Source organism: Streptomyces sp. NPDC014882 (genome assembly GCF_043081325.1).
In the GTDB taxonomy this organism is placed as follows: Bacteria; Actinomycetota; Actinomycetes; order Streptomycetales; family Streptomycetaceae; genus Streptomyces.
Window position 1 is genome coordinate 485736 of record NZ_JBIBWL010000001.1, and the last position, 57283, is coordinate 543018.

53 protein-coding genes (1 of these 53 running past the window's edge) are annotated in these 57283 nt (G+C 73.2%); 32 read left to right on the forward strand and 21 right to left on the reverse strand.

The window, feature by feature from the left end; translation table 11 throughout:
• Positions 1-189 precede the first annotated feature (189 nt).
• Positions 190-1203, forward strand: a complete 1014-nt coding sequence (gene trpS / locus ACF09K_RS02145; protein WP_392240545.1) for a tryptophan--tRNA ligase — start codon at positions 190-192, stop codon at positions 1201-1203.
• Between the two features lie 183 nt (positions 1204-1386).
• A complete protein-coding gene (locus ACF09K_RS02150; protein ID WP_392240546.1) occupies positions 1387-1980 on the forward strand; it encodes a 2'-5' RNA ligase family protein in 594 nt (197 codons plus the stop codon).
• A gap of 28 nt (positions 1981-2008) precedes the next feature.
• Here ACF09K_RS02150 and ACF09K_RS02155 read toward each other — a convergent pair whose 3' ends face one another.
• Positions 2009-2764, reverse strand: coding sequence for a decaprenylphospho-beta-D-erythro-pentofuranosid-2-ulose 2-reductase (locus ACF09K_RS02155; protein ID WP_392240547.1), 756 nt, complete (start codon positions 2762-2764; stop codon positions 2009-2011).
• 29 nt (positions 2765-2793) lie between these two features.
• A complete protein-coding gene (locus ACF09K_RS02160) occupies positions 2794-4143 on the reverse strand; it encodes an FAD-binding protein (RefSeq protein WP_392240548.1) in 1350 nt (449 codons plus the stop codon).
• A 186-nt stretch (positions 4144-4329) separates the two neighbouring features.
• Between ACF09K_RS02160 and ACF09K_RS02165 the strand changes: the two genes are divergently transcribed.
• The 3 genes from ACF09K_RS02165 to ACF09K_RS02175 all read left to right on the forward strand — a co-directional run bounded on the left by ACF09K_RS02165 (position 4330) and on the right by ACF09K_RS02175 (position 6994).
• Positions 4330-4881, forward strand: a complete 552-nt coding sequence (locus tag ACF09K_RS02165; RefSeq protein WP_392241006.1) for a phosphatase PAP2 family protein — start codon at positions 4330-4332, stop codon at positions 4879-4881.
• Positions 4874-5896 carry a decaprenyl-phosphate phosphoribosyltransferase gene (locus ACF09K_RS02170; protein ID WP_392240549.1) on the forward strand — a complete coding sequence of 341 codons (1023 nt, stop codon included), beginning with the start codon at positions 4874-4876 and terminating at the stop codon, positions 5894-5896. The genes ACF09K_RS02165 and ACF09K_RS02170 overlap by 8 nt, the downstream gene beginning before the upstream one ends.
• Before the next feature lie 159 nt (positions 5897-6055).
• On the forward strand, positions 6056-6994 hold the full coding sequence (locus ACF09K_RS02175) for a YihY/virulence factor BrkB family protein (protein ID WP_392240550.1): 939 nt from the start codon (positions 6056-6058) through the stop codon (positions 6992-6994).
• Here the strand turns inward: ACF09K_RS02175 and ACF09K_RS02180 are convergent.
• Complete coding sequence (locus ACF09K_RS02180; RefSeq protein ID WP_392240551.1) at positions 6948-8327, reverse strand: D-alanyl-D-alanine carboxypeptidase family protein; 1380 nt, start codon at positions 8325-8327, stop codon at positions 6948-6950. The genes ACF09K_RS02175 and ACF09K_RS02180 overlap by 47 nt on opposite strands.
• A 91-nt stretch (positions 8328-8418) precedes the next feature.
• On the opposite strand from ACF09K_RS02180, the gene ACF09K_RS02185 reads away from it, so the two are divergent.
• The gene (locus tag ACF09K_RS02185) at positions 8419-8658 is read left to right on the forward strand and encodes an SCO4848 family membrane protein (protein ID WP_392240552.1); all 240 of its coding nucleotides are present in this window, start codon (positions 8419-8421) and stop codon (positions 8656-8658) included.
• A 104-nt stretch (positions 8659-8762) separates the two neighbouring features.
• Positions 8763-10076, forward strand: coding sequence for a metallophosphoesterase (locus ACF09K_RS02190; protein WP_392240553.1), 1314 nt, complete (start codon positions 8763-8765; stop codon positions 10074-10076).
• A gap of 64 nt (positions 10077-10140) precedes the next feature.
• Here ACF09K_RS02190 and ACF09K_RS02195 read toward each other — a convergent pair whose 3' ends face one another.
• Both ACF09K_RS02195 and ACF09K_RS02200 read right to left on the reverse strand, forming a co-directional pair.
• Positions 10141-11580, reverse strand: a complete 1440-nt coding sequence (locus tag ACF09K_RS02195) for an ATP-binding protein (RefSeq protein ID WP_392240554.1) — start codon at positions 11578-11580, stop codon at positions 10141-10143.
• Positions 11577-12329: a response regulator transcription factor gene (locus ACF09K_RS02200; protein WP_392240555.1), complete on the reverse strand. Its 753-nt coding sequence runs from the start codon at positions 12327-12329 to the stop codon at positions 11577-11579. The genes ACF09K_RS02195 and ACF09K_RS02200 overlap by 4 nt, the downstream gene beginning before the upstream one ends.
• Before the next feature lie 162 nt (positions 12330-12491).
• Here ACF09K_RS02200 and ACF09K_RS02205 point away from each other — a divergent pair, with 162 nt between their 5' ends.
• The gene (locus tag ACF09K_RS02205; RefSeq protein WP_392241008.1) at positions 12492-14945 is read left to right on the forward strand and encodes an MMPL family transporter; all 2454 of its coding nucleotides are present in this window, start codon (positions 12492-12494) and stop codon (positions 14943-14945) included.
• A 10-nt stretch (positions 14946-14955) separates the two neighbouring features.
• Here ACF09K_RS02205 and ACF09K_RS02210 read toward each other — a convergent pair whose 3' ends face one another.
• The 4 genes from ACF09K_RS02210 to ACF09K_RS02225 form a co-directional block, all read right to left on the reverse strand.
• Positions 14956-15759, reverse strand: coding sequence for a TetR/AcrR family transcriptional regulator (locus ACF09K_RS02210; RefSeq protein WP_392240556.1), 804 nt, complete (start codon positions 15757-15759; stop codon positions 14956-14958).
• An 85-nt stretch (positions 15760-15844) separates the two neighbouring features.
• Positions 15845-16255 carry a VOC family protein gene (locus tag ACF09K_RS02215; RefSeq protein ID WP_392240557.1) on the reverse strand — a complete coding sequence of 137 codons (411 nt, stop codon included), beginning with the start codon at positions 16253-16255 and terminating at the stop codon, positions 15845-15847.
• A 197-nt stretch (positions 16256-16452) separates the two neighbouring features.
• The gene (locus ACF09K_RS02220) at positions 16453-17040 is read right to left on the reverse strand and encodes an HD family hydrolase (protein WP_392240558.1); all 588 of its coding nucleotides are present in this window, start codon (positions 17038-17040) and stop codon (positions 16453-16455) included.
• Positions 17041-17060: 20 nt separating this feature from the next.
• On the reverse strand, positions 17061-18161 hold the full coding sequence (locus ACF09K_RS02225) for an XRE family transcriptional regulator (RefSeq protein ID WP_392240559.1): 1101 nt from the start codon (positions 18159-18161) through the stop codon (positions 17061-17063).
• 114 nt (positions 18162-18275) lie between these two features.
• Here ACF09K_RS02225 and tgmA point away from each other — a divergent pair, with 114 nt between their 5' ends.
• From tgmA to tgmC, 3 genes are read left to right on the forward strand one after another with little or no spacing between them, the layout of a single operon-like run.
• Positions 18276-18530 (forward strand): putative ATP-grasp-modified RiPP, encoded by a 255-nt coding sequence (tgmA, locus tag ACF09K_RS02230; RefSeq protein WP_392240560.1) that lies wholly within the window; start codon positions 18276-18278, stop codon positions 18528-18530.
• 3 nt (positions 18531-18533) lie between these two features.
• Positions 18534-19508, forward strand: a complete 975-nt coding sequence (gene tgmB, locus ACF09K_RS02235; protein ID WP_392240561.1) for an ATP-grasp ribosomal peptide maturase — start codon at positions 18534-18536, stop codon at positions 19506-19508.
• On the forward strand, positions 19489-20658 hold the full coding sequence (gene tgmC, locus ACF09K_RS02240; protein WP_392240562.1) for an ATP-grasp peptide maturase system methyltransferase: 1170 nt from the start codon (positions 19489-19491) through the stop codon (positions 20656-20658). The genes tgmB and tgmC overlap by 20 nt, the downstream gene beginning before the upstream one ends.
• Before the next feature lie 166 nt (positions 20659-20824).
• Here the strand turns inward: tgmC and ACF09K_RS02245 are convergent, their stop codons facing one another.
• Positions 20825-21019, reverse strand: a complete 195-nt coding sequence (locus ACF09K_RS02245) for a DUF397 domain-containing protein (protein ID WP_392240563.1) — start codon at positions 21017-21019, stop codon at positions 20825-20827.
• An 8-nt stretch (positions 21020-21027) separates the two neighbouring features.
• Positions 21028-21879 (reverse strand): helix-turn-helix domain-containing protein, encoded by an 852-nt coding sequence (locus ACF09K_RS02250; protein WP_392240564.1) that lies wholly within the window; start codon positions 21877-21879, stop codon positions 21028-21030.
• Positions 21880-22116: 237 nt separating this feature from the next.
• On the opposite strand from ACF09K_RS02250, the gene ACF09K_RS02255 reads away from it, so the two are divergent.
• From ACF09K_RS02255 to ACF09K_RS02270, 4 genes are all read left to right on the forward strand, one after another.
• The gene (locus ACF09K_RS02255; RefSeq protein ID WP_392240565.1) at positions 22117-22587 is read left to right on the forward strand and encodes an ATP-binding protein; all 471 of its coding nucleotides are present in this window, start codon (positions 22117-22119) and stop codon (positions 22585-22587) included.
• 92 nt (positions 22588-22679) lie between these two features.
• Complete coding sequence (locus ACF09K_RS02260) at positions 22680-23165, forward strand: TM2 domain-containing protein (protein ID WP_392240566.1); 486 nt, start codon at positions 22680-22682, stop codon at positions 23163-23165.
• A complete protein-coding gene (locus ACF09K_RS02265) occupies positions 23158-23568 on the forward strand; it encodes a DUF2752 domain-containing protein (RefSeq protein ID WP_392240567.1) in 411 nt (136 codons plus the stop codon). The genes ACF09K_RS02260 and ACF09K_RS02265 overlap by 8 nt, the downstream gene beginning before the upstream one ends.
• A 416-nt stretch (positions 23569-23984) precedes the next feature.
• A complete protein-coding gene (locus ACF09K_RS02270; protein ID WP_319257293.1) occupies positions 23985-24248 on the forward strand; it encodes a TM2 domain-containing protein in 264 nt (87 codons plus the stop codon).
• A gap of 78 nt (positions 24249-24326) precedes the next feature.
• On the opposite strand, the gene ACF09K_RS02275 is transcribed toward ACF09K_RS02270, so the two are convergent.
• The 5 genes from ACF09K_RS02275 to ACF09K_RS02295 form a co-directional block, all read right to left on the reverse strand.
• Positions 24327-25100, reverse strand: coding sequence for a succinate dehydrogenase iron-sulfur subunit (locus tag ACF09K_RS02275; RefSeq protein ID WP_392240568.1), 774 nt, complete (start codon positions 25098-25100; stop codon positions 24327-24329).
• Positions 25100-26854 (reverse strand): succinate dehydrogenase flavoprotein subunit, encoded by a 1755-nt coding sequence (gene sdhA / locus ACF09K_RS02280; RefSeq protein WP_392240569.1) that lies wholly within the window; start codon positions 26852-26854, stop codon positions 25100-25102. The genes ACF09K_RS02275 and sdhA overlap by 1 nt, the downstream gene beginning before the upstream one ends.
• 23 nt (positions 26855-26877) lie before the next feature.
• A complete protein-coding gene (locus tag ACF09K_RS02285; RefSeq protein WP_392240570.1) occupies positions 26878-27363 on the reverse strand; it encodes a succinate dehydrogenase hydrophobic membrane anchor subunit in 486 nt (161 codons plus the stop codon).
• Between the two features lie 5 nt (positions 27364-27368).
• Positions 27369-27749 carry a succinate dehydrogenase, cytochrome b556 subunit gene (gene sdhC, locus ACF09K_RS02290; RefSeq protein ID WP_392240571.1) on the reverse strand — a complete coding sequence of 127 codons (381 nt, stop codon included), beginning with the start codon at positions 27747-27749 and terminating at the stop codon, positions 27369-27371.
• Between the two features lie 259 nt (positions 27750-28008).
• On the reverse strand, positions 28009-28599 hold the full coding sequence (locus ACF09K_RS02295; protein WP_392240572.1) for a 2-oxo-4-hydroxy-4-carboxy-5-ureidoimidazoline decarboxylase: 591 nt from the start codon (positions 28597-28599) through the stop codon (positions 28009-28011).
• A 237-nt stretch (positions 28600-28836) separates the two neighbouring features.
• Between ACF09K_RS02295 and ACF09K_RS02300 the strand changes: the two genes are divergently transcribed.
• Both ACF09K_RS02300 and ACF09K_RS02305 read left to right on the forward strand, forming a co-directional pair.
• The gene (locus tag ACF09K_RS02300; protein WP_392241009.1) at positions 28837-30423 is read left to right on the forward strand and encodes a glycoside hydrolase family 20 protein; all 1587 of its coding nucleotides are present in this window, start codon (positions 28837-28839) and stop codon (positions 30421-30423) included.
• A gap of 314 nt (positions 30424-30737) precedes the next feature.
• Positions 30738-31319, forward strand: a complete 582-nt coding sequence (locus tag ACF09K_RS02305; RefSeq protein ID WP_392240573.1) for a hypothetical protein — start codon at positions 30738-30740, stop codon at positions 31317-31319.
• A 243-nt stretch (positions 31320-31562) separates the two neighbouring features.
• Here ACF09K_RS02305 and ACF09K_RS02310 read toward each other — a convergent pair whose 3' ends face one another.
• Complete coding sequence (locus ACF09K_RS02310) at positions 31563-32057, reverse strand: DUF1877 family protein (protein WP_392240574.1); 495 nt, start codon at positions 32055-32057, stop codon at positions 31563-31565.
• A 230-nt stretch (positions 32058-32287) separates the two neighbouring features.
• Between ACF09K_RS02310 and ACF09K_RS02315 the strand changes: the two genes are divergently transcribed.
• From ACF09K_RS02315 to ACF09K_RS02345, 7 genes are all read left to right on the forward strand, one after another.
• Positions 32288-32692: a hypothetical protein gene (locus ACF09K_RS02315; RefSeq protein WP_392241011.1), complete on the forward strand. Its 405-nt coding sequence runs from the start codon at positions 32288-32290 to the stop codon at positions 32690-32692.
• Positions 32693-32809: 117 nt separating this feature from the next.
• Positions 32810-33250: a hypothetical protein gene (locus tag ACF09K_RS02320; protein ID WP_392240575.1), complete on the forward strand. Its 441-nt coding sequence runs from the start codon at positions 32810-32812 to the stop codon at positions 33248-33250.
• Between the two features lie 185 nt (positions 33251-33435).
• Positions 33436-34053, forward strand: coding sequence for an RNA polymerase sigma factor (locus tag ACF09K_RS02325; RefSeq protein ID WP_392240576.1), 618 nt, complete (start codon positions 33436-33438; stop codon positions 34051-34053).
• Positions 34054-34141: 88 nt separating this feature from the next.
• On the forward strand, positions 34142-35074 hold the full coding sequence (locus ACF09K_RS02330) for a hypothetical protein (RefSeq protein ID WP_392240577.1): 933 nt from the start codon (positions 34142-34144) through the stop codon (positions 35072-35074).
• A 415-nt stretch (positions 35075-35489) separates the two neighbouring features.
• Positions 35490-36149 carry an RNA polymerase sigma factor gene (locus ACF09K_RS02335; protein ID WP_392240578.1) on the forward strand — a complete coding sequence of 220 codons (660 nt, stop codon included), beginning with the start codon at positions 35490-35492 and terminating at the stop codon, positions 36147-36149.
• Complete coding sequence (locus ACF09K_RS02340; RefSeq protein WP_392240579.1) at positions 36149-37462, forward strand: hypothetical protein; 1314 nt, start codon at positions 36149-36151, stop codon at positions 37460-37462. The genes ACF09K_RS02335 and ACF09K_RS02340 overlap by 1 nt, the downstream gene beginning before the upstream one ends.
• Positions 37463-38027: 565 nt before the next feature.
• The gene (locus tag ACF09K_RS02345) at positions 38028-39608 is read left to right on the forward strand and encodes a methylmalonyl-CoA mutase (protein WP_392240580.1); all 1581 of its coding nucleotides are present in this window, start codon (positions 38028-38030) and stop codon (positions 39606-39608) included.
• Positions 39609-39797: 189 nt separating this feature from the next.
• On the opposite strand, the gene ACF09K_RS02350 is transcribed toward ACF09K_RS02345, so the two are convergent.
• From ACF09K_RS02350 to ACF09K_RS02365, 4 genes are all read right to left on the reverse strand, one after another.
• On the reverse strand, positions 39798-40958 hold the full coding sequence (locus ACF09K_RS02350; protein WP_392240581.1) for an acyltransferase family protein: 1161 nt from the start codon (positions 40956-40958) through the stop codon (positions 39798-39800).
• A gap of 166 nt (positions 40959-41124) precedes the next feature.
• A complete protein-coding gene (locus ACF09K_RS02355) occupies positions 41125-43698 on the reverse strand; it encodes a glycosyltransferase family 4 protein (RefSeq protein ID WP_392240582.1) in 2574 nt (857 codons plus the stop codon).
• Between the two features lie 330 nt (positions 43699-44028).
• Positions 44029-45393, reverse strand: a complete 1365-nt coding sequence (locus ACF09K_RS02360; RefSeq protein WP_392240583.1) for a polysialyltransferase family glycosyltransferase — start codon at positions 45391-45393, stop codon at positions 44029-44031.
• Positions 45393-46394 carry a glycosyltransferase family 2 protein gene (locus tag ACF09K_RS02365; RefSeq protein ID WP_392240584.1) on the reverse strand — a complete coding sequence of 334 codons (1002 nt, stop codon included), beginning with the start codon at positions 46392-46394 and terminating at the stop codon, positions 45393-45395. Before ACF09K_RS02365 ends, ACF09K_RS02360 begins: the two co-directional genes overlap by 1 nt.
• Positions 46395-46591: 197 nt before the next feature.
• Between ACF09K_RS02365 and ACF09K_RS02370 the strand changes: the two genes are divergently transcribed.
• From ACF09K_RS02370 to ACF09K_RS02405, 8 genes are all read left to right on the forward strand, one after another.
• Positions 46592-47953 (forward strand): DUF6716 putative glycosyltransferase, encoded by a 1362-nt coding sequence (locus ACF09K_RS02370; RefSeq protein WP_392240585.1) that lies wholly within the window; start codon positions 46592-46594, stop codon positions 47951-47953.
• Positions 47954-48119: 166 nt separating this feature from the next.
• Positions 48120-49412 (forward strand): cytidylyltransferase domain-containing protein, encoded by a 1293-nt coding sequence (locus tag ACF09K_RS02375; protein ID WP_392240586.1) that lies wholly within the window; start codon positions 48120-48122, stop codon positions 49410-49412.
• A gap of 12 nt (positions 49413-49424) precedes the next feature.
• Positions 49425-50363 (forward strand): N-acetylneuraminate synthase family protein, encoded by a 939-nt coding sequence (locus ACF09K_RS02380; protein ID WP_392240587.1) that lies wholly within the window; start codon positions 49425-49427, stop codon positions 50361-50363.
• A 56-nt stretch (positions 50364-50419) separates the two neighbouring features.
• Positions 50420-51508 carry a hypothetical protein gene (locus ACF09K_RS02385; protein ID WP_392240588.1) on the forward strand — a complete coding sequence of 363 codons (1089 nt, stop codon included), beginning with the start codon at positions 50420-50422 and terminating at the stop codon, positions 51506-51508.
• 566 nt (positions 51509-52074) lie between these two features.
• Positions 52075-53316 carry an amidohydrolase gene (locus ACF09K_RS02390; RefSeq protein ID WP_392241013.1) on the forward strand — a complete coding sequence of 414 codons (1242 nt, stop codon included), beginning with the start codon at positions 52075-52077 and terminating at the stop codon, positions 53314-53316.
• Between the two features lie 284 nt (positions 53317-53600).
• A complete protein-coding gene (locus tag ACF09K_RS02395; protein ID WP_392241015.1) occupies positions 53601-54662 on the forward strand; it encodes a BMP family protein in 1062 nt (353 codons plus the stop codon).
• 466 nt (positions 54663-55128) lie between these two features.
• Positions 55129-56175 (forward strand): BMP family protein, encoded by a 1047-nt coding sequence (locus ACF09K_RS02400; protein WP_392240589.1) that lies wholly within the window; start codon positions 55129-55131, stop codon positions 56173-56175.
• Positions 56176-56437: 262 nt separating this feature from the next.
• Positions 56438-57283: the 5' portion of an ABC transporter ATP-binding protein gene (locus ACF09K_RS02405; protein ID WP_392241016.1), read on the forward strand. It continues 807 nt past the right edge of the window; 846 of the gene's 1653 nt are visible here — the first part of the coding sequence; its start codon is at positions 56438-56440; its stop codon lies beyond the right edge, outside the window.

Below are 57283 nucleotides of genomic sequence, written 5' to 3' on the forward strand. Positions count from 1 at the left end.
GGCCGGGGTCTCGCGGGGGGGGGCCCCCGGGGGGGGGGGGGGGGGGGGGGGGGGGGGGGGGGGGGGGGGGGGGGGGGGGGGGCGGGGGGGGGGGGGGGGGGGGGGGGGGGGGCGGCCCCCGCCCCCGCTTCCCCCGCCCCCCGAACCACCCTCCAGAACCACCCCCGCGGCTCTGAGACAATGGGGGGCATGGCGAATGACCGTCCCCGCGTCCTCTCCGGGATCCAGCCCACCGCAGGCTCGTTCCACCTCGGCAACTACCTCGGCGCCGTCCGCCAGTGGGTGGCCCTCCAGGAGTCCCACGACGCGTTCTACATGGTCGTCGACCTGCACGCGATCACGGTTCCGCAGGACCCGGCGGAGCTGACCGCCAACACCCGGCTGGCCGCCGCCCAGCTGCTCGCGGCCGGACTCGACCCGGACCGCTGCACGCTGTTCGTGCAGAGCCACGTCCCCGAGCACGCCCAGCTCGCCTGGGTCATGAACTGCCTCACCGGCTTCGGCGAGGCCTCCCGCATGACCCAGTTCAAGGACAAGTCCGCCCGCCAGGGCGCCGACCGCGCCTCGGTCGGCCTGTTCACCTACCCGATCCTCCAGGTCGCGGACATCCTGCTGTACCAGGCCGACGAGGTGCCGGTCGGCGAGGACCAGCGCCAGCACATCGAGCTGACCCGCGACCTCGCCGAGCGCTTCAACGGCCGCTTCGGCGAGACCTTCACGGTCCCGAAGCCGTACATCCTGAAGGAGACCGGCAAGATCTACGACCTCCAGGACCCGTCGATCAAGATGAGCAAGTCGGCGTCCACGCCGAAGGGCCTCATCAACCTGCTCGACGAGCCGAAGGCGACCGCGAAGAAGGTCAGGAGCGCGGTCACGGACACCGACACGGTCATCCGCCACGACCCCGAGAACAAGCCGGGCGTGAGCAACCTCCTCGGCATCTACTCGACCCTCACCGGCACGAGCGTCCCGGAGTTGGAGCGCCAGTACGAGGGCAAGCTGTACGGCGCCCTCAAGACGGACCTCGCCGACGTCGTCGTCGACTTCGTGACGCCGTTCCGGGACCGCACCCGGCAGTACCTGGACGACCCCGAGACGCTCGACTCGATCCTGGCCAAGGGCGCCGAGAAGGCCCGTGCCGTCGCCGGGGAGACGCTGGCCCGGACGTACCGCAAGGTGGGCTTCCTGCCCGCCAAGCACTGAGGGCGCACCACCGCACGCACGTTCCACCGGGCAGAGCGCTGCACATCACTGCCGCTGCGCCTGCCCTCAGCACGGCCGTGGCCGTACAGTCGATAGCCGTACGACCGAGTACGGCCGAGTACGAACCGGGTGCCGGGCGGCACCCGGCCCGCCCGGCACATCCGACGCGACGAAGGAGACGACGTGGGGACCGTAACGATCGGCGTGTCGATCGCGGTCCCGGAGCCTCACGGCAGCCTGCTCCAGGAGCGGCGCGCGGGCTTCGGCGACGCCGCGGCTCACGGCATCCCCACCCACGTCACGCTGTTGCCGCCGACCGAGATCGACGCCGGCGCCCTGCCGGCCGTCGAGGCGCACCTGACCGCGGTGGCCGAGGCGGGCCGCCCGTTCCCGATGCGGCTGTACGGCACCGGCACCTTCCGGCCGCTGTCGCCGGTGGTGTACGTGCGGGTGGTCGAGGGGGTCTCGGCCTGCGCCTGGCTGCAGCAGCGGGTCCGTGACGCCTCCGGGCCCCTCGCCCGCGACCTCCAGTTCCCCTACCACCCGCACGTCACGGTGGCGCACGGCATCGACGAGGCGGCGATGGACCGCGCGTACGAGGAACTCGCCGACTACCGGGCCGCATGGTCCTGCACCGGCTTCGGCCTCCACGAGCAGGGCGCCGACGGCGTCTGGCGCAAGCTCCGCGAGTACGCCTTCGGCGGCCCCCTCGTCCCCCCGCAGGCCGCCCACGGCGACCACGACCTCCTCCCCCGCCCGCTGATCGACACCCCCTAGACGTCCCGTCGGACGTCCCGCCGGCCGCCTACACCGGCAGCCTGCGGAACACCCCGCGCGGCAGGTGCCGCAGGCCCGACATCACCACGCGCAGCACCCCCGGCACCCACACCGTCTCCGAGCGCCGCCGCAGTCCCCGTTCGACGGCCGCCGCGACCTCCTCGGGGGTGGTGGCCAGCGGCGCCTCCGCCAGCCCGGCGGTCATCCTCGTGCGGACGAAGCCGGGGCGTACGACCATGACGTGGACGCCCGTCCCGTGCAGCGCGTCGCCCAGCCCCTGCGCGAACGCATCCAGGCCGGCCTTGCTGGAGCCGTAGATGAAGTTGGCGCGGCGGGCCCGCTCGCCGGCGACGGACGACAGGACGACCAGGCAGCCGTGGCCCTGGGACTGGAGCGCGCGGGCGGCGACCAGGCCCGCCGACACCGCGCCCGTGTAGTTGGTCTGCGCGACGCGCACGGCGGCCGCCGGGTCGCGCTCGTCGCGGGCCTGGTCGCCGAGGACGCCGAAGGCGAGCAGCACCAGGTCGACGTCGCCCTCCGCGAACACCTTGCCGAGCACCTCCTCGTGCGCCCCGGGGTCGAGGGCGTCGAAGGCGACGGTGCGCACGTCGGCGCCGAGGGCGCGCAGGTCCGAGGCGGCCGACTCCAGGGCGGGCGAGGGGCGTCCGGCCAGCCAGACCGTGCGGGTACGACGGGCGATCAGGCGGCGCGCGGTGGCCAGCGCGATCCCGGACGTGCCGCCCAGCACGAGAAGGGACTGGGGGAGGCCGAAGGCGTCCTTCACGACTGCTCCTGGGGTGGTGTGGGGGCGTTTCAGAGGGCGAGCCGGCGCGCGAGGTCGGACACGAACACCCCGCGGGGGTCCAGCTCCGCGCGCAGCGCGCGGAAGTCGTCCAGGCGCGGGTACATCGCGGCGAGCAGGTCCGGCCGCAGCCGGGAGTCCTTGGCGAGGTAGACGCGCCCGCCGGCGGCGGCGACCTCCTCGTCGAGTCCGTCGAGGAGGGCGCCGAGACCGGGCAGGCCCGCCGGGACGTCCAGGGCCAGCGTCCAGCCGGGCACGGGGAAGGAGAGCCAGCCGGGGTCGGCCTCCCCGAACCGCTTGAGGACGGCGAGGAAGGACGGGCAGCGCCGCCGCGCGATGCGGTCCACGATCCGGCGCAGGGTCTCCTCCCGGCCGCGGCCGACGACGAACTGGTACTGCACGAAACCGCCGCGCCCGTAGACGCGGTTCCAGTGCGGGACCCCGTCGAGGGGGTGGAAGAAGGCGGACAGCCGCTGGAGTTCGCCGGTGCGCGCGCGGGGCGCCCTGCGGTACCAGAGCTCGTTGAAGAGGCCCACGGTGCGGCGCGTGAGCAGCCCCTCGGGGAAGCAGGCGGGCGCGGCCGGGAGCCGGGCGGGGCGGAAGGACAGCGGGGCGCGGCGCGCGCGGGCGGGCAGGGCGGCGAGGGGGGCGTGGTCGCCGCGGGTCAGGACGGCCCGGCCGGTGGCGGCGCCGCGGGCGAGCAGGTCGATCCAGGCCACCGAGTAGCGGTAGCGGTGGTCGGTGGCGGTCAGCCGGGCCATCAGGTCGTCGAGGTCGGTCGCGCGTTCGGTGTCGACGGACATCAGGCTCGTCTCGACGGGCCGCAGCCGCACGGTCGCGGTGAGGATCACGCCGGTCAGGCCCATGCCGCCCGCGGTCGCGTCGAAGAGGTCGGTGCCGGGGCGGACGGTGCGGACCGTGCCGTCGGCGGTGAGCAGTTCCAGGGAGACGACGTGCCGGGAGAAGGAGCCGGACACGTGGTGGTTCTTGCCGTGGATGTCGGCGCCGATCGCGCCGCCGACGGTCACGTAGCGGGTGCCGGGGGTCACCGGCACGAACCAGCCCAGGGGCAGCAGGACCTCCATGAGGCGGTGCAGGGAGACGCCCGCGTCGCACAGCACGCTGCCGCCGGCCACGTCGACGACGTGGATCCGATCGAGGCCCGTCATGTCGAGCACCGCCCCGCCGGCGTTCTGCGCCGCGTCCCCGTACGCCCGTCCCAGGCCCCGGGGGATGCCTCCGCGCGCCCCGCAGCCCCGGACGGCGGCCACGGCCTCCTCGTACGTCCGGGGACGGATCAGACGGGCGGTGGAGGGAGCGGTGCGGCCCCACCCCGTGACGGAAACGGTCTCGGCAGGCATGTCGGTGACCGTATCGCCCCTGTGCGGGTGATTAGTTTTCAAACATTCCATCCTCCCCGAAATGGGTGATTAATGGTATGTCGCTCCATGGTGACGGGAATCCGGCGCGCTCGGCGTGAACAGTGAATCCCCATGGACGACTTGGACGACACGGACGAAACGGCCGGCATGGATGAAACGGCCGACATGGACGACATGGACGAGACGGCCGGCGCGGAGACCGGCATCGACCACCGCCTCCTCACCGCGATCCACGCCCGTGGCGTCGATCCGCGCCTGGCGGCCGCCGCGCGCGCCCTGTCCCGGGCGGGCGAGCACGGCACGCTGTGGCTCGCGGCGGGCCTCGCGGGTGCCGCCCTCGACGGCGCCCGGCGCGGCGCCTGGCTGCGGGCCACCGCGCTCACCGCGGGCGCCCACCTCGCCGGCATGGGCGTGAAACGGATCGTGCGCCGCCCGCGCCCGACCCATGTCGAGCACCTGGTCCGCACCGCCGGACGCCACTCCTTCCCGAGCGCGCACGCGACCTCGGCCGCGGCCGCCGCCGTCGCCTACGGCGCCCTCGGCGCGCACGCCGTGCCGCCGCTCGCCGCCGCGATGTGCCTGTCGCGCCTGGTGGTCGGCGTCCACTACCCCTCCGACGTGGCCGCGGGAGCGGCCCTCGGGGCACTCGCGGCGCGCGTCGGCACCCCCTGGGTGAGAGCCGGCGCACGCCGGGCCGGGGGAGGCGTCCGTGACTGAGGCCGCGCCCCTCGCCGGAACCCACCGCCACGCCGAGCCGCCCGCCCCGCAACCCGCCCTCCCCGGCCGCCGCACCCACCACCCCGGCGCGGACACCGGACCCGGCGCGCACCCCGGACCCGCCGCGCCCGCCGGATCCCTCCCGGCCGGCCTGCTGCGCACCGCCCGCCCCAAGCAGTGGGTCAAGAACGTCCTGGTCGTCGCCGCCCCCGCCGCGGCCGGGCAGCTGTTCACCGTCCACGCCCTCACCGAACTCGCCCTCGTCCTCGCCCTGTTCACCGCCTGCTCCGCCGCCGTCTACCTCGTCAACGACGCCCGTGACGCCGCGGCCGACCGCGCCCACCCCACCAAACGGCACCGCCCGGTCGCCGCCGGACAGGTCCCCGTCCCCGTCGCGTACGCCGCCGGAGGCGCCCTCGCGGTGCTCGCGCCGGCCGTCGCGGCCTGGCTGACCGCACCCGCCGTCGCCGGGCTCCTCATCGCCTACCTGGGCATGCAACTGGCGTACTGCGTCAGCCTGAAGCACGTCCTCGTCGTCGACCTCGTCGTCGTCACCACCGGCTTCCTGATGCGGGCCGTGGTCGGCGGGCTCGCGCTCGGCATCCCGCTGTCGCGCTGGTTCCTCATCACCACCGGCTTCGGGGCGCTGTTCATGGTGTCGGCCAAGCGCTACTCCGAGGCCGTGCAGATGGCCGGGGCGGCGGGCGCCACCCGCGCGCTGCTCACCGAGTACACCACCGGCTACCTGCGCTTCGTCTGGCAGCTCGCGGCCGGCGTCGCCGTGCTCGGCTACTGCCTGTGGGCGCTGGAGGAGGGCGGTGTCCCGCACGCCAGCGTGCTGCCCTGGCGCCAGCTGTCCGTCGTCGCCTTCGTCCTGGCCGTCCTGCGCTACGCCGTCTTCGCCGACCGCGGCACCGCGGGCGATCCCGAGGAGGTCGTCCTCGGCGACCGCGCCCTCGCCGTGATCGGCCTGGTCTGGCTCACCATGTACGGTCTGGCGGTCGCCGACTGGTGACGCGCCGCCCGCCTGCCCGCACGCCGCACGCCGCCGGCCGCGGTCCGCCGGTTCGAGGGGTTCGGGGGGTTCGAGGAGGTCGGGCGCATTCGCGGGTAGAAGAACCGGCACGCGGGTCCGGCCGGAGCACCGCGCACATCTCACCAGGGGAGTCGGATCATGGACTGGCTGAAAAAGCTCCCCGGGATCGGGCCGTGGATCGCGCGGCTGACGACCACGCACGCGTGGCGGTCCTACGAGCGGCTGGACCGGGTGCGGTGGACGATGCTGGCCGCCGCGATGACGTTCACCAGCTTCGTCGCGCTCTTCCCGCTGCTCACCGTGGGGGCCGCGATCGGTGCCGCCACCCTCGGTCCCGAGCGGCAGAAGGAACTCCAGGACAAGATCACCGACCAGGTGCCCGGCATCTCCGACCGGCTGAACGTCGACAGCCTGGTGCAGAACGCCGGCACCGTCGGCCTCATCGCCGGCGCCGCCCTGCTGCTCACCGGCGTCAACTGGGCCGGCTCCGCGCGCGAGTGCCTGCGCGCGGTGTGGGAACTGCCCGACGAGGAGGAGAACCCGGTCCTGCGCAGGCTCAAGGACCTCGGCATCCTCCTCGGACTCGGCGGCGCCGTCCTCGTCACCCTCGCCGTCTCCACCGTCGCCTCGGCGATGGTCGGCTGGATCATCGAGCAGGGGGGCGTCGACCAGTCCGGCTGGGGCGGCATCCTGCTGCGCGTCGCCGCGTTCGCCGTCGCCGTCCTCGCCGACTTCCTGCTGCTGCTGTACGTCCTGACGCTGCTGCCGGGCGTGGAGCCGCCGCGCCGCCGCCTGATCGTGGCGGCGCTCACCGGCGCCGTCGGCTTCGAACTGCTGAAGCTGCTGCTCAGCGGCTATCTGCAGGGCGTGGCCACGAAGAGCATGTACGGCGCCTTCGGCGTGCCCATCGCCCTGCTGCTGTGGATCAACTTCACGGCGAAACTGGTCCTGTTCTGCGCCGCCTGGACCGCGACGGGGTCCGCCGGCGCCGAAACCGGGTCCGGCACCGAGTCCGGCGCCCCGGACGGGGTCAGCGGCGGCGGCGCACCAGATCCGGCAGCGGCCATCGGCGGTTGACCAGGAACGCCGCGCCGGCGAGCAGCAGCAGCGCCCCGCCCGCGATCGCCATGGCGGTCCCCATGCCGCCGGAGCCGTTCCTCGCGACCGCGCCCGCCACCGGCCGCTCGGACACGTTGCCGACGCCGCCGGCCTCCCCGGCCTCCCCGCCCTCGCCGGAGTTCGCGCCGGGCTGCGCGCCGGTGCGCACGGCACCGCGCGGCGGGACCAGCTCGCCCACCGGGGTCACCTTGCCGGCCGCCTGGAAACCCCAGTCGAAGAGGGCGGCGGTCTCCTTGTAGACCTCGTTGTGGTCGTCCTTCTCCGGATTCATCACCGTGACCAGCAGGACCCGTCCGCCCTGCTCGGCGACGCCGGTGAAGGTGGCGCCCGCGTTGGTGGTGTTGCCGTTCTTGACGCCCGCGATGCCCTGGTACTGGGTGATGTCGTAGTCGCCGGTCAGCAGCCGGTTGGTGTTCTGGATCTCGAAGGTCTCCCGGACCGTCCGGCCCTTCTTGTTCTTCGTCGTGGCGCCCGGGAACTTCGCGGTGAGCGTCGAGCAGTACTCGCGGAAGTCCTGCTTCTGGAGGCCGGAACGGGCGATCAGCGTCAGGTCGTAGGCGGAGGAGACCTGGCCGGGGGCGTCGTACCCGTCGGGCGAGACCACGTCGGTGTCCAGGGCCTGCAGCTCGTCGGCGTGCTCGTTCATCTGCTGCACGGTGGCCGCGACGCCGCCGTTCATGGCCGACAGGACGTGCACGGCGTCGTTGCCGGAGCGCAGGAAGACGCCGAGCCACAGGTCGTGGACCGAGTAGGTCTCGCCCTCCTTTATCCCGACCATGCTGGAGCCGGCGCCCACCCCCTCCAGGTCCTTCGTCTCGACCTTGTACTGCGTGGCCTTGGGGAACTTCGGCAGGACGGTGTCGGCGAAGAGCATCTTCAGGGTGCTCGCCGGGGGCAGCCGCCAGTGCGCGTTGTGCGCGGCGAGCACCTCGCCGGACTCGGCGTCCGCGACGATCCAGGACCGCGCGGTGAGGTCCTTCGGCAGCACCGGCGCGCCGCCGGCGAGCTGGACCTGCGTCCCGGCCTGCCCGAGGCGGGCGCCGCCCAGCGACGACATCCCCGCCGGGGGAGCGGCGGACGCGCCGGCCGAGGCGGAGGGGACGGAGGGGGAGGCCGAGGGGGAGGCCGATGCCGAGGCGGCGGCGGACGGCGAACCGGAGGCCGGGGCCGGGGCCGAGGGCGACGGGGTCGGCGCGGCCGTGGACACGGGCGCGGTCAGCGCGAGGGACGCGAGGGTCGCGGAGGTGACCAGCAGGGTTCGCCTGGCGGTCCGCTTCAGGGGTGCGGGCACGACGGAGAAAGTACCGGGCGCACGACGGGAAGTCCCGCCCCCCTCCCCACCCCCCTCATGGAACCGGACAGCGGGCGGCGATACTGAACGCATGAAGCTCAGCCGACCGGTGTCCTGGTTCCTTCTCGCCTTCGGGGTGTGGAGCTGGGTCATCTGGGTCACTTTCGTCAAAAACCTGATCAAGGACGGCAGCGGGCTCGCGTTCGACGACGGCGACCCCACGGCCTACTTCTGGGTCCACCTGACGCTCGCCGTCGTCTCCTTCGTACTGGGGACGGTCGTCGGGGCCATCGGGTTGCGCGGACTGCGCGCCCTGCGGCGAACCTCATAGCCCGGCGCCATAGCCCGGCGCCGTAGCCCCACGCACAGCCCGACGCCCGACATCCGACGCCGCACGCCCGGCGACCGAAGCCCACAGCGGGGGATACGAAGACCGTGGCCATCCTTTTCGTGCTGCTCGCCCTGGCCGTCCTGGCGGTCGTCGTCGTGGCCAACTGGTACCTGTGGCGCCGCCTGTTCCACGACACGACCCGCGCCCCCGGCCGGGTCCGGCGCGGCGGCGCGGTGCTGATCGCGGGCGGCTGGGCCCTCGCCGTCGGCGCCCTGGTCGCCGAACGCGCCGGCGCCCCCTTCTGGCTCCAGCGCGTCCTGGCCTGGCCCGGCTTCCTGTGGCTGGCGCTGTCGATGTACCTGGTCCTGGCGGTCCTGGCGGGCGAGGCCGTACGCCCGCTGCTGCGGCGTGTCCTGGAGCGGCGGGCGGCCGCCCGGACGCCGGCGCCGGTGGCGACGCGGGACGAGGAGCCCGAGACCGTGCCGCCGTCGCCGTCCGGAGCCGGGACGCCCGTGCCGCCGGCCCCGCCCGGCCCCGGGGCGTCCGAGGAGCCGCGGCCCCTCGGCGACACCGGCTCACCGCGCCCCGCCGGCCCCTCCCGCCGCCTGTTCGTCTCCCGCGTCGTCGGCGGCGCCGCGGCCGCGGCCGCCGCCGGGACCGTCGGGTACGGCACCTACGGCGTGCTGCGGGGTCCCGGGGTGAAGCGGGTCACGGTCCCGCTGGCCAAGCTGCCGCGCGCGGCGCACGGTTACCGGATCGCGGTCGTCAGCGACGTCCACCTGAGCCCGGTCCTCGGCCGCGGTTTCGCGCAGAAGGTCGTCGACACCGTCAACGGCACGCAGCCCGACCTGATCGCGGTCGTCGGCGACCTGGTCGACGGCAGCGTGAAGGACCTGGGCCCGGCGGCGGCCCCGCTCGCGCGGCTGCGGGCCCGGCACGGCAGCTTCTTCGTCACCGGAAACCACGAGTACTTCTCCGGCGCCGGGCAGTGGGTCGAGGAGGTGCGGCGGCTCGGGCTGCTGCCCCTGGAGAACGCGCGGACCGAACTGCCGTGGTTCGACCTGGCCGGCGTCAACGACGTCGCGGGCGAGAGCGAGGGGCAGGGGCCCGACTTCGCGAAGGCCCTCGGCGACCGGGACCGGGCCCGCGCGTGCGTGCTCCTCGCCCACCAGCCCGTGCAGATCCACGACGCCGTCGAGCACGGCGTCGACCTCCAGCTCTCCGGCCACACCCACGGCGGCCAGCTCTGGCCCGGCAACCTCCTCGCCGCCGCCGCGAACCCGACCGTCGCGGGCCTGGAGCGCTACGGCGACACCCAGCTCTACGTCTCGCGCGGCGCCGGCGCCTGGGGCCCGCCCACGCGCGTGGGCGCCCCCTCCGACATCACGGTCGTCGAACTGGCGTCGAAGCAGGCCTGAGCACCGCCCGCGGACCGCCCCCGCCCGCACTCCGCCGCCCGGTCCGGCGGTCGTGTCGTAGCGGTCAGGCGCTCGCCCGGTCCGGCAGCCGTACCGTCACCGTCAGGCCCTCGCCCGGCGCCGTGCGGACGTCCACCTCGCCGCCGTGGGCGTCCACCACGCCCTGCACGATCGCCAGGCCCAGCCCGCTGCCCGCGCCGCCGCCCGCGCGGAAGAAGCGGTCGAAGACCCGCGCCGCGTCCTCCGCGGCCAGCCCCGGCCCCTCGTCCCGCACCGACAGCCTCACGACGCCGTCGGCGTGCTCCACGGCCAGCAGGACCGGCACGTCGGCGGGCGTGTGCGTGCGCACGTTGGCCAGGAGGTTGCCGAGGACCTGGCGCAGCCCCGACTCGTCGGCCCGCGCCAGGACCGTGCCGGCCGCGTCGACCGTGACGGGCCGCTCCGGCTGCTGGGCCCGCAGGTCCTGCGCCGCGTCCCGCACCAGCCGGCTCACGTCCACGTCGCGCAGCCGCAGCTCGGGCCGCTGGTCGAGGCGGGCCAGGACGAGCAGCTCGTCGACGAGCCGGCCCATGCGGTCCACCTCGCCGTTCATCCGGTCCCAGGCGCGCCGCCGCTCGGCCGGATCGCGCAGCATGCCCCGGTCGTACAGCTGGAGGTAGCCGCGGATCGCGGACAGCGGGGTGCGCAGCTCGTGCGAGGCGTCCGCGACGAACCGGCGCAGCTGGGCCGCGCTGCGCTCGCGCGTGCGGTACGCCGTCTCCACCTGCTGGAGCATCGAGTTCAGCGCGAGGCGCAACTGCTCGACCTCCTGGGTGGGGTCGTGGCGGGAGGGCACCCGCCGGGTGAGGTCGCCCTCGGCGATCGCCGAGGAGGTCTCCACCATGTCCTCCAGCGGCCGCATCCGCCGCCGCACGCTGAACAGCGTCAGACAGGCCAGCAGCGCCAGCAGCAGGGTGCCCACGGCCAGGTCGAGCTTGAGCGCCTTGACCATGCCCTTGTGCACGGCGTCGGTGGAGACGGCCAGCAGGATGCAGGTGCCGTCGGAGAGCCGTATCGCGGTCGCCCGGTAGGCGGCGCCCGCCACGGTGACGTCGTGCGGCTCCGGGTCGCGGGCGAGGGCGGCGGGGTCGTCCACGGCCCGCGCCAGCCCGGTCTGGGTGTCGGTCGGCGCGACGCCGAAGACCGCCACCGCCTCGCCGTCGCGGCCGACGGCGGCGAAGACGGAGTCGGGCGCGGGCAGTTCCCCGGACCGCTCGGGCATCAGGCGGTCGCGGACGAAGCCGAGCGCGCTCAGCGAGTCGATCTTCCGCAGGGTCAGGCCCGAACCGCTCAGCGAGGCACGGGTCTTGGTCAGTTCGGAGTCGGCCTGGTCCAGCAGGTAGTGCCGCATGGTCATCAGGCTGACGGCGGTCGCGGCGATGATGCCGAGCGCGAGCAGCACCACGTTGGCCGCCGTCAGCTTCACGCGCAGGGAGTGCGTGCCGCGCCGGTGCGGCCGCCTCACGCCAGCCCGTATCCCACGCCCCGCCGGGTGGTGATCACGGGCGGTCCCAGCGCGTCGAGCTTGCGCCGCAGATAGCTGATGTACGTCTCGACGACGGTCGACTCGGCCGGGGCGTGCTCGTACTGCCAGACGTGGCGCAGGAGTTGCTCCTTGGGCACGATCCGGCCGCCGTTGCGCACCAGGAAGCGCAGCAGCGCGTACTCGGTGGGGGTCAGCTCGACGGCGCGGCCCGCGCGGTGCACCGAGTACGTCGCCTCGTCCAGCTCCAGGTCGCCGTAGCGCAGCGGCGGGCGCCGCGGGAGGACGTCGCCGGCCGGGGTTCCGCCGCGGGCGCGGGGAAGGGTGCGGCGCAGGACCGCCGTGACGCGGGCGACGACCACGTCGATGTCGAACGGCTTGGTGATGTAGTCGTCGCCGAAGCCGAGGGCGCCGACGATCTCCGCGGGCGCGTCCCGCGCGGTCAGGAAGACCAGGGCCAGCTCCGGCCGCCGCGCGCGCAGTTCCCGCCCGAGGGCCCGCCCGTCGCCGTCCGGCAGCATCACGTCGAGCAGGGCCACGTCGACGGGCGGCCTCCCGTCGCGCGAGCCCGCGCGCGCGTGGGGGGAGACCGGGTCGGCGAGGGCGAGGGCCTCGCGGACGGTGCCCGCGGTCAGGACCTCGAAGCGGTGGAAGCGCAGGGCGATGGCGAGGACGTCCGCGATGCTCGGTTCGTCCTCCACCACCAGCACGGTGCCGGGGGCCGTCGTCATGCCCTCCAGTATCGGCGCGGCCGCCGCCGGCGGGACCGCCTCCCGCTTTGGAGTTTCCTGAGAGTCCGGGGAGTCGGCCGCCGCACGCGCGCGCCGGCGCCGATCCTGTCGGTCAGGACCCGGGGGACCGACCGACGACGAAGGAGCGGAAGCGTGGCGGCATTGGCGCGATGGTGCTACCGGCACCGGCTGGTGGTCCTGTTGCTGTGGGTGGGGGCGTTGTGCGGGCTGGGCTTCTCGGCCTCGTCCGCGGGCACGGACTACGCGAACGTGTTCTCCCTCCCCGACACGGACTCCAAGAAGGCGTACGACCTGATGGAGGAGGCGTTCCCCGCGCGCGCGGGCGACGTCGACACGGTCGTCTGGAAGGTGGACGAGGGCTCGGTCCGGGACGCGGCGGTACGGGCCCGGATCCAGCCCGCGCTGGAGGAGATCGCCGGCATGACGGGCGTCGGCGGCGTCACCGGCCCGTACGCGGGCGCCGGGGGCGCGGCCCAGGTCAGCCGGGACGGGCGGATCGCCTACGCCCAGGTCACCTTCACCGACCAGGCGAACGCCGTGCCCAAGGAGCTCGTCCAGGACGTCGTCGACACCGCGCGTGACGCGCGGCGCGACGGCCTCGACGTCGAGGTGGGCGGACAGGCCGTCCAGCGGGTGCAGGAGCCGCCGACCGGCCTCGCCGAGATGGTCGGCCTGGCCGCCGCGGCGGTCGTGCTGTTCCTCGCCTTCGGCTCGCTGTTCGCGATGCTGCTGCCGATCGGCGTGGCCGTCTTCGGTGTCGGCACCGGCCTGTTCTCCACCCAGCTGCTCAGCCACGTCACCGACATCCCGGACCTGGCGCCGCTGCTGTCCTCGCTGATCGGCCTGGGCGTCGGCATCGACTACGCCCTGTTCATCGTCACCCGGCACCGCAAGGGCGTCCTGCGCGGCATGGACCCGGAGGAGTCGACGGTGACCGCCCTCGACACCTCCGGCCGCGCGGTGCTGTTCGCGGGCGGCACGGTGTGCATCGCGCTCGCCGGGATGCTGGTGACGAACCTGCGCTTCCTGGACGGCGTCGTCATCGGCACCTCCCTCACGGTCGTCCTCAGCGTCCTGGCCGCCACGACGCTGCTCCCCGCGCTGCTCGGCCTCCTCGGCCCGCGCGTGCTCAGCCGCCGGCAGCGGCGGACGCTCGCGGCGACCGGCCCCGAGCCGGAGAAGGCGACAGGGCTCGCCACGCGCTGGTCGGCGGCCGTGCAGCGGCGGCCGTGGCGGGTCGCCGTGCTCGCCCTGGCGGTCATGGCCGTCCTCGCCCTGCCCGTCCTCTCGCTGCGCCTGGGCGCCACCGACCAGGGCAACGACGACACCACCACGACCACCCGGCAGGCCTACGACCTGCTCGCCGAGGGCTTCGGACCGGGCTTCAACGGCCCGCTCCAGGTGGTCGTCCCGGACGGCGACGCCACCGCCCTCGTCCGGGACATCGGGGCCACGGAGGGGGTCGCCCGGGTCACCGCGCTGCCGTCCGCCCGGGGCGTCACCGTCGTCCAGGTGGTCCCCACGACCTCGCCGCAGTCCGAGGAGACGGACGCCCTCATCGACCGCCTGCGCGACGAGGTGATCCCGGGGGCCGGCGTCGAGGCGCACGTCGGCGGGGTCACCGCGGTCTCCAAGGACTTCGCGACCGTCACCGGGGACCGCCTGCCCCTGTTCGTCGCGACGATCATCGGCCTGGGCTTCCTGCTCCTGCTGGTGGCCTTCCGCTCCCTGGTGGTGCCGCTGACGGCGGCCGTGATGAACCTGGTCGCGGCGGCGGCCTCCTTCGGGGTGCTCGTCGCGGTCTTCCAGTGGGGCTGGGGACTCGACCTGCTCGGCCTCGGCAAGGAGGGCCCGATCAACGCCTTCCTGCCGGTGATCATGCTGTCCCTGCTGTTCGGCCTGTCGATGGACTACCAGGTCTTCCTGGTCAGCCGGATGCACGAGGAGTGGGTGCACACGCGCGACAACGCCCGCGCGGTGCGCGTCGGCCTCGCCGAGACCAGCCGGGTCATCAACTCCGCCGCCCTGATCATGGTCTGCGTGTTCCTCGCGTTCGTCCTCAGCGGCGACTCGGGCGCCGCGATGGCGGGCGTGGGCCTGGCGGCGGCGGTCGCGCTGGACGCGTTCGTCCTGCGCACGGCCCTCGTCCCGGCCGCGATGCACCTGCTCGGCACGTCCAACTGGTGGCTGCCGGCCTGGCTGGACAAGCGGCTGCCGCACCTGGCGGTGGAGCCGCGGGAGGAGCCCGGGGAGGCCGGGGAGGCAGGGAAGGTCGTGAAGGCAGGGGAGGCCGGGGAAACCGCCGCGCACGCCGGCGGCCCCGCCTCGGTCGTCCACGGCCAGGTGCGCGACCCGGCAGGCGGTCCCGTCGAGGGCGCGGCGGTCACCCTGATGTCGGCGGGCGGACGGCAGCTGGACCGCGTCGTCTCGCTCGCCGACGGCTCCTACGTCCTCTCGGTCCCCGCACCGGGGACGTACCTGCTGGCCACGACGGCGCACGCGTACGCCTCGCGCGCCCGGCAGGTGCTGGTCGCGGGCGAGCCGCTGGTCGTCGACGTGGAACTGGAGCCGGGGGAGGTGGACGCACCGCGCTGACGCGGAGCACCTACTCGACCGGGCCCGGCGGCTGCTCCCCCTCCCCCTTCTCCCCCTTCTGCTTCTTCGCCGGGTCCGGCAGGGCCTTCGTCATGCCGGGCAGGAAGTCCGTGAACAGCTCGTGCACCTCGTGGACGAGCGGCCGCAGCACCCGGAAGCGGGCCAGCGCCACACCGCGCGCGGTGAGGCGCGCGCCCCGCTCGGCGAGGCGGTAGCTGCGCTCGCGGCCCTCGGTGCGGTCGAAGATCCAGTACAGGACGAGACCCATCTGGGCCAGCCACATCAACTCGGGCAGCACCTCGCGCAGTTCCTCCGGCACCTTCGCCTTCGAACCGGCCAGCACCGTCCGGTGGACGCCGATCGCCTCGTTGCGGGCGTGCTCCGACTCCGGGGAGAAAGGGCTGAGCGGGCTGTCCGGGTCGGCGGCGTTCTTGAAGAACTGCACGGCGAACTCGTGGTACGGCGTGGCCACGTCCAGCCAGGTCCGCAGCACGCCCGCCAGCCGCGCCTCCAGGTCCGTCTCCCGCTCCAGCAGCTCCCCGATCGCCGCCCGGTGCTCGGCGGCGAGCCGGTCGTAGAAGCCCTGGATCAGGTGCTCCTTGCCGGCGAAGTAGTAGTACGCGTTGCCGACGGAGACCCCGGCCTCCTGCGCGATCGCCCTCATCGTGGTCCGGTCGTAGCCGCGCTCCTGGAACAGCCGCATCGCCGTCTCCAGGATCCGGGCGCGGGTCTGCTCCGACTTGGTCGGGGCGGCGGCCTCGGAGGACCGGGTCGGGGGAGCGGCCTCGGCGGGGCCGTCGTCGTTCGCTGGCACGGGAGGGAGCCTAGTCAGTGGGGGTGGGGTCCGCCGTCACCGGCGGGGCGCGCGGACCCGGCCCCGCGCGCCCCGCCCCCCCCCGTCACGTCCGGCGGCCCAGCTCCGGCCGCTTGGAGTAGTCCGTGAGGCCGAGGACGTTCCCCCAGGGGTCGGCGACCTCGACGGTCCAGCCGGTGGCCCCCGGGAACGGCTCGTCGAGGGGCCGGATGCCCGCGTCCGCCAGCGCGCGGGCCGCCGCGCGCGCGTCCGGCACCTCCAGCCACAGGCGCGGGCAGGCCCACGGCGGCGGCCGGTGCCCGAGCGCCTCCTCCACGCGCAGCAGGACGCCGGGCGTCTCGCCCCCGACCTTCAGCAACGCGATCCCGGCCTCGTCGAACCGGAACGCCACCGAGAACCCGGCCCGCTCGTAGAACCCCACGGCCTGGCCGAGGTCCCCGACGGGCAGCAGGACGTTGTCGAACCCGAGCAGTTCGTAGGACTGGTCGTCTGACATAACGTCAGAATAGGTGGGGAGTCGATTGAATCGGATGATTTCCGGCACGTCCTCGTGCGGTCCGTGCAGCCGATGACGGTGTGCGTGCAGGAGGTGAAGCGTCGGTCCGCGATGCAGGGCGGGGAGGGAGCTGCGGCGTCGGGCTCGGAACAGCCGAGGCCCATATGCTCGCTACATCTGGCTGCCGGCCGTCCGGCTCAGCGGAGGTAAGTCTGCTGCCACTCGATCGAGGTCATGGTGAGCGCGGCGTCGGCGAGGGACCGGGCGGAGGCCGTCTTGAGCTTCGCGAGGCTGCTGTCGATCCAGGGCTGGACGTTCGAGCAGCCCTGCTCGCGGTACTCGACGGCTTGGAGGAGACATTCGAGCTTGTCCGCGTCGTGCGCGCAGACCACTTCGAGGGAGTCGCCGTTCTCGTACTCCTCCACGATCCGCTGTGCCCCGGCCTTCACCGCCGGATGCGCGGCAGATACCTGGTCTGCGGTGACCTTCTCGTTGCCGGCGGCTTCGAGGTAGCGGCGACCGATGTGCGGGATGTCGCCGACGCGGGTCTCCTGGGTGTCGTGCCAGAGCCCGAGGAGCGCCGTCTTCGCAGGGTCGGCGCCCTCCATCATGGCGAGCACGGAGCCGATGAGCGCCACGCGGAACGAGTGCTCGGCGATCGTCTCGGGGTCCTTCACCCCGGCGATCCACCACCCTGATCGTTTGGCGCGCTTGAGCATCCCCATCTCCAGCAGGAAGCCTGTGGTGCCCTTCGCCTGCTCCTGCTCATGCTCTGCGTCCGCCATGAAATGCGTCCTCCGATGTGTCATGTGCGGTTCTCGCGTAGAACGTAATGCACTGAACTGAGTTCCCGCCTCGCTCGCGGGGAGATCCGGTCGTGATCGAGGAGACGGGTGGTGTGCGCGCTCAGCCTTTCCGTCAGGTCAGGGTCTGCCAGGGGAAGCCATCGATTGGTGATCAGCAGGGCCCAGAGCGAGTGGACGTACAAGTCCGTGTATGCCGGAGCCTGGTGGAGACCTTCGGCGAGACCGCGCAGGAGCCGTACGGGCTCCCAGTGAGTCGGTCCGTGCCGCATGAAGCTGTCGTCAGACTGCGGTTCCCGGATCGAACCGAGCCAGTAGGCCCAGTAGTTGAGGTTCGCGGTCTCGGCGGCATCGTCGTCCGTCAGACCCCGGTCGATGAAGTCCAGCAGTGGCTGGCGATCCCCGAGCCGCACCAGTGCGGCGGCAGTCGACCGTGCCGTCGCCCAGTGAGGGGTCCAGCCACGGACGGCAGTCAAGCCCTGGCGCGTGTGCAGAGCGCGGCTCATCCACGACGTCGCCTCGGAGGTCCGGTCGTAGGAGCACAGGTAGAGCGCCTGGCGGTGAAGCAACAGCCCGTCCTCTCCGGCGCGCAAGGCGGACTCGGCGGTGTCCCGGAGGTGGGAGAAGAACACGCTGCGGTCGGGGGCTGCCAGGAGCGGGGCCTTGGCGACGGGGCCGCGACGCCCCGGTGCCGCTCTACTGGCGAGGGCGGGCGGGACGGTGCCGTTCAGCGCCCAGGCGATCATGTGGGCCGTGTCGCGGGTGTGTACCCACTCCGCCAGCGGGTGGCGGGTGTTGCTCTCCGGGTGGATCGTCGCGGCGAGAACGCGGTCCGCGTCCATTGCCGGGTCGAGAAGGTGGAGAACGCGGGGATCGGCTCCCAGCGCGAGCAACCGGCGCCGCAGGCTCAGGAGGCCGCTGGCCTTCACGTTGGCGAGCGGCCGACGTCCGCTCTCCCAGCCCTGCCAGGTGGCGAGGTCGACCCCCGTCGCTTCGGCCATGCCGACCTGTGTGCGGTTCGCGCTCTCCCGGGCGAGGCGAAGTACGAAACCGGCGATCGTGCCCATGGCCGCGCGTTCGCGCGCAGCTCGTTTCGCAGCCATGCGCCACCCCCTGTGCCCTCGGCCGCCCAACCCGTACCCACAGTCAGTTCTACTCCACTCACGGTGACCGTAGCTTCTGGTTCGGCAACAGTCACCGTCATGAAGGAGGTCGGAATGGCTACCGCAGTGAAGACCGGCATGCGTCCCTGGGGAGCCGGCCGGCTCGCCCCGTACCCGACCGTCACCCGCCGCCCCCACGCGTCGGTCACGCTCGACGCCGACACCCAGCTCGGCGTCTACACCGACCGCGCCGGCACAGTGATCGAGATGGGTAAGCACGGGACCGGCAAGGGCACCGAGACGAGCACGACCACGAACTCGGACTCCGCGCCCGACCAGGGGCACGACCAGGACTCCGAGCAGGACTGACCCGTGACCGACGAGAGGCCGGTGCTCGTGGCCACGGAGGCGGACGACCTGACCGCCGACATGGTGATCAGCGAGCTGAACCGGCGCCACGTGCCGGTGACCAGGTTCAACCCCGCCGACATCGGGACGGCCCTGACGGTCTCCGCTCGGTTCGGATGCTGTCCGGCCCCCGTGGCCGGACAGCTCCGCACTCCGTCGCGGACTGTTGACCTGGTCCAGGTCCGGTCGGTGTACTGGCGCCGCCCGGTGTGGCCCGCCTTCGGCCACCTCGGCGCTGACGACGCACGGTTCGCGGCGGTCCAGGTCCGCTACGGGCTCGGCGGCACCCTGTACGCCCTCGACGGGCCTCTGTGGCTCAACCACCCACTGCGCAACGCCGCCGCGGACTACAAGCCCAACCAGCTCGCCGTCGCTCAGCGCCTCGGGCTGACCGTGCCGCCGACCCTGGTCACGAACGACCCGGACGAGGCGCGGGCTTTCGTCGCGAGTCACGATCAGGTGATCTTCAAGACGCTCCGATGGACGCCCTACCAGCGCGACGGCGTTCCTGTCACCGGCTGGGCTGATCCGGTGGCGGTGGCCGAGATCGACGAGAGCGTCTCCTTGGTGCCACACCTGTTCCAGGCCGTCGTGGACAAGGCGGCCGACCTCCGCGTGCTGGTCGTCGGCCGCGAGGTGTTCGCCGTGCGGATCGAGTCCGGGATGCTGGACTGGCGCAAGGACTATTCGGCTCTGTCCTACCGCGTGGTGGACCTGCCCGACCGAGTGGAGAAGGTGCTCCTCGCGTACCTCGATCACTTCGGGCTGGTCTCGGGAAGCTTCGACTTCGCCGTGGACAAGGCCGACGATCTCTGGTGGTTGGAGCTGAACCCGAACGGACAGTGGGGGTGGCTGGAGGAATCCACCGGCCTCGCGATGTCCGCCGCATTCGCTGAACTGCTGACGCAAGGAGTGGCCCATGACCGACACCGCCGATGAGCGGCGCGCCCTTGCCGCTCGCCTGACGCGGGCGGGCGTCCTCTCCAGCCCTTGCTGGCGGGCGGCGGTCGAGGCCGTGCCGCGCGAGCTGTTCCTGCACCCCGGGGTGTTCCTGCTTGCAGAGGGCGGCCGGTGGCGCCCGGTCACCGCGGTCGGCACCGATCGGACGGAGTGGGCGCGGATCGCCTACCGTGATGAGTCCCTGACCACTCAGCTCGACGGACACCTGACTGCCGGCCAGGCCGGCGGCCCTGTGGAGGGCTCCCCGACCTCCTCGTCCACCACCCCGGTCACCGTGGTGGACATGCTGGAGAAGCTGGAGGTGGAGGACGGGCACCAAGTGCTGGAGATCGGCACGGGGAGCGGCTACTCCGCCGCCCTGATGTGCTTCCGCCTCGGAGTGGACAACGTCACCACGGTCGAAGTGGACCCGGACGTCGCGGCCCGCGCAGACGCCGCCCTGGAGACCGCCGGGTTCTCGACGTGGACCGTCACCGGGGACGGGCTCCTCGGTCACCCGCGCCGCGCACCGTACGACCGCGTCATCGCCACCTGCGCGGTGCGCCGCATCCCCTACACCTGGATCAGGCAGGCCAAGCCAGGCGGCATCGTCCTCGCCACGGTCGGCGGATCCTGGCACTACGGCACCGGACTGGCGAAGGTGACGGTGGCCGAGGACGGTACCGCCGAGGGCAGGATCATCGGCCGCAGCTCGTTCATGCAGGCCCGGTCCCAGGCCGAGGTACCGATCGCCGGTGATCTGTCCGCCCGCACCGCCTACGCCGACAGCGAGCGCGAGACCAAGGTGCCCCCGCTGCTGCTCGAAGAGTGGATGCCGGCCTTCCTCGCGCAGCTCGCCGCCCCGGGGGTGCGTTTCGTCCGCGCCACCTCGCTGGAGGGCAACCGTCTGCTGTACCTCTTCGACCCGGACCGGGAATCCTTCGCCTCGTTCACGGAGCACGACGGCACCTGGACGGTCCGCCAGGGCGGCCCCGTGGCCCTGTGGGACACGATCGAGCAGACCCTCACCGCCTGGCAGGACGCGGACAGCCCCGACATCACCGCGGTACAGCTCCACATCACGCAGGGGACCCACACCTACTGGATCGACGGCCACCCCGCGCTCCGTTGGCAGCACCACATCGCCTGATCGAGGTACCGCGATCACCAGCGGAGCGCACCACCCTGCTGGGACAGGACGCCGACCGGGCCCCCCCGCGGCCGAGGCGGATTTCGCGGGCGAACCCGCCGCGTACGGGGGTCGCTGGAACAGATCACAGAACCCGAGCCTGCGGCCCGTCCGCGGCCGTTCCGGGTCAGGCGGCCGGGGTCTTCTTCAGGGTCTCGACGAACGCGGCGAAGGCGGGGGCCGGGAAGGTGAGGGGGGTGCGGGCGGGGGCCTTGGAGTCGCGGACGGCGACCTGGGCGGTCGAGTGGGCTATCTCCACGCAGTTGTTGCCGTCGCCCTCGCCCGAGTAGGAGGACTTCCGCCAGTGGTGGGAGGTGGTCACGGGGCGCCTCACAGTTCCTTGGCCAGTCTGTGGATGAAGTCACGCGAACGGTCGGGTGCGAGTGACACTTCCTCCACCTTACGGAAGCGCGTTCGATAGGCGCCGAGTTGTGCCTCGGAATCGATGAAGACCGAGCCGTGGGGTGCGTCGCGTACGACGGTGTCCAGCTTGGGGAGGGAGCCGCCCATGTACATCATCGTGCTCGAGGCCCTGGCGAAGCCCTCCAGGTCGAAGGGGATGATCCGCAGGGTGATGTGGTCCGCGTCGGACAGCTCGAGGAGCCGGGCGAGTTGAGCCCGCGTGGTGGCGCGATCGCCGACCTGGATTCGAAGCGCCGCCTCGTGGATCACCACGTCGTAGGGAATGGAGGAGAAATCCCCGACCACAGCGCTCCGGGTCATCCGATGCCGGATGCGCAACTCGATCTCATTGCGGGTCAGTTCGGGGATCCGTGAGGAGAAGACCGCGCGTGCGTAGTCCTCCGTCTGCAGGAGACCCGGTACGAACAGGACGGCCACCTCGTGACGGAACGAGCTGTGGTGATCCAGCTCCGCCAGGTCCAGGAACGGCGTGGGCAGCAAGCCCCTGTACTCCTCCCACCAGCCGCGCGTCCGGTCGGTGGCGATGGCGACCAGCGCGTCGACGAACTCGGCTTCCGTGCAGGAGTAGTGGGATGCGAGACGGCGAAGCCGTTCCTCGCTCACGCCCGTGAGGCCGGACTCGATGTGACTCATCTGCACCCGTCCGGTCCCGAGCAGTGCCGCCGCCTCGCGCGCGGTGAGTCCCGCGGCCTCACGGAGCCTGCGCAATTCGACGCCAAGGCGCACCTGCCGTGCCGTTGGTTCGCGCCTCAGGACCATCGATCGCTCCTCGGTTCAACGTGCCTGCCGGTATGGCTCGTTCGGGGCAGATTACGGGATCGGCTTGCTTTGGATGACAGGTTATCCCTACCTTGGGTGACGCGACGCACACGCTGCGGAACCGCCGGGCCCCCGGAAGCGCACCGCCCCGTCCTGCCAGGACGGCTGCGGCACGACACCGCCTGCGAGTCTTCCGCGACTCTCCGAAACCCCCACCAACCGAACCGGAGCCGACGCATGTCCGAAGACGAAACCCCGCAGCAGTCCCAGCAGCTCCCGCAATCCCAGGCCGGCGAGTCCTGGGAGTACGACCTCCACGTCCCGAACGACCCCCGTGCCGTCACCGTCTGCCGCCGCACGCTCCGGCTGGTCCTCACCCTCCACGGGCTGATCGGCCTCGTCGACACCGCCGAACTGCTCGCCGCCGAGCTGGTGTCCAACGCCGTACGGCACACCGAGGGGCCCGCGGCGCTGCGCGTGCGGTGGGCGGACGGGGTGCTGTGGATCGGGGCGTGGGACGCGGACCCCGAACCGCCCCGGTTCCCGGCGGAGTCGGACGAGTCCGGCGGGTTCGGTGAGTTCGGTGAGAGGGAGGACGGGCGCGGGCTCGGGCTGGTGCGGGCCTGTTCCGGACTCTGGGGGTGGCGGCCGGCGGCGAGATCCGGGAATCGGGGCAAGTACGTGTGGTGTGAACTCGCCACCACGTAGGACGATGGAACACCTGACTTCTTCAGGGCACGTCGGGTCGTGCAAGATGACGTGCGTCCGATCGATCGTCCGACTTCGGGGGAGAACCCACAGTGACAGAGCAGCCGCAGCAGCCCCAGCAGCCTCCCCAGCCCGGATACGGGTACCCCGGCGCCGAACAGGGGCCCTACGGAGGCGCGCAGGGCAGCCCGTACGGGTACCCCCAGGGCGGACAGCCGCAGGGCGGCTACCAGCAGCCCGGCTACCAGCAGGGCTACCCGCAGGCCGGGTACCAGCAGGGCGGCTACCCGCCCCCCGGCGCCGTCCCGCCCGGCACCTACACCGGCGACCCCAACGCCCCCTACGGCTACGACCCCTACGGCCGCCCCCTGTCCGACAAGTCGAAGATCATCGCGGGCATCCTCCAGCTGTTCCTCGGCACCTTCGGCGTCGGCCGCTTCTACATCGGCCACGTCGGCCTCGGCCTCGCCCAGCTGTTCACCTGCGGCGGCCTCGGCATCTGGGCGCTGATCGACGGCATCATCCTGCTGACCAGCAACGACAAGACCGACGCCCAGGGCCGGATCCTGCGTGGCTGACGTGGTGGGCGGGGAGCCCGGCTCCCTCCTGCGACACCCGGCGGCGGCACCCCTCGCGGTGCTCGCCGCCGGTCTGGCCGGTTCGGCCTACCTCTACGTCACCGACCCGCACGAGGGCGGACACCTGCTGCCGCAGTGCCCGTTCCGCTTCGTCACCGGCCTGCTGTGCCCCGCCTGCGGCGGCACCCGCATGACGTACGACCTGATGCACGGTCACCTCGGCGCCGCCTGGATGGACAACCGGGCCCTGCTCCTCGCGTCGCCCTTCGCCCTCGCGCTGCTGGGCCGCTGGACGTGGGAGGGGCTGCGCGGCCGCCGCTGGCGGCCCACGCTCGGCCCACGCGTCCAGGCCGTGATCCTGGGACTCGCCGTGACGTGGACCGTCGCGCGCAACGTCCTCTAGAGAGCCCCGCTCAGGAAGCCCCGCTCCGCCGAGCCCGTCCCGCCGCGCCTCGCCGAACCCGCCGCGCCCCGTCCGCGACGCCCCGCCCGCCCCGCCCGCCCCGCCCGGGCCGCGGAGCGGCAGCCCGCACGCCGGTGCGCCGACGCGCCAACCCTGCCGGGTACCCGGCGGTTGGCGGGATTTGATCACGGAACAGGAACGATCGTTCGTTCCCACTCCCTTCTTACCTTCGGTGTTCTCTAGGCTCACGGCCACAGGGGGGACGTCCGCACGGCCGAAAGGCGTGCGCGGACGTGGTCGACGCACGGTCGGCGCAAGCTCGACGTATGGAGAACTCGCATCCCTCCCGGACTCCCCGTTCCGGAGCAACCAGCTCCGGGAACGCCGTAACACGAAGCAATCCAGGAGCAGTTCTCATGACCGTCCCCACCCCCGAAGCCCCCTACGGCGTCGACCCGATGGGCCGTCCGTACTCCGACAAGTCGAAGATCGTCGCGGGCATCCTCCAGCTCTTCCTGGGCACCCTCGGCATCGGCCGCTTCTACGTCGGCTCCGTCGGCGTGGGCGTCGCCCAGCTCCTCACCTGCGGTGGCCTCGGCTTCTGGGCGCTGATCGACGGCATCCTGTTCCTGACGAGCAACGACCGCACCGACGCGCAGGGCCGCGTCCTGCGCGGCTGATCCCCGCCCGCCCGTACGGCCGAGGGCCCCGCTCCCCGCATCGCTGCGCGGAACGGGGCCCTCGGCCGTACGGTGTGCTCAGAAGCGGCGGGTGATCAGCGCCCGCTTGACTTCCTGGATCGCCTTGGTGATCTCGATGCCGCGCGGGCAGGCGTCCGTGCAGTTGAACGTCGTACGGCAACGCCACACGCCGTCACGGTCGTTCAGGATCTCCAGGCGCTGCTCGCCGGCCTCGTCGCGCGAGTCGAAGATGAAGCGGTGCGCGTTGACGATGGCCGCCGGGCCGAAGTACTGCCCGTCGTTCCAGAACACCGGGCACGACGACGTGCACGCGGCGCACAGGATGCACTTGGTGGTGTCGTCGAAGCGCTCGCGGTCCTCGGCCGTCTGGAGCCGCTCACGCGTCGGCTCGTTGGTGTCCTTCGTGATGAGGAAGGGCATGACGTCGCGGTACGCCTGGAAGAACGGCTCCATGTCGACCACGAGGTCCTTCAGGACCGTCAGGCCCTTTATGGGTTCGACCGTGATCGGCTTCGCGGGGTTGATGTCCTTGATCAGCGTCTTGCACGCGAGGCGGTTCTTGCCGTTGATCCGCATCGCGTCGGAGCCGCAGATGCCGTGGGCGCAGGAACGGCGGAACGTCAGGCTGCCGTCCAGCTCCCACTTGATCTTGTGGAGGGCGTCGAGGACGCGCTCCTTGGGGTCGATCTCCACCTGGAAGTCTTCCCAGGTCGCCTCGGCCGCGACCTCCGGGTTGAACCGGCGGATCCGGAAGACGGCGGTGATGTACGGGGAGTCGGCGAAACCGGGCTCGGGGGCCGAGTCCGCCTTGTCCAGAACGGGGGTAGCCATCAGTACTTACGCTCCATCGGCTGGTAGCGGGTCTGGACGACCGGCTTGTAGTCGAGACGGATGGACTCGGTGCCGTCGTCGCCCACCTCGCGGTACGCCATGGTGTGGCGCATGAAGTTGACGTCGTCGCGGTTGGGGTAGTCCTCGCGGTAGTGACCGCCGCGGGACTCCTTGCGGGCGAGGGCGGAGACGGCCATGACCTCGGCCAGGTCGAGCAGGTTGCCCAGCTCCACGGCCTCCAGCAGGTCGGTGTTGAACCGCTTGCCCTTGTCCTGGATCGAGACGTTCAGGTAGCGCTCGCGCAGCTCGGCGATCTTCTCGACCGCCGTCTTGATCGTCTGCTCGGTGCGGAACACCATGACGTTGGCGTCCATGGTCTCCTGCAGCTCGCGGCGGATCGTCGACACCCGCTCGGTGCCCGTCGAGTTGCGCAGCCGCTCGATCTGCGCGACGACCAGGGACGCGGGGTCCTCCGGCAGCTCGACGTAGTCGGCCTTCTGGGAGTACTCGGCGGCGGCGATGCCCGCGCGCTTGCCGAACACGTTGATGTCCAGCAGCGAGTTCGTGCCCAGCCGGTTGGCGCCGTGCACGGACACGCAGGCGACCTCACCGGCGGCGTACAGACCGGGCACCACCGTGGTGTTGTCGGCCAGCACCTCGCCCGCGACGTTCGTCGGGATGCCGCCCATCGCGTAGTGCGCGGTGGGCTGGATCGGGATCGGGTCCGTGTACGGCTCGATGCCGAGGTAGGTGCGCGCGAACTCGGTGATGTCCGGCAGCTTGGCGTCCAGCTGCTCCGGCGGGAGGTGGGTGAGGTCGAGGTAGACGTGGTCGCCCTCGGGACCGCAGCCGCGGCCCTCACGGATCTCCGTGTAGATGGACCGGGACACGACGTCGCGCGACGCCAGGTCCTTCATGACGGGAGCGTACTTCTCCATGAAGCGCTCGCCGTCCTTGTTGCGCAGGATGCCGCCCTCACCGCGGGCGCCCTCCGTCAGCAGGATGCCCATGCGCCAGATGCCGGTCGGGTGGAACTGGAAGAACTCCATGTCCTCCAGCGGGATGCCGCGGCGGTAGACCGCCGCCTGGCCGTCACCCGTCAGCGTGTGCGCGTTCGACGTCACCTTGAAGAACTTGCCGGTGCCGCCCGAGGCGTAGATCACGGCCTTCGCCTGGAAGACGTGGATCTCGCCGGTGGCCAGCTCGTACGCCACGACGCCGGCCGACTTCTTGACGCCGTCGACCTCGGTGATCAGCTGGTCCAGGACGTAGAACTCGTTGAAGAACTCCACGCCCTCCTTCACGCAGTTCTGGTACAGCGTCTGCAGGATCATGTGGCCGGTGCGGTCGGCCGCGTAGCAGGACCGGCGGACCGGGGCCTCGCCGTGGTTGCGGCTGTGACCGCCGAAGCGGCGCTGGTCGATCGTGCCGTCCGGGGTGCGGTTGAACGGCAGGCCCATCTTCTCCAGGTCGAGGACCGAGTCGATGGCCTCCTTCGCCAGGATCTCGGCGGCGTCCTGGTCGACCAGGTAGTCACCGCCCTTGATCGTGTCGAAGGTGTGCCACTCCCAGTTGTCCTCCTCCACGTTGGCCAGCGCGGCGGCCATGCCGCCCTGCGCGGCGCCCGTGTGGGAGCGGGTGGGGTAGAGCTTCGTCAGGACCGCGGTCCGGCTGCGCTTCGTCGACTCGATCGCCGCGCGCATACCGGCGCCGCCGGCGCCGACGATGACGGTGTCGTACTTGTGGATCTTCATGGTTGGTTGCCTCAGCCCCGTGCCTAGCGGATGTTCGGGTCGAAGGTGAAGATCACCAGCGTGCCCAGCAGGATGGTGAACACCGTGGCGGTGTAGAGCAGGCCCTTCAGCCACAGGCGGGTGTTCGCGCGCTCCGCGTAGTCGTTGATGACCGTGCGCAGGCCGTTGGCGCCGTGCAGCATCGCCAGCCACAGCATCAGCAGGTCCCAGACCTGCCAGAACGGCGAGGCCCAGCGGCCGGCCACGAAGGCGAAGCCGATCTTGGAGACGCCGCCGTCCAGCACCAGCTGGATCAGCAGGTGGCCGAGGACCAGGACGACCAGCACCACGCCGGACAGGCGCATGAACAGCCAGGCGGCCATCTCGAAGTTGCCCCGGGTCGACTTCGGGGACTTCTTGGTCCGCTTGCGCGGGGCCTCGATGAGGGGGGCCGGGTGGTCGACGTCGTACAGGGAGGCGCCGCCCTCGACGGGGCCGACTCCGGACGCGGAGGTTTCAGTGGTGGCCATCTGTCTCAGCTCCCGAAGACTTCACGAGCGGCGTGGCCGAGGACGGGGTAGACCGCCCCGAGCATCAGCACGACCCAGATGCCGACGACGGCCCAGAGCATCTGCTTCTGGTAGCGGGTGCCCTTCGACCAGAAGTCGACGGCGATGACACGCAGACCGTTCAGCGCGTGGAAGAGGATGGCGGCGACCAGGCCGTACTCCAGCACGGCGACGATCGGCGTCTTGTACGTGGCTACGACCTTGTCGTAGTCCTCGGGGGAGACCCGCACGAGTGCGGTGTCCAGCACGTGTACGAACAGGAAGAAGAAGATGAGGACGCCGGTGACTCGATGAGCCACCCAGGACCACATTCCTTCCCGGCCGCGGTACAGCGTTCCAGCCGGCACGGAAGAACCCTCCGGGAGCGGGGATTGGGGCCTGCCGGCTTCGGCGTCGGACGGGCCCGGCCGGGTACGGTCCACCGGCCCCCAGCATCGTAGCCACGCGTCGGCGCCGGGCTTACAGGGGGCCTACCGGTGTGATCAAACTGGCACGCGTATGGGTGAGCGTTGCGGCATATGCGGCGATACGCCCCCTTCGTCACGGTCCGTGGCCGCGTCCTGGCTGGTGGGGCCCCGTGCGGCGGGAGGCGGCGGCCCCGCGGCGTCAGAGCAGCCCGGCCAGCCGTTGTCTCGCCAGGCGGCGCAGTTCCTCCGCCGTCACCACCCGTTCCTCCTCGGGATCGTTCGCCAATCGTGACCGGATGGCCTCCAGGAGATGGTCCAGGGCCTCCGGCGGGGGGACGCCGTCCAGGCAGACGACGAAGGCGTGGCCGAAGCGGGCCTCGTAGGCCGCGTGCGCGGCGCCGAGCGCCGTGTGGGCCGCCCCGTAGGCGTCCGCCGGCAGGGGCGGCAGGGTCTCCGCCGCCAGCGCTTCCGCGAGGTCCCCCGCCGTCAGGTCGTACGCCGCCTCGTCCGACGCCGCCAGCAGGGCGTCCAGGGTGGGGTAGGGGCGGTGGGCGGCGACGCGGTGGGCCCAGCGCGGGCTGTGCAGGCAGGTGAGCAGGGCGCGGCGGGTCTCGGCCGCGGGCGCGCCGTTGAACCCGTCCAGTGCGGTGGGGACCGGCGGGGAGGTCCTGCTCTGTTCCGGCAGGGTCGGCAGGACGACGCGGTCCGGAAGGCTGACGCGGTCCGGGAGGTCGACGTGGTCCGGGAGGTCGGAGAGACGGTGCGCAGGCAGTGGGGATCCTCGCGTCACGTGTGGTGCGGCAGGGGGTGTGGTGAAAGGTGTGACGTCACGTTATCGGCAGTGTTCATGACGTGTCCGGCGGATATCCGGATTTCACCCGCACGGGAGAGTTTCGGAACGGGTGGTGGGCTCCCTCGGCGCGCCCCGGCCCGGCGCGGGCCGTAGGTTGTCGGGGTGAGCAGGCACAGGCATCGGCGCCGGGCGCCGCGGAAGAGGCCGCAGGAGAAGGCCGTACGACGGGCCCTGCTGGCCGGCGGCCTCGTCGTCGCGCTCGGGGCGGGCGTGGGCGTCTGGGCCTCCGGGGACGGTGGCGGGACGCCCGCGGGATCGGCGCACCGGACCGGCGCCGCGAGCGGCGACCCGGCCCCCTCGGCGTCGGACGCGAGCCCCGCGCCCAGCCGGTCGTACGCCCTCTCCACGGCCCCGCAGACGATTCCCGCCGTCCGCGCGCACACCCCCGCGCGCGGCCCCGGCTGGCGGCCGGCGGCGAAGCAGCGGGTCGTGGTGAACGACGCGGACCTGGCCGACGAGGGCCGGCTGGTCGCCGGCGAGCTGGGGATGACGTACGCGGGCGAGCGGGACGACGTGCGCGCCGGGGACCTGCGGCTGGCGCTCGACGACGGCGAGGGCGCGAACCCGGAGTCGTACACCATGACCGTGCGCGGCGGGCGGGTCACCGTCAGCGGCCGGTCCGACGCGGGCGTGTTCTACGGCACCCGCACCCTGAAGCAGGCGGTGCACGGCGGCGCCACGGCGCCGGAGGGCGTCGTGCGCGACGAGCCGGCCAAGCCGCGGCGCGGCTTCATGCTGGACATCGCGCGCAAGAACTTCACGCCCGGGTGGATAGAGGACCGGGTGCGGGAACTGGGGGACCTGAAGTTCAACGAGATCGGGCTGCACTTCTCCGACGACCAGGCCTTCCGGATCGAGTCGGACACCCACCCCGAGATCGTCTCCCGGCAGCACCTCACCAAGGCGCAGGTCGGGAAGATCGTCGACCTGGCGGAGAGCCGGCACATCACCGTCGTGCCCGAGATCGACTCGCCCGGGCACCTGGGCGCCGTCCTCGCCGCCCACCCCGAGCTGCAACTGCGCAACGCGCGCGGGGTCGCCACCCGCGGGGCGATCGACATCTCGAAGGACGCCTCCGCGGCCCTCCTCGACGACCTGCTCGACGAGTACGCCGAGCTGTTCCCCGGCGGCCAGTGGCACCTCGGCGGCGACGAGTACCAGGCCCTCACCGTCCCGGACCCCGAGGCCTCCTATCCGCAGCTCGCCGCCGCCGCGCGCGAGCGGTACGGCGCCGGCGCCGGCGTCGCCGACCTCGCGACCGGCTGGCTCGACGACCGCGCCGACACCGTCCGCGCCCACGACCGCACCGTGCGCGCCTGGAACGACGGCTTCTTCGAGGGCACCTCCGTGAAGGCCGACGCCGCCCTCCAGGTCGCCTACTGGACCGGCAAGGAGATCGGGGCGCGCCCGCCCGCCGACTACCTGGGCGCGGGCCGCGAGGTCGTCAACTACAACGACGAGTTCCTCTACTACGTCCTCGGCGAGCCGCAGACCTTCGTCTACCCCACGGGGAAGCGGATCTACGAACAGTGGACCCCGCGCGTGCTGCGCGGCACGACGCCGGTGCCCGCCCGCTACGACGACCGGATCCTCGGCGGGACCTTCGCCGTCTGGTGCGACCTGGCGGACTCCCAGACGCAGGACCAGGTCGCGGCCGGCATCCGGATGCCGCTGCGGGCGACCGTGCAGAAGCTGTGGGACCCGCGCGCGCCGGAGCTGCCGTGGACGCGGTTCAAGGCGCTGGCCGACCGCCTGGGATGAGCCCCGCGGCCGCCTCCGCGGCGCCGCCCGCGCCGCTGCCCCGGACGTGCTCTCGGCGCCTCCGCGCCCTGCCCGCGGCCGTGGTCGCGGCGTGGTCGCGCCGCTGCCCCCGGCCGTGGTCGTGGCGTGGTCGCGGCGCCGCCCGCGGCCGTGCTCGCGGTGCCTTCGCCGTGCTGCTCGTGGCGCTGTCCGCGGCGCCCCCGCCGCTTGGCCGAAAAGTTTCCCTCCGCTCCCCTGTGACACTCCTCGGCTGTCGCACGCAGTAAGGGGAAGTGCGGGCTCCGTAAGGGCGGTGCCCCGAAAGGGAGGCGTGCATGAGCCTGGTGGACCTCATCGCCCGGGCCGACGAGCGTGGACTGGCCGCGAGCGGACTGGCTTGTTTGGACCGGTGCGTGCCCCTTCTCGGGGGTGACGACGAGATCCTGCGCCCGCTGTGGGGGAACCTCACGGACGCCTCCGACGCGGCCGACTGGGGCGGACTGCTGGAGCAGGTCCGCGGCAAGCTGGCCGCCGACGGGGACTTCGGCGACGGCGACGGCGAGGGGGAGTGCGGTGACGAGGCCGTCCTGCTCGCCCGGCGGATGCTGACGGCGGCCCCCGCCGAACGCACCGCGCCGCGGCTACGGGCCTGGGCGGACGCCTGCTCGGTCGCCTCGCTCCGGGTCCACCGGCTCCTCGACGCGGCCGACGACCCCGCCCCGCTCGACACCCGCCGCGCCGGCGGCACCGAGGGCATGCCGCCGCTGGCCGCGGCGGAGCTGCGCCGCCAGGTCACCGTCCTGGAGGTGCTGGCAGGGCACGGGGCGGGCGGACTGCGCCGTGCCCTGGAGGTCTCCGTCGAGGGCCGCCGGGTGCTGCGGGCGGTGGTCTCCCGCAGGGCACGCGGACGGGGCTGACCCGCGCGGGCCGGGGCGCCGGTCCGGGCGCGCTGCGGGTCCGGGCGCGCCGCGGGCCTTCGAGGGCCGTCGGCTCGGCACGGTCGCCGGTTCGGCCGAACAGCCGGTTCGGCAGGACCGCCGGTTCAGGGGAGCGCCGGCTCGGCAGAACCGTCGCCTCGGCAGTGCCACTGGCTCCGCAGGACCGCCGGTTCGGCAGAACAGCCGGTTCGGCAGGACCGTCGGCTCCGCACGACCGTCGGTTCAGGAGTGCAGCCACTTCACCACCGCGTCGCCGTGCCGCGCGGTCGTCGTGTAGAAGGCCGTCAGGTCGGCGTGGGCGGAGGCGAAGGCGGCGCGGGTGCGGGCCTCCCGGGCCGGGCCGCCGTGGCGGAGGAGCAGCGCGGGGCGGACCGGGCGCCACAGGTCGTCGAAGTCGGACGCGGCGAGGAACGCCGCCACCCGGGCCGTCTGGGCCGCGGTGAGCAGCAGGAACGGCGACTGCTTCGGGCCGGTGGCGTAGACCCGCTGGCCGCCGAGGACCACGTGGGCCCCGGGCCCGGCGTCGACGTGCTCCGGCGGGGCGTCGGCGTACAGGAGCTGCTGGTCGGGGTAGCGGTCGTCCAGGATCTCCTCGCGGTGCCGTCTGATCCGGCCGCGCACGGCGTCCTGGTCGTCCTCGAAGAGTCTCCGCAGCCAGCCGGCGCTGTTGCGCAGCGCCGAGGCCGGTACGGCGCGGAAGTGGAAGTACGCGCTCATCACTCCGGCAGCGCGCGGGAGCGCGGAAGTGTCACTCCCGTGCCGGTGGTGCGGGGAAAGCGGGGCGGTTCCGCGACGGTCCCGGGGACGTCCCGGCGCGAGGTGACGGAATGCGGGCGGACCTCGCTGTTCCGTATGTGACGTGGAATGTGACTCAGGACGCGACGGGCGCCGCGGCGGACGCCTCGGCGGGCACGGTGACGGGTGCCGCGGCGGGCACCCCGGCGGGGATCCCGGAACCGGGGCGGACCCAGCCGGGCGGCCGGCCCTCCGCCGCGGCCAAGCCGCTGCGCTGGGCGGCGGACGCCGTGACCGCGCTGCGCGAGGGCGCGCGGCTGCACCTCGACTACTCGCCGCGGAGCCTGTGGCGCGTCGACCGGGTGATCGACGAGCTGCGCCGCGAGGACACGCCGTACGGCGCCGTCGAGAACGTGCTGCGCGGGCTCGGGGCGTACGGCGGTGAGGTGATCGTCCGGGAGACCGGCGGCGAGTGGTGGGCGACGGGCGGCGACCACTGGGTCCGCACCCCCGACGGCCGGCTGTGGGACCCCGTCGACGAGGCCCGCCGCTGCTTCGGCGGCCACGGCTCCCTGCGCCTGCTGTGCCGGGACGCGACCCTCGCCGGCCCGGCCTGACGGCGGTGTGACAAGAGACACAGCCGGGACCCGTGATGCTTGCGGGGCCCGATCCGCTGGGGCAGGCGGAGGGACCCGGCCCGACGGTTCCTCCGGCCGAGCGGAGGGACGGACGTCATGGACGACGCGGACGGGATGAGGGCCCGCGCGGCCGGATTCGTCGCGCGTGCCGGCGCGCGCGGCCGGCTGCCGCTGGACTACTCCGTCGCCAGCCTGCGCGTCGTCGACTTCCTGGTCGACGGGCTCCGCAAGGGCGGCGCCGACCGGGAGCGGGCGCACGGCACGCTGGTCGAACTCGGGGCGTACGTGGGAGAGGTGCTGGTCCGCCGGGCCGGCGCGGTGTGGGTCGACCTCGACGAGCGGCACCGGGCCTGGTTCGGCCAGCCCGTCGGGGTGCGCATGCCGGACGGACGGATCTGGAACCCCCTCGGCAAGGTCGTCAACCGCTTCGAGGCGGGCGGCGCCGACGAGTCCCTGCACACCTTCTACCTGACCCTGCACGGCAGGGCCCGCAGGACACCGGGCCGGGGCGCGCCCACCAGGGGGGCGGCCGCCTGACCCGGGGGACGGCCGGCGGCACCGGCACGGTCCCACGGGGGTGGGCCGAGCCGGCGCCGGCGGCGTCCTGTGACATTTCCGTGAGGCCTGACGCTGATGACCGTGGGGGCGAGGACGCGACCGGGACCGGTGTGCGGCGCGTTCGCCACGCACCCGCCACGAACTCCGCACGAACGAGGACAGTCTTGGGCCAGGGAGGGGAACCCCGGCGCGCGCACGCGTACGACGGGGAACTGGGCACGGCGGTGGAGCGGGCGCAGGGCGGCGACGAGGCCGCGTTCGCGGTCGCGTACCGGATCGTGCAACCGGGGCTGCTCGGCTATCTGCGCGGCATCGTGGGCGACGACGCCGAGGACGTCGCTTCCGACGCCTGGCTGGAGATAGCCCGCGACCTCGGGCGGTTCAAGGGCGACGGGGCGGGGTTCCGGGGCTGGACGGCGACCATCGCCCGGCACCGGGCCCTGGACCACCTGCGCAGGCTGCGCGTGCGGCCCCGGGCCACCACGCTGGAACAGGACGTGCTCGACCTGCCCGGCCGGCACGACACCCACGACCAGGCCGTGGAGTCCCTGTCCACCGAGCGGGCCCTGGAACTGGTGCGCGGACTGCCGCGCGACCAGGCCGAGGCCGTCCTGCTGCGGGTGGTGGTCGGCCTGGACGGGCCCGGCGCGGCCCGCGTCCTCGGCAAGCGCCCCGGCGCGGTCCGCACGGCCGCCCACCGGGGCCTGAAACGACTCGCCCGCCAGCTCGGCGGCGAAGGTGTGACGGATGACGGCTCCCGGACGCTGGGGGAGTCGACATGAACGGTGGCGGTCGCGGTCCGTATGGATCAGAGACGGCGAACGCGCCCGGAGGCAGAGCCCGGACGAGCACGACAGGCGGAAATCGGACATGGGTGAACGGATGAGCGGCGGCGAGGACGTCCATCGCCGGCCCGCCCACCCCGCCCGCCCCCTCCCCGGCGCGGACGGCGGTCACGCCCGGGTGGAGGCGCTGCTCGCGCGTGCCCTGCGGGAGACCTCCGGCGGCGCCGAGCGCGAACGGCAGGCCGTCGCCGCCTTCCGGGCCGCGCGGGACGCCGGAGCGCACCGCGCCCGTACCCGGCGGCGGGACGACTGGCGGCCCCGCGGACAGCGGTCCACCGTCCGCTCGCTGCGGGCCACGCTCTCCGTGGTCCTGGCGAGCCTCACCCTCGGCGGCGTCGCGGTCGCAGCGATCGGCTCGGCCGGCTCCTCGGCGGACACCGCGGACGGCGGCCGCGGCCGCGGCACGTCGTCGGCGAGCGCGCCGGAGACCCGGCGTACCGGACCCGCCGCCCCGCCGTCCTCCGGCACCGCCGCGGACCGGGACCGGCCGCCGTCCGCCAAGGACACCGAGGCCCACTGCCGCGCCTACGACAAGGCGGCGGGCCGGGGCCGGGCGATGGACGCCACGGCGTGGCAGCGCCTGGTCACCGCCGCCGGCGGCGAGGAGAACGTGCCCGCCTACTGCGCGGCACGGACCGCGTCGGCCACGGCGACCCCCGGGAACGGCGGCAAGAACGGGGGCACCGACGGCGCCGACCCGGCCGCCGGGAACACGGGCACCACCGGCGGCACGGGGAACGCGGCGAGCGCCGGAACGACCGGAACCGCAGGAACGGCCGGAACAGCCGGAACCGCCGGGAACACCGGAACCGGAACGGCCGGGAACACCGGCACTACCGGCAGCACCGGCACCACGGGGGACGCCGGGGGCTCCGGAAGCACGGGGAGCACCGGAAGCACCGGGAACGGTCAGCCGCAGCCGGCCAGGACGCCGAAGGCCGAGGCCGGGGACCGGTGACCGTTCGCCGCCCGGTGCGCGGGCGGTGCCGTCGTGACGAGTCGGTCGAGCCGCCCGAACGGCGGGCCGACGGATCGGCGGGCCGACGGATCGGCGGGAGGCGCCGCGGCGACGACCGGGGCCGCCACCCCCCACAGGAGAGGCCCCGGCCGTCGCGCGGCACGGGCCGCACGGCGACCCGTACCTCCTACAGCGCCGTGCGTGCGTTTTCTGTCACACCCGGTGCCCGTGCGCTTGCGTCACGAGTCGGTTGCAGCTCGTGCGGACGTGGACGATCGGCGGTTTCAGGTCGTAACGTGCCTTTCGCGCCGGACGGCGCAAGGACCGGAGCAGCGTGACCGGCTGCGACCGCGACCACCGGCGGACCCGACCCTCTGCGGCCGGCGGACCGCACCATCGACCGAGGAACCACGACGTGGGGGACGACGCGGAGCTGACCGCCGCGGTGCTCGCGGCACAGCACGGGGACGAGGACGCCTTCCGCGCTGTGTACCGCTCGGTGCACCCGCGGCTCCTCGGGTACGTCCGCACCCTGGTCGGCGACCTCGACGCCGAGGACGTGACCTCCGAGTCCTGGCTCCAGATAGCGCGTGACCTGGAGCGGTTCAGCGGGGACGCCGACCGGTTCCGCGGCTGGGCCGCCCGGATCGCCCGCAACCGCGCGCTGGACCACATCCGGATGCGGGGGCGCCGGCCCGTGTCGGTCGGCGACGAGACGGAACTGACCGGCCGGGCCGCCGCGTCCGACACCGCCGGCGAGGCCATCGAGGCGCTCGCCACCGGCCGCACCCTCGACCTCATCGCCCGCCTGCCCCAGGACCAGGCCGAGGCGGTCGTCCTGCGGGTGGTGGTGGGCCTCGACGCCAAGACGGCCGCCGAGACGCTCGGCAAACGGCCCGGCGCCGTACGCACGGCCGCGCACCGCGGGCTGAGGAAGCTCGCCGAGCTGCTCGGCGACGACCCGGACACGGCGGGCGTGCTCGACGCGCTGCCGGCGCAACGGGCACCGAGGGGGCGCGCGGTGACGTCCGGCGGTGTGACGCACGTGTGCGCGCCGACGCAGAAGGACATGTGATGGCCGACGATCGCCATGTGTTCCCCGAAGACGCCCAGGAAGCGGAATCCCCGGCCGGCCCCGCGCGGGGCCGTTCCACCGGCCGCTGGCTGAACCGCGAGACGGCGGAGCGCCTGCTGGCCGGGGAGACGGCGGACAACGCTGTCGCACCCGCCCACCGCGACGAGGCCGACCGGCTCGCGAGGACCCTGGGCGCGCTCGCCGCGATGTCGGCCCCGCCCGTCCGCGAGGACGGGGAGATCCCCGGTGAGGCGGCGGCCCTCGCCGCGTTCCGCAAGGCCCGGGCGGACCGGGCGGACCGGGCGCCGGACACCGACCCCGCCTTCCGGTCCGGCCCCGCCTTCTCCTCCGGACGGGCCGCCGCCCGCGGGCCGGCGTCCGGCGACGAGCCGGTCCTCCCGCACCGGCCCGCGCCCGCCGAGGACGCCGTCCTGGTCCGCATCGGCGGTTCCGTCCGGTCGTCCGGCCGACGCCTCCGCCGGATCCGCCCCGCCCGCCCCGCCCGCCTCGGACTGGCCGCCGCGCTGACCGTCGGGATGGTCGGCGGGGTGGCGGTCGCGGCCGGCGGCGGGTTCCTGCCCACGCCGTTCGACGACGCCGAACCGGGACCGGCCGCCTCCGTGTCCGCTGCCGCGACGCCCGGACCCGACCGCCCCCTCGGCTCGCCCACGCCCGGCGCGTCCCCCGGCGGCACCGGCCCGGCGGCCCCCGGCGGCGGCGCGCAGGACACCCCGGCACCGGGCCCGGACGCCTCCGGCGGAGGCGCCCGCGCCGACGACCTGGCCGCGTCCTGCCGGGAGAAGGGCGCCGGCCGGGCACTGGCCGCCGAGCGCCGCCGTGCCCTCGAACACGCCGCGGGCGGCCCCGCGCGCGTACCGGCGTACTGCGCGGACCTCCTCGGCGGCCGCGAAGACCGGGATCCCGGCGAGCCGAGCGGCGGCAAGGCCCGGGACGGCGGCGTCGGCGGCGGCAGCGACGAGCAGGGCGACGCAGGCGAACAGGGCGACACCGGCGAACAGGGCGGCAACGAGAACGGCAACCAGAACGGCGGCCGGAGCGGCAACGAGAACGGCGACCAGAACGGCGGCCGGAGTGCGGGGCAGTCCGGCGGGACGACCGGCAAGGGCAGCGAGAGCCGGGGCGGAAGGGAAAGCGCGCAGACCGACCGGAGCGTGCGGGCCGACGAGGGCGCGCAGGCAGACGAGGGCGCGCAGGGCGACGGGTACGGGAACGCCGACGGGAACGAGAACGGGAACGGGAACGCCGGTGGCGTCGGCGACGCGCAGCAGCAGCGGTTCCTCAACCCCCTCTGACCTGCGGTTTCACGCGCCGCAAAAATTTCCTGCCGCAGGGTGTGACGTTTTCGGCGGCCCAGCCGCAGTAACTAGTGAGCCGACTGGTCATCGGCCCTCGCACTGAGCCGGGGTTCCCCCCGTACCCACGGCTCGTGCACCTGGCGCGGGCGGGACACGTTCCCCCGGTCCCGCCCGCGCCCCATACCTCTCCCCTCGAGTCCCCCAAGTCCCGCGGAGTCCCGCCGAGTCCCCCGAGCACCCTCGGGACGACGTCCCGGCGCCGCTCCGCGCCCGCGGCCCGCGGCCCGCGGCCCGCGGCTCGCGGCTCAACGGTCCCCGCCACGTCCTTCGCCGTCCCCTCCGGCACGCCCGCCGGCGCCGTCGGCGGCTTTCGCGCGCGTGTCCCCGGATGACGCCGCGCGGCCGGCCCGGCATGGTGGTGACGGGGACCGCAGCGGCCCTGTGAGCAAGGTCCCAGCGTGCTCCCCTCCACGGGTCGGAGGCGCACGGCTACAGTCCGTCGAAGGATCGGGCCGTACCAGCTGGTAGCCGGCGAGTAACGTTCAGCGGGAGGCAACACACCATGGCGCGCGAGTCTGAGTCCGGACTGCCCATCGAACCGGTCTACGGGCCGGACGCACTCGACGGCTGGGATCCGGCGGAGAAGCTGGGCGAGCCGGGCGCCTACCCCTACACGCGGGGCGTGTACCCGTCGATGTACACCGGCCGCCCGTGGACCATGCGCCAGTACGCCGGCTTCGGCACGGCGACCGAGTCCAACGCCCGCTACCAGCAGCTCATCGCCAACGGCACGATGGGCCTGTCGGTCGCCTTCGACCTCCCCACCCAGATGGGCCACGACTCCGACGCCCCGATCGCCTCCGGCGAGGTCGGCAAGGTCGGCGTCGCCATCGACTCGATCGACGACATGCGGGTGCTGTTCGGCGGGATCCCGCTGGACAAGGTGTCCACGTCGATGACGATCAACGCGCCCGCCGCCCTGCTGCTGCTCCTGTACCAACTCGTCGCGGAGGAGCAGGGCGTCCCCGCGGACAAGCTCACCGGCACGATCCAGAACGACGTGCTGAAGGAGTACATCGCGCGCGGGACGTACATCTTCCCGCCGAAGCCGTCGCTGCGGCTGATCGCCGACATCTTCAAGTACTGCAAGGCCGAGATCCCGAAGTGGAACACGATCTCGATCTCCGGCTACCACATGGCGGAGGCGGGTGCCTCGCCCGCGCAGGAGATCGCCTTCACCCTCGCCGACGGCATCGAGTACGTGCGCACGGCGGTCGCGGCCGGCATGGACGTCGACGACTTCGCCCCCCGCCTGTCCTTCTTCTTCGTCGCCCGCACGACGATCCTGGAGGAGGTCGCCAAGTTCCGCGCCGCCCGCCGGATCTGGGCGAAGGTCATGAAGGAGGAGTTCGGCGCGAAGAACCCCAAGTCGCTGATGCTGCGGTTCCACACGCAGACGGCGGGCGTGCAGCTGACCGCCCAGCAGCCCGAGGTCAACCTGGTCCGGGTCGCCGTCCAGGGCCTCGCGGCCGTCCTCGGCGGCACCCAGTCCCTGCACACCAACTCCTTCGACGAGGCCATCGCGCTCCCCACCGACAAGTCGGCCCGGCTCGCGCTGCGCACCCAGCAGGTCCTCGCCTACGAGACCGACGTGACGGCGACGGTCGACCCCTTCGCCGGGTCGTACGTCGTCGAGAAGATGACCGACGACGTCGAGGCCGCCGCGCTGCAGCTGATGGGCAAGGTCGAGGACCTCGGCGGCGCGGTGTCCGCGATCGAGCACGGCTTCCAGAAGGGCGAGATCGAGCGCAGCGCGTACCGCATCGCCCAGGAGACCGACTCCGGCGAGCGCGTCGTGGTCGGCGTCAACCGCTACCAGCTCGACGCGGAGGAGCCCTACGAGCCGCTGCGCGTGGACCCGGCGATCGAGGCCCAGCAGGCGGACCGCCTGGCGAGGCTGCGCGCCGAACGCGACCAGGCGGCGGTCGACGCGGCCCTCGCCGAGCTGAGGAAGGCCGCCGAGGGCGAGGACAACGTCCTCTACCCGATGAAGGACGCCCTCAGGGCCCGCGCGACGGTCGGCGAGGTGTGCAACGCCCTGCGCGAGATCTGGGGCACCTACGTGCCCAGCGACGCGTTCTGAGCCGTGCTGCCGTGCTGCCGTGCTGCCGTGCCGGAGCGGGGATCCCGGTGAGTGAGGACCTGAAGACCGTCCCCACCGGGATCCCGCCCGCTGCGGCGCCCGGCTGAAGTGCCCGGCCACGGCGCCCGGCCACGGCGCCCGCCGCGGCGTCCGGCGTCCGGCGGCCGGGGGGCGGGCCGCCGTCCCGGCTCAGAGCGGCCGGGACAGCACCCCGCGCAGCCGCGGGGTCAGCGGCTTCTCGACGAAGCGGTTCATCAGCCAGGCCAGGGCCAGCATCGCGGTCACGGTCAGCGCGAAGGTCACCCCGGCCGGCAGGCCCAGGGTGCGGTGCAGGGCGTGGATGACCACCCAGCCGAGGTGTTCGTGCACCAGGTAGAAGGGGTACGTCAGCGCCCCCGCCACCGTCAGCCAGCGCCAGTTCGCCCAGCGCAGGTGGCCGAGCGCGATCGCCGCCACGGCGACGAACCCGAACGCGACCACGCCGACGATGCCGGTGGTGGTGCGGTGGGCGAAGGCGTCCGGGTCCGAGGCGTTCCACAGCTCGCTCACCGCGTAGTGCTGGCCGATCAGGAAGCTGACGGCCACGATGCCCCAGGCGTGGGCGTCCCGGCGGTCGCGGTGGACGAGGTAGAGGCCGATGCCGCCGATGAAGAACGGCGCGTACTCCGGCATCAGGACGAGGTCGAGCAGCGGCTGGTGCGCGGCCTGCGCGACGGCGGCGGCCAGCGTCCAGACCGCGCAGAACATGACGACCCGGCGGCGGTTCGCCCCCGGCAGGACGACGCACAGCGCGAACAGGGCGTAGAAGCGGATCTCCACCCACAGCGTCCAGCACACGCCGAGCACCCGGTCGGCTCCCAGCGGCTGCTGGAGGAGCGTCATGTTCAGCAGCGCGTCGCTCGGCGACACGGCCTCGTAGACGACCGGCGGCAGGGCGAACACCGCCGTCACGAGCAGGACGGCCACCCAGTAGGCCGGCATCAGCCGGGACGCGCGGGAGGCGAAGAACGACGTGAGGGACCTGCCCCAGCCGCTCATGCAGATCACGAACCCGCTGATCACGAAGAACACCTGGACGCCCAGGCACCCGTAGGCGGCGAACGCGTGCAGGGTGGGGAACTGGTGCTTCGGCGAGGTGCCCCAGGCCTCGGTGACGTAGCCGCCGCGACCGGCGTAGTGGTACACCGCCACCATCAGCGCGGCGACCAGGCGCAGTCCGTCCAGCGCGCGGAGCCTGCCGGCCTCCCGGCGGGCCGGTGCCGGCGCGGCCGGGAGGGCGGCGCCGGGCTCCTGGACGGACTCAGCCGCGGCGGGCTGAGGCTTCGATGTGCTCACGACCGTTTCGGTCACGCTGGTATCCCTCGCAGTGCCCCGTGGGTTCTTTTCACGCACGCTCCTGACCGGAGACGATCGGATCACCGGAGAGTCGTCAACGGGGATCCTAGGGCCTGATCAGGAGACCTTTTGTTCGACAGAACGGCCTTTGTCCATCCGTCGCCGCCCGTTCACCGCGGCGTCAGTTCCGCTTCAGCAGCCGGGCCGCACGGCTGCCGATCCGCAGCCGGACCGACTCCCGGCGCGCGAACTGCCGGACGGACCGGCCCCGCGCGCCGAGCAGGCCCGCGACCCGCGCGACCTCCGTCCAGACCTGGGCCCGATCGCCGCCCGCGACGGCCGCCGCGGACAGCAGCCGGCACGCCTCGTCCGCCTCGCCGCGCCCCGCCCTGATCTCCGCCATGCCGACGAGGACGTCCACCGGCTGCCGGTGGCGCAGGATCTCGGCGCCCACCCGCAGGGCGTCGTCGTCACGGCCCGCCGTGACGTGCCGCACGAAGTCCTCGATGAGATGGCCGCCGTGCCGCGACGGCACCGCGGAGAACGGCGCGGGCGCGCCGTCCCCGTCTCCGCCGCCCTCGCCGCCCCCGGCCGGGCGCCGTACGGGGTCACCGGGGCCCGGCAGGCCCAGCGCCGTCGTCATCCGCGCGGTGAAGGCCGCGATGTCGAAGAGTTCCTCGACGTCCTGGTACCCGGCCTCCGAGACCTCGTCGTCCAGCACCCGGCACAGCGCGTCGAGCGCCGCCTCGGGGGTGTACTCGGCGAAGGAACGGTAGCCGGACACGCCCTCCAGGACCTCCCGGGAGCCCACCCGGTGGTAGGTGACCGTGCGCAGCCGCTGCTGCACCGCCTCGACCACGGACAGCGGCATCGGGTCGTCGACGCTGGACAGGAGGAAGACGTCGGAGGCGGCCAGTTCCTCCCGGACGCGGTTGCGGGAGAGCGCCCCCAGCCACTCGACCCGGTCCGACAGCAGGGTGGTGGAGCCGATGCGCCACGTCCGCGGGCCGATCCACGCGAACCGCCACGGCAGCCCCCGCGTGTACGCCAGTTCCGCGACCCGCGAGAACAGGTCGAGGCCCTTGCGGTCCTGCATCGAACCGACCATCACGACGCGCGGCCGCGCACCGGGCGTCCGCCGGGCACGGGCGCGGTGGGCGTCACGGGGGACCGTGTTGTAGACCACGACCGGATCGCTCACCCCCAGCGCGCGGAACATGTCGGCCTGGGCGCTCGACACGCACAGCACCTTCAGGCCGGGCAGCAGGCCGACCAGCTCCTCGTGCCGCAGCGGGTTGCGCGAGCCCTCGAAGTCCATGACGTACTCGGTCTCGTGGGCGTACAGCGCCACGGACGTGCCCCGTTCCCGCAGCTTCGCGACCAGTTCGCCCGCCAGCGGCGAACGCCAGAACGGGGCCAGGCTGTTGACCAGGACGACCTCGGCGTCCGTCAGGTCCGCCAGGACGTCCTCGCAGCGGTCGTAGGCCGTGAGGTCGAAGTAGCGGATGTCGACCGGGCTGTGGGCGAGCAGCGCCTGCGTGTAGGTGAGGACGGGGATCGCCACCCCGGTCTCGTAGGTGAAGCCGAGTCCGAGCACGGCCAGCGAGCGGGGCGGTGCCAGCTGCCCGCGCACGGCGCGCAGCGCCCGTTCGGCCCGCGACAGGCCGTCGCCCGCCCGCGGCCGGCGCGGAGCCGGCGGTTCCTCCGGTACGGCGGCCTCCTCGACGACGCGCAGCACCCGCCCGGCGACGTCGTCCTGGAGGGCGACGAAGTGCTCGACGGGCTCGCCGTGCGTGTTGGCCGGGAACGTGCCCGACCGCTTGAGGCCGGCCACCGCGTCGACGAGTTCGCCGACCGTGCCCACGTTGCGCAGCAGCGGGTGGTCGACCGTGGGAAACACGATGTCCAGCGCGGGCGGGCCGAACCAGATCAGCGGGGTGCCCGCCGGCAGCGCCTGGAAGTGCGCCGGGGCGAGGAACGTGACCGCGAGGTCGTACCCGTCGAGCCCGGCGGGATACTGCTTCACCTCGACCTCGCCGAACTCGCCCAGCACCTCGCGCAGTCGGGCGAGCAGTTCGCGGTGCTCCCCGCGGGACAGCGTGCCCTGCCTGCTCAGCGGCTGGTCGATCACCACCATGCGCAGCGGTTCGCCGGGCTTCCTGGCGTGCCGGTGGGTGGCGGAGCGGGCGGCCCGCAGCAGGGCCGGGTCGTCGCTGTGGCCGAGGGCGCCGGTGATGTGGACGGGCGGGTCGGCGTCGACGGAGCGGAACAGCAGGTGGTGCGCGGTCGCCGGGCCCCAGACGCAGACGGCGGCCGGGGACGAGGCGCCGTAGTACCAGCTCCGGTCGCGCCGTCCGGTGCCGGTCCTCCGGTGGCGGAAGTCGAGGTGGCGGTCCTGGACGAGGACGAGCGGCAGGGTGCGGCCCAGCACGCCGGCCAGCCGCCTGCTGCGCTGCGACAGGTCCTCGAAGAACACCAGCCGGTCGATGCGTTCCTTTTCGGCGAAGGCGCTGACGCGGTGGCCGAATTCCTCCAGGAACTCGGCGTCGCTCAGTTCCTCCTCCCCCGTGAAGAGAGCGTGTGCAGCGGGGCCGCCGAACCGGGCGGCGGCCTCCTCCTCGGTCCAGCCGACGATTTTCCCGTCCCGGTCGCCACCGAGGAGATGGAACGAGTGGGCGTCGGCTCCCTCGGCCCGCAGGATCTTCGAGGCGAGATCGACGCCATTGCGGTTCTCGACAAACACAGCGATGCGCACGGGGTGAATGAAATACGACCGGGATTTCCCGGACGGGCCGTCCGGATCAAACTCTCGGTGAACACTCGACGTGTTCGGGGACACGGCCGCGTGGCCCGGAGACTCACACGACCCGACGCCCATGCTGCCCGTGCTCGCGCCCGCGGCTGTGCTCCTGTTCGCGCCTGTGCCCGCGTCCGTGTGCGTGTTCGCGCCTGTACCCGTGCGCGTGCGCGTGCCCGTGCCTGTACCCGTGCCCGGGCACGCGCCCCGTGGATCCGGATGCGGACCGGTGTCCGCGTCCGCGTCCGGATCCGTGTCCGCGGGGGGAACCGTGTGCGGAACCCCCGTTCACACCCGCCGGACCGGCTTGCCCGACGCCTTCGTGCCGCGCACCGCCTTGCGGAGCGCTCTGGCCCGCCGCACGACCCGGCGCGCGGTGGAGTTGCGCGGGAGGAACGACAGCCGCTCCGGGATGCCGCCCGGCAGCCCCAGCGCGGTGAGCCGCCGGCGCTTGAAGTACCGCTTCGTGCGCGGCCCGAGACGGGTGCGCAGGTACTCCTCGGCGACCGGGCGCAGACCCGGGTGGATCCGGGACTGCATCACGTAGCCCACCGCCCGGACCAGATCGGTCAGCGACTCCTCGGGGACGCGCGTCTCGCCCTCGCCGTCCTCCAGGTCCGGCAGCAGCGCGTCCGCCAGCACGACCGGCACCCGGTTGCTGTTCTGGTACGGGGCGAGCCGGTCCATCAGCCGCTCGGTGCCGATGCGGGCGACCGGCAGGTCGTAGAACGCCGACGCGGTGAACAGGGCCGTGGAGAAGCAGCCCACCACCAGCGCCGGACGCGCCCTGGCGAACAGCACCTCGGCGAGGACCGGCGTGTCCAGCACGGTGAGGTCGACGCCCAGCTTCCCGGCCTCGGCCTCCAGGACCCGGCTGTAGCGGGCCGGTGCGGTGGGGTGCGGCTTGAACACCACCGCGCGGTGCCCGCGGGCGACCGCCCCCCGCATCATCCGCACGTGCAGGTCCTCCTCCTCCTCGACGGTGAGGATGTCCAGCGCGGACAGGTACTGGCCCAGCAGCAGCGCGGCGCCGTCGGGCAGCGCGGGCAGGTCCGCCACGGCCTCGCCGACCTCGCCGAGGACCTTCAGGAAGCCGCTCGTCGGCACGGTCCGCGCCGGCACCCCGAACTCGGTGAGCAGCAGCGGCACCAGCCCCGGCACCAGGTCGAGGTGGAGCAGCCGGCGCACGCGGGTGCCGATCAGCGGGTCGAGCTTGTTGCGGGTCGGCCCGTAGCTCATCAGTCCGTCGGCGTACACGTCGACGGGCGCTCCGGGGAACACCTGCGCGATCGCCTGCGCGGGGTTGACCTGGATCGACTCCAGGACGAGCTCCACCCGGTCGTCGCCGAGCCCCCACAGCAGCCGCAGGTAGCGCTCCAGGAGCGGCGCGTCGTCGGGGCGCGGTGCCCAGGCGCCCGGGTGGAAGGGGCTGATCGCCGCGTTCCAGGACAGCACGGCGTCGAAGCGGTCCCGCAGCGGCGCGAAGCCCGGCATCTCGTCGAGGGCCGGGGTGGTCTCCGGGGTCGTCGTGTTGTTGCACACCAGCAGCAGCCGGCGGTCCGCCGCCGGGAAGCCGCCGGAATCCAGCGCGGCGGCCAGCGTGGCGACGCCGTACAGCGTGGAGGCGCAGAAGATCTGGGTCGTGCGAGGCATCAGGCGGCCGCCTTCGGGGTGCCGGTCCGGGAGGAGGTGGTCCTGCGGCGCAGCCGGCGCAGTGTCGCCGAGCGCTCCGGGTCCATCGTGTCCAGGACCTCGGTGAGCAGGTCCTGCGGCAGGCGCTTGACGGCCGCCGCGCTCATCGCGCGCAGCTGCCGGGCCACCGGGGGCTCGAACTTCTCCGTCTCGCCGAGGTGGTGGGCGATGATCGCGCAGTAGGTGCGCACCGCCTTGGGCAGCAGCCGGTCCGCCTCGGGGTCCCGCGCGGTCTCCTCGACGACCTGGTCGAACGCGCGGATGAAGTCCAGCTGGCGGGCGTCGCCGATCTGGGTGAGGGAGGAGGCGACCCCGCGCCGGTAGAACACGCCGAGCAGGTTCAGCACGGCGAACGACTCCGCCTCCCGGTGCAGCTTCCAGATCCACGGCCGGTCCTCGGCGGTCCGCAGCCCGTGGGTGAAGTGCAGCAGTCCGCGGTCCACGAGGCGGCGGTGGTAGGCGCCGGCCCAGGCGTAGGGGTAGTCCACCGACGTCGAGCGGTCCGCGGGCAGGATCGCCTCGCGCGGGTTCAGCACCTCCCCCCGCAGCCCGTGCGGATGCCGGACCAGGGTGCGGGCGCGCGCGGTGGCCTGCACGTGGTCGACGCGCACGAAGTCGCAGCCCAGCTCCTCGATCGCGGTGACCAGGTCGGTCAGGTAGCCGCGCGCGAGCCAGTCGTCGCCGTCCAGGAACGTCAGGTACTCGCCCCGCGCGGCGTCCAGTCCGGTGTTGCGCGCGGTGGCGAGCCCTCCGTTCTCCTCATGACGGATCAGACGCACCTCGGCGACCTTCGACAGTTCCTCGGCGGCCCGCTCGAGAACGGCCGGCGTCCCGTCCTTCGAACGGTCGTCGACCAGCACGAACTCGAAGTCCGGGCGGGCGTTCAGGAGAAGGCTCCGGAGGGTGTCCGGCGCGTATTGCTGGACGTTGTAGAACGGCACGATCACGGAAAGCTTGGGCACGCCGAAATCCTAGGAGCGCGCCCGGCGGCAAAAATTTCCGGTAAGGGTACGGGCGATGAACTCGATGTGTCGGATCGGTGCATCCCGTGTATTTCCGCGGAATCGACGGGCCGGTTCGGGAACCGGTGGCGTGCTGTTAACTTTCCGTTGAATCGCGGTTGGACAAAGCCTGGGTTTTGCTTCCTAGCGTCTTCGGCGTGCCACCACGTACTTCGAAGCCCTCCCGGATCGCCGTGCTCGCGGACTCCGACACCCGCTGGAAATGGGGTGCGGCGACCGCGGGCCGGATCGCTCCGGGCGGACGACCCGATCCGTCCATGGAAGCCGGACCGCGGGACGGCGCGCAAGTCGCCCCCGTCCTCGACGGCTACCTGCTGCGCGGCCGGGCGACCCCCACCCCCCGCCAGCTCGCCGAGGTCGGCGTGCGCGCCGACTCCCTGCGCGAGGTGACGGCCGTCGAGTTCCTGCGCGCCATGGCGGGCGAGAAGTACGACGTCCTCGTCCTCGCGCTGGTCGGCGGCGGCGTCCAGGCGATCCTGCACGGCCTCAAGCGGATCTGGGAGGACGGCGGCGAGCGGCCCGTCGTCGTCACCGGCTACGTGGGCGTCGTCTACGAGAAGCTCGCCGACGGTCTGCTGCTGCGGCACGGCGCCGACCTGGTCCTCGCCAACTCCCGCCAGGACGCGGAGCGTTTCCGCGCCGTGTACGACGGGGTCGGCGCCGACTCCTCCTCGGTCACCGAGGTCGCCCTGCCGTTCCTCGGCGGCGCCCCCCACACCGGTGAGCACGACCCCTACACCGTCGTCTTCGCCGCGCAGCCCTCGGTCCCCGACAACCGCAGGGACCGCACCTACCTCCTCGAACGGCTCGTCCGGCACGCCCGGTTGCACCCCGAGCGCGAGGTGCTGCTCAAGCTGCGCTCCCGGCCCGGCGAACACACCACCCACATCGAGGAGCTGCCGTACCAGAAGCTGGCGCAGCGGCTCGACCCGCCCGCCAACTTCCGCCTCGTGTACGGCAACATGGGCGAGGTCCTCGACCGCACCGACCTCATGGTCACGGTCAGCTCCACCGCCGCCCTGGAATCCCTGCACCGCCGCATCCCCACCGTGGTCCTCACCGACCTCGGGGTGCGCGAGGCGCTCGGCAACCACCACTTCGTCGGCTCCGGCTGCCTCGCCTCCTGGGACCAGCTCGACGCCGGGCACCGGCCCGTCCCCGACGGGGAATGGGTGGCCCGGCAGGGCGTCGCCGCCGAGGGCGACTCGTACGAACGCGCCTTCGACACGGCCCGCGAGCGCATCACCCGGCTGCTCGACCGCCCCGACGGCCTGCCGCCGCTCACCCCCTACTACACCCCCGCCACGGCCCCCGGCTACCTCCCCGCCATCCTGGCCCGCCACCACCTCGGCCCCGACGGCAGCCCGCTGCCCGGGGAGCGGGCCGCGGACCGGGAACCCGGACCGGTCCGCCAGATCGTCCGCCGCGCGGCCCGCGGCGCCTACCGCCACGGCGTCCAGCGCGTCGCCCCGGTCATCCGCCGGATGGGCGACCTGTGAACGCCGGCCACGCGGCCGTCCGCCGCCGGCGCGCCGGGCGGGGGACGCCGCGGACGACGTCGGTCCTCCCCTTCCCCGTACTCCCCGCCCTCCCAGCCCTCTCCGATCTTCTCGTCCCGCCCGTCCCGCCCGTCCCGCCCGTCCTTCCCGTCAAGGAGTCCCGCCCATGACCCCCTCCCAGGCGGGCGTGCGCCGCGTCCTCGCCGTGATCCCCGCGCGCGGCGGGTCCAAGGGCGTCCCCGCGAAGAACCTGGCGCCCGTCGGCGGCGTGCCCCTGGTGGCGCGGGCCGTGCGGGAGTGCAGGGCCGGCCGGCTCGTCACCGACGTCGTGGTGTCCACCGACGACCAGGACATCGCCGCGGCCGCCCGCGAGGCCGGTGCCGAGGTCGTGCTGCGCCCGGCCGCCATCGCCGGCGACACCGCCACCTCCGAGGCCGCCGTCCTGCACGCCATGGACACCCACGAGGCCCTGCACGGCACGGCCGTCGACGTGGTGCTCCTGGTGCAGTGCACCAGCCCGTTCCTCGTCCGCGAGGACATCGACGGCGTGGCCGCCGCGGTCGTCGAGAACGGCGCCGACACCGCCGTCACCGTCGCCCCCTTCCACGGCTTCGTCTGGCGCGACGGCGGCGACGGCGGCGACGGTGCCGACGGCCCGGACGGCGCCGGCGGCTTCGGCGTCAACCACGACAAGTCGTACCGCCCGCGCCGCCAGGACCGCCCCCAGGACCTCCTGGAGACCGGCGCCGCCTACGCCATGGACGCGGCCGGCTTCCGCGAGCACGGCCACCGCTTCTTCGGCCGCACCGACCTCGTGCGCACCGACCCGGCCCGCGTGCTGGAGGTCGACGACCCGCACGACCTGGCCCGCGCCCGCGCCCTCGCCCCCCTCTTCGACGCGGACCTCCCCGGGGCCGGCCTCCGCCCGGGCGCGGGGACCCCGGCCCCCGCCGGTCCGCTCCCGACCGCCGCCGACATCGACGCGGTCGTCCTCGACTTCGACGGCACCCAGACCGACGACCGGGTGCTGATCGACTCCGACGGACGGGAGTTCGTCTCCGTGCACCGCGGCGACGGCCTCGGCATCGCCGCCCTGCGCAGGAGCGGACTGAAGCTGCTGATCCTGTCCACGGAACAGAACCCCGTGGTCGCCGCCCGCGCCCGGAAGCTCAAGCTCCCGGTCCTGCACGGCATCGACCACAAGGACCTCGCGCTCAAGCACTGGTGCGAGGAGCAGGGCATCGCGCCGGAGCGCGTGCTCTACGTCGGCAACGACGTCAACGACCTCCCGTGCTTCGCCCTCGTGGGCTGGCCCGTGGCGGTCGCGAGCGCCCACGACGTCGTACGCGGCGCCGCGCGCGCGGTCACCACCCTCCCCGGCGGCGACGGCGCGATCCGGGAGATCGCCGGCTGGATCCTCGGCCCCACCCTCGACTCCCCCCTCCCCCTCCCCGAGTAAGGAACCCCTCCCATGAGCACCAACTCCCGCCTCCGCCAGTTCGGTTCGCGCACGGCCGGCCCCGGTCACCCCGTCTACATCTGCGGCGAGATCGGCATCAACCACAACGGCGACCTCGACAACGCCTTCAAGCTCATCGACGCGGCCGCCGAAGCCGGCTGCGACGCCGTGAAGTTCCAGAAGCGCACCCCCGAGATCTGCACCCCGCGCGACCAGTGGGACATCGAGCGCGACACCCCCTGGGGCCGGATGACGTACATCGACTACCGCCACCGCGTGGAGTTCGGCGAGGACGAGTACCGGCAGATCGACGCGTACTGCAAGGAGAAGGGCATCGCCTGGTTCGCCTCCCCGTGGGACACCGAGGCCGTCGCCTTCCTGGAGAAGTTCGACGTCCCCGCCCACAAGGTGGCCTCCGCCTCCCTCACCGACGACGAGCTGCTGCGCGCCCTGCGCGCCACGGGCCGCACCGTCATCCTCTCCACCGGCATGTCCACCCCGAAGCAGATCCGCCACGCCGTCGAGGTCCTCGGCAGCGACAACATCCTGCTCTGCCACGCCACGTCGACGTACCCGGCGAAGGCCGAGGAGCTGAACCTCCGCGTCATCAACACCCTCCAGGCCGAGTACCCCAACGTCCCGATCGGCTACTCCGGTCACGAGACGGGCCTGCAGACCACCCTCGCCGCGGTCGCCCTCGGCGCCACCTTCGTCGAGCGCCACATCACCCTCGACCGCGCCATGTGGGGCTCCGACCAGGCCGCCTCCGTCGAGCCGCAGGGCCTCACCCGCCTCGTCCGCGACATCCGCACCATCGAGTCCTCCCTCGGCGACGGCGTCAAGAAGGTCTACGAGTCCGAGCTGGGCCCGATGAAGAAGCTGCGCCGCGTCCCGGGCGTCGTCGCCGAGGCGGAGATCGCCGCGGCGGCCGGCGAACCCGTCGGCGTCTGACCCCGGAAACCCCTCCGGCCACCGCTACCAGTGCCTCACGGGACGGTCGTACGACGATGAGCCCTCGCGCCGGGAACCCCGGCACCACCCCCCGCACCCTCGCCTTCGTCGAGAGTCCGGTGCAGCTCCTGAACGTCCTGGAGTGGGCGCACGCCCAGGGACCGGGTTCCCAGGAGGAGCCCGGCGCGGGGCTCACCCTCGTCGTCCTGTCCCCGACCGACCCCATGACCCGCGGCCAGCTGCGCCGCATGGCCGAACTGGCCCGCCGGGACGGCCACGAGGTCCGCTGGGAGGAGGCCCGCGGCGGCCCCGCGGCCCCCTTCCGGACCGTCGGCGGCCTGGCCCGCGAGCTGCGCCGGGCCGACCGGATCGTCATGGGGGACCCGTTCTCCCGGTACGTCCAGCTCCTGCTGACCATCACCCGCGCCCACGACCTCGTCGTCGTCGACGACGGCACCGCCACCATGGAGTTCGTCGGCCAGCTCGCCCGCGGCGAACGCCTGGTGCGCTGGCACCGCAAGGGCGGCCGGCCCGGCCCCCGCGACCTGCTGTTCGCGCCGGTGTCCTCCTCGGCCCGCCGCCGCCTCACCCCCGGCCCGGCCCGCCGCGTGGAGGTCTTCTCCGCCATGCCGATAGCGGACGCCCCGGACGGGGTGACCGTCACCTCCCACACCTTCGCCTGGACCCGCGAGCGCTTCGGCCCGCCCCGGGTGACGAACGGCGCCGACATGGTCGGCACGTCCCTCGTCGAGACCGGCGTCGTCGACGGCGACCGCTACCTGCACGCCGTCGGCGTCCTCGCCAGGGCCCACGGCGCCACCCGCTACTTCGCCCACCGCCGCGAGAGCGCCGAGAAACTCCACCGCCTCGCCGTGGAGACGGGCCTGGAGGTCGTCCGCCCCGACCTCCCCCTCGAACTCATCGCCCGCCGGGGCCCCGTCGGCAGGACCGTCCTCAGCTTCCCCTCCACGGTCGTCCACACCCTCCCGCTGGCCCTCGCCGGCACGGGCGTGCGCGTCGCGGTCTGCGACATAGACCCGGCCTGGCTGACCCGCACCGCGTCGCCCCGCGCCCAGAGCTTCCTCTCCGGCGTCACGGGGACGGCCCGCGGGGTGGACCGCCTGGCCCGGGTCGCCACGGCTTGACCGAAGCGGCCCGGCAGGCCCCCGCCGGGCCCCGGACACGCGGGCCCCCGGCGGGGCCGGAGTACGGGTCTGGCATGTGGCCCCGGAGACGCGGGCCCCCGGCGCGCGAGCTCCCGGACACGCGGACCCCCGGCGCGCGGGTCTGATGTGCGGACCCGGCGGGCGGCGATGCGATCGCGCGCCGCCGCCCGCCCGCCGACATCGCCGAGCCCGCCGTCCGAGCCGGCCGTCCGAGTCCCCCGTGCGAGCCGCCGTCCGCACCCGCCGCCGGCCACTCGCCTCCCCGGCCCCGCACCCGCCCCGGCACCGGCGGCTGTCCACCCGTGGTCCGCTCCGTGGACGGCCGGGCGTGCTTCGAGTGAGCCGTGGTAACCGTGGAGGAGGAAGATGGAGAGACGGGCCGGCACGCCATGATCCACTGGGCTGGAGCCGGCCGAGTTTACCCAGCACGCATGCCAGCCATGCGCCGGGCGGCCAACTTTTCTTCCCCTAACGGGTTGAAATTTTGTTGATCGCGGGTCAGCCGACCACCCCGGCGTCCTACCCTTCAGAGGGTGAAGCAACTGATGTCCCGAGAGTCCGAGGCCGATCCGTCCGCCGATCCGTCAGGGGAGGCCGCGCTCCCCGGCAGCCTGCCGGAAGCCCTGCGCGCCGAGCTCGTCGCCTTCCGCCGCGACATGCACATGCATCCCGAGCTGGGCAACCAGGAGTTCCGTACGACGGCGGCGATCAAGGAGCGCCTGGAGAGGGCGGGCCTCAAGCCCCGTGTCCTCACCGCCGGCACCGGGCTCATCTGTGACATCGGCGACTGGACCGACGGCACCCCCGTCCTGGCGATGCGCGCCGACATCGACGCGCTGCCCATCCCCGACACCAAGGCCGACTGCGCCTACCGCTCCACCGTCCCCGACCGCGCCCACGCCTGCGGTCACGACGTGCACACCACGGTCGTCCTCGGCGCCGGCCTCGTCCTCGCCGGCCTGCACCGCGAGGGCCGCCTCCCGCGCCCGGTGCGGCTGATCTTCCAGCCCGCCGAGGAAGTACTGCCCGGCGGTGCCGCCGACGCCATCGCGGACGGCGCCCTGGACGGTGTCGGCCGGATCATCGCCGTCCACTGCGACCCGCGCGTGGACGCCGGTCTGATCGGTCTGCGCGAAGGTGCCATCACCTCCGCCTGCGACCGCCTGGAGATCTCCCTGGACGGGCCCGGCGGCCACACCGCCCGCCCGCACCTGACCACCGACCTCGTCACCGCCGCCGCCCGCGTCGTCACCGACGTGCCCGCGCTGGTCGCCCGCCGCGTCGACACCCGGGCCGGCCTCGCCGTGACCTGGGGCCGGATCGACTGCGGCCACGCCCCGAACGTCATCCCCCAGCACGCCGAGCTGTCCGGCACCGTGCGCTGCCTGGACATCGAGGCCTGGCGGGAGGCGGCGGACCTCGTCGTCGCCGCGATCGACGAGGTCGCCAACCTGCACCGCGCCAAGTCGGAGATCAACTACGTCCGCGGCGTCCCCCCGGTCGTCAACGACGCCGACGTCACCGCCCTGCTCCGGGACGCCATGACCGCCCGGCGCGGCGAGGAGTCGGTGGAGGGCACCGAGCAGAGCCTCGGCGGCGAGGACTTCTCCTGGTACCTGGAGCGCGTCCCCGGCGCCATGGCCCGCCTCGGCGTCCGCCCGCCGGGCGAGCGCACCGTCCGCGATCTGCACCAGGGCGACTTCGACGCCGACGAGCACGCCATCACCGTGGGGGTGGAGCTGTTCACCGCGGCGGCGCTGCTGGACGCGGTCACCCGGACGGCGTGAGCGCGGGACACCGGTGACGGCCCGGACGAAGGGGCGCCCGAAAAACGCCCCTTCGTCCGCCCGTGTCATCGGGGCGTAATCCGGGAGACCCGCCGGTAACCCGGGGGCGGCACGAATCGGTAACGGCCGCGCGGAACCCCGTTCCCCTCCCCTTCTACGCGCGTTACTGTGCGCCGCAATCGCCCCTCGGGACGGCCCGTCGGGGAGCCGTGCCAGAGGCACCACATTGGGGAACGCGGGCCGGGGACGGCGCCGTGGGGATGAAGGGTGCTGCTGTGCGTCTCATATCTCGAAGGACCGGCCTCGTGCGGGCGGCGGCGGCCGTGGCGGTCGTGGGCCTGGTGGCCACCGGCTGCGGCGAGTCGAGCACCGGCTCCAAGACCGGCGACAAGGAGTCCGGCACGTACTCCGGCAAGGGCATCGGCCTGGCGTACGACATCGGCGGCAAGGGCGACCAGTCCTTCAACGACGCCGCGTACGCCGGCTTCCGGAAGGCCGACGAGGAGTTCGGCATCGGCGGCCGGGACGTCGAGCCCCAGGACGGAGAGTCGGACGCGGACAAGGTCCAGCGGCTGACCCAGCTCGCCCAGTCGGGCTACGACCCGGTGATCGGCGTCGGCTACATCTACGCGCCGGCCGTCAAGGAGGTCGCCGCGAAGTTCCCGGACACCACCTTCGGCATCATCGACGACGAGACCGTGACGGCGAAGAACGTCGCCGACCTCGTCTTCCACGAGGAGCAGGCCTCCTACCTGGCCGGCGTCGCCGCCGCGAAGGCCTCCAAGAAGGGGCACATCGGCTTCATCGGCGGCGTGGACATCCCGCTGATCCACAAGTTCGAGGCCGGCTACGTCCAGGGCGCCAAGTCGGTCGACCCGGCCATCAAGATCGAGTCGCAGTACCTGACCGAGACGCCCCAGGAGGGCGGCTTCTCCAGCCCCGACAAGGGCAAGGCGGGGGCGAGCGGCCAGATCGAGGCCGGCGCGGACGTCATCTACCACGCGGCCGGCCTGTCCGGCCAGGGCGTGATCTCCGAGGCCGCCGGCAAGAAGGTGTGGGCCATCGGCGTCGACTCCGACCAGTACTCCCAGAGCTCGCTGGCCGCGTACAAGGACTACATCCTCGGCTCCGCGCTGAAGAACGTCGGCGGCGCGGTCTACGACCTCGCCAAGTCCGTCCACGAGGGCAAGCCCCTGTCCGGCGTGGTCCGCGGCAGCCTCTCCAACGACGGCGTCGGCTTCGCCGACACCAACCCGAAGTACCAGGCCATGAAGGACGTCGTCGACGCCGTGGACAAGGCCAAGCAGGACATCGTCGACGGCAAGGTCACCGTCGACACGAAGTGACCCGTGCACCGGCCCGCCCCGCTCTCCGAACGCCGGAGGGGCCGACTCCCAGCCCGTCCGGCGCTTGAGGACGAGGCCCGTCCAGGGCCGAAGCGGGGGTCCGGGGGCGGCAGCCCCCCGGGGACGGGACGGGAAGGGGCGGCGGGGGCGAGAACACCGGCCCCGCGCCCCCGGCCTTCCGTCCGCCGCCCCGGCCTCCCGCCCGAGGCGCCGCCCCGGCCCGGCCCCCTCCGTCACCGGCGGAGCCCCTCGCGGAGCCCTCACCCCCGCCCGTCGGGGGCGTCCTCGCAGACCAGCGGCCCTGCCCTCCCGCACAGGGCGCTCCAGGGTCCGTACCCTGGAGTACGAACTGTGGCCACAGCTCGGTAACGGACCGGACAGAAGGGTTTTTCCGTCTGGTCTACGCGCGTTACGCTGCGGCGGAACCAGCGCCTGATAGGGCGCTTGCACAAAGGAGTCTCGTTCCATGCGCCGGGTGTCCCGTATCGCGGTTGCTGGTGTCGCTACCGCAGCCTTCGCCGTCACCGCTTCCGCTTGCGGAAGCTCGTCCACGTCGTCCTCCTCCGGTGACGACAAGAACCTGGGCCTCGCCCTCGCGTACGACATCGGCGGCAAGGGCGACCAGTCCTTCAACGACGCCGCCACCGCGGGCATGGAGAAGGCCGACAAGGAGTTCGGCTACAAGTCGACCGCCGTCGAGCCGCAGGACGGCGAGTCCGACGCCGACAAGGTGCAGCGCCTGGAGAGCCTCGCCAAGCAGGGCTACAACCCGGTGATCGGCGTCGGCTTCGCCTACGCGCCGGCCGTCAAGGAGGTCGCGGCCAAGTACCCGAAGACCACCTTCGGCATCGTGGACGACGAGCAGACCAAGGCCGACAACGTGGCCGACCTCGTCTTCTCCGAGGAGCAGGCCTCCTACCTGGCGGGCGTCGCCGCCGCCAAGGCGACCAAGTCCAACGTGGTCGGCTTCATCGGTGGCGTGGACGTCCCCCTGATCCACAAGTTCGAGGCCGGCTACAAGCAGGGCGTCGCGGACACCAAGAAGGGCGTCACGGTCAAGTCGCAGTACCTGACCGAGACCGCGGCCGAGGGCGGCTTCTCCAGCCCGGACAAGGGCGAGAACGCCGCCGACGGCCAGATCGACGCCGGCGCCGACGTCGTCTACGCCGCCGCCGGCCTCTCCGGCCAGGGCGTCATCAAGGCCGCCAGCGCCAACAAGATCTGGGCCATCGGCGTCGACTCGGACCAGTACAAGCAGGACGCGCTCAAGGCGTACAAGGACTCGATCCTCACCTCCGCCATGAAGAACGTCGAGGGCGCGGTCTTCACGCTCGCCAAGTCGGTCGAGGACGGCAAGCCCGCCACCGGCGTGGTCCGCGGTGACCTCGCCAACGGCGGCGTGAGCCTGGCGAACTCCAACCCGACCTTCGCGGCGGACAAGGCGATCCAGGACGCCGTCAAGAAGGCCGAGGAAGGCATCAAGAACGGCACCATCAAGGTGAAGACCTCCTGACGACCGTGTCACCGGCCTGTCGAGACCGGTCGGGGACCTTTTGTCGCAGGCATGGCTGAAGAAGCGCTGTAATGGCAGCGTCACGGCCTCGGAACGGGGTGCGGGGACGATCTCCTTCCCGCGCCCCGTTCGCGCGGCAGAATGCTCGGAACGGATCGGGACTGACCGAAGGGGCAGTCATCAAGATCGATCAGGTCCGGGCACTATTTAAAGCGGGGACGCTACGCGCGTAGAGCGGCCCCTTTCCCGAGGAGAGTGCGCCATCGACGCGTCCAGCAGCCCTCCGCCCACCACCCCGTCGACCGTCGCGGTGGAGCTGACGGGCATCACCAAGCGATTCCCCGGTGTCGTCGCCAACCACGACATCCACCTGACCGTCCGCGAGGGCACCGTGCACGCCCTCGTCGGCGAGAACGGCGCCGGCAAGTCGACCCTGATGAAGATCCTCTACGGCATGCAGAAGCCGGACGAGGGCACCATCGTGGTCGACGGCGAGCAGGTGAGCTTCTCCAGCCCCGCCGACGCCATCGCGCGCGGCATCGGCATGGTCCACCAGCACTTCATGCTCGCGGACAACCTGACCGTCCTGGAGAACGTGGTGCTCGGCAGCGAGAAGCTGTACGGCATCGGCGGCGGTGCCCGCCGGAAGATCAAGGAGATCTCCGACCGCTACGGCCTCGGCGTCCGCCCCGACGCCCTGGTCGAGGACCTCGGCGTCGCCGACCGCCAGCGCGTGGAGATCCTCAAGGTCCTCTACCGCGGCGCCCGCCACCTCATCCTCGACGAGCCCACCGCCGTCCTGGTCCCGCAGGAGGTCGAGGCGCTCTTCGCCAACCTGCGCGAACTGAAGTCCGAGGGCCTCTCCGTCATCTTCATCTCCCACAAGCTGGGCGAGGTCCTGTCGGTGGCCGACGACATCACGGTCATCCGGCGCGGGACGACCGTCGGCACGGCCGTACCCGCCGAGACGACCTCCCGCCAGCTCGCCGAGATGATGGTCGGCAGCGAACTGCCCACCCCGGAGACGGCCGGGTCGACGGTCACCGACCAGCCCGTCGTCACGGTCGAGCACCTCACCGTCTACGCCGGCGGCGGCGCCTCCCTGGGC

Excerpts from the sequence above, each read along its gene's own strand:
- trpS (WP_392240545.1), top strand. The coding sequence starts at position 190 with ATGGCGAATGACCGTCCCCGCGTCCTCTCCGGGATCCAGCCCACCGCA.
- ACF09K_RS02160 (WP_392240548.1), bottom strand. The coding sequence starts at position 4,143 with ATGCCTGCCGAGACCGTTTCCGTCACGGGGTGGGGCCGCACCGCTCCC.
- ACF09K_RS02165 (WP_392241006.1), top strand. The coding sequence starts at position 4,330 with ATGGACGACATGGACGAGACGGCCGGCGCGGAGACCGGCATCGACCAC.
- ACF09K_RS02175 (WP_392240550.1), top strand. The coding sequence starts at position 6,056 with ATGGACTGGCTGAAAAAGCTCCCCGGGATCGGGCCGTGGATCGCGCGG.
- ACF09K_RS02185 (WP_392240552.1), top strand. The coding sequence starts at position 8,419 with ATGAAGCTCAGCCGACCGGTGTCCTGGTTCCTTCTCGCCTTCGGGGTG.
- ACF09K_RS02200 (WP_392240555.1), bottom strand. The coding sequence starts at position 12,329 with ATGACGACGGCCCCCGGCACCGTGCTGGTGGTGGAGGACGAACCGAGC.
- ACF09K_RS02215 (WP_392240557.1), bottom strand. The coding sequence starts at position 16,255 with ATGTCAGACGACCAGTCCTACGAACTGCTCGGGTTCGACAACGTCCTG.
- ACF09K_RS02220 (WP_392240558.1), bottom strand. The coding sequence starts at position 17,040 with ATGGCGGACGCAGAGCATGAGCAGGAGCAGGCGAAGGGCACCACAGGC.
- ACF09K_RS02225 (WP_392240559.1), bottom strand. The coding sequence starts at position 18,161 with ATGGCTGCGAAACGAGCTGCGCGCGAACGCGCGGCCATGGGCACGATC.
- tgmA (WP_392240560.1), top strand. The coding sequence starts at position 18,276 with ATGGCTACCGCAGTGAAGACCGGCATGCGTCCCTGGGGAGCCGGCCGG.
- tgmC (WP_392240562.1), top strand. The coding sequence starts at position 19,489 with ATGACCGACACCGCCGATGAGCGGCGCGCCCTTGCCGCTCGCCTGACG.
- ACF09K_RS02250 (WP_392240564.1), bottom strand. The coding sequence starts at position 21,879 with ATGGTCCTGAGGCGCGAACCAACGGCACGGCAGGTGCGCCTTGGCGTC.
- ACF09K_RS02255 (WP_392240565.1), top strand. The coding sequence starts at position 22,117 with ATGTCCGAAGACGAAACCCCGCAGCAGTCCCAGCAGCTCCCGCAATCC.
- ACF09K_RS02270 (WP_319257293.1), top strand. The coding sequence starts at position 23,985 with ATGACCGTCCCCACCCCCGAAGCCCCCTACGGCGTCGACCCGATGGGC.
- ACF09K_RS02275 (WP_392240568.1), bottom strand. The coding sequence starts at position 25,100 with ATGGCTACCCCCGTTCTGGACAAGGCGGACTCGGCCCCCGAGCCCGGT.
- sdhA (WP_392240569.1), bottom strand. The coding sequence starts at position 26,854 with ATGAAGATCCACAAGTACGACACCGTCATCGTCGGCGCCGGCGGCGCC.
- ACF09K_RS02285 (WP_392240570.1), bottom strand. The coding sequence starts at position 27,363 with ATGGCCACCACTGAAACCTCCGCGTCCGGAGTCGGCCCCGTCGAGGGC.
- ACF09K_RS02305 (WP_392240573.1), top strand. The coding sequence starts at position 30,738 with ATGAGCCTGGTGGACCTCATCGCCCGGGCCGACGAGCGTGGACTGGCC.
- ACF09K_RS02310 (WP_392240574.1), bottom strand. The coding sequence starts at position 32,057 with ATGAGCGCGTACTTCCACTTCCGCGCCGTACCGGCCTCGGCGCTGCGC.
- ACF09K_RS02320 (WP_392240575.1), top strand. The coding sequence starts at position 32,810 with ATGGACGACGCGGACGGGATGAGGGCCCGCGCGGCCGGATTCGTCGCG.
- ACF09K_RS02330 (WP_392240577.1), top strand. The coding sequence starts at position 34,142 with ATGGGTGAACGGATGAGCGGCGGCGAGGACGTCCATCGCCGGCCCGCC.
- ACF09K_RS02340 (WP_392240579.1), top strand. The coding sequence starts at position 36,149 with ATGGCCGACGATCGCCATGTGTTCCCCGAAGACGCCCAGGAAGCGGAA.
- ACF09K_RS02345 (WP_392240580.1), top strand. The coding sequence starts at position 38,028 with ATGGCGCGCGAGTCTGAGTCCGGACTGCCCATCGAACCGGTCTACGGG.
- ACF09K_RS02360 (WP_392240583.1), bottom strand. The coding sequence starts at position 45,393 with ATGCCTCGCACGACCCAGATCTTCTGCGCCTCCACGCTGTACGGCGTC.
- ACF09K_RS02375 (WP_392240586.1), top strand. The coding sequence starts at position 48,120 with ATGACCCCCTCCCAGGCGGGCGTGCGCCGCGTCCTCGCCGTGATCCCC.
- ACF09K_RS02380 (WP_392240587.1), top strand. The coding sequence starts at position 49,425 with ATGAGCACCAACTCCCGCCTCCGCCAGTTCGGTTCGCGCACGGCCGGC.
- ACF09K_RS02385 (WP_392240588.1), top strand. The coding sequence starts at position 50,420 with ATGAGCCCTCGCGCCGGGAACCCCGGCACCACCCCCCGCACCCTCGCC.
- ACF09K_RS02390 (WP_392241013.1), top strand. The coding sequence starts at position 52,075 with ATGTCCCGAGAGTCCGAGGCCGATCCGTCCGCCGATCCGTCAGGGGAG.
- ACF09K_RS02400 (WP_392240589.1), top strand. The coding sequence starts at position 55,129 with ATGCGCCGGGTGTCCCGTATCGCGGTTGCTGGTGTCGCTACCGCAGCC.